The sequence below is a fragment of the Paraburkholderia oxyphila NBRC 105797 genome (assembly GCF_000685075.1).
GTDB classification, from domain to species: Bacteria; Pseudomonadota; Gammaproteobacteria; order Burkholderiales; family Burkholderiaceae; genus Paraburkholderia; species Paraburkholderia oxyphila.
This window is the reverse complement of the sequence record NZ_BAYD01000002.1, coordinates 113,161-170,831: the sequence shown is the minus strand read 5'-3', so window position 1 is coordinate 170,831 and position 57,671 is coordinate 113,161. Positions and strand designations below refer to the sequence as shown.

Here is a 57,671-nt window from a genome sequence, read left to right as displayed (position 1 = left end):
CGAGCTGATCCAGGCCACCAACAACAGCGCCTCCCCCTACCGTGACGCCCACGGCCAACCGATCCTCGGCATGCACCACGTAGCCTGGGTGGTCGACGACATCGATGCCGCGATCGAACGCATGACCGCCGACGGTCTACAGATGGTGTTCGAAGCAAGCAACCCGGCAACGCGAGTCGCGTATTTCGAAGACGCGTCCGAACCCGGTGTCCGCTATGAGGTCATCCAGGGCGCCGGGATGCGCGAACTGATCCAGCAAGGCATCGCCGCCGCGCGCGACTGGGACGGCGCCAATCCGATCCACGTAATCGATGCAATGAGCGACACCACGAGCGCCAAGCACCCCTGACACCCCATCGAAAACACAACACATTTCACAACAGGAGACATCGAAATGAAGCGTCTGGAAGGCAAAGTGGCATTGATCACCGGCGGCGCACGCGGCCAGGGTGCGGCGGAAGCCCGATTGTTCGCGGCCGAAGGCGCACGCGTGGTAATTGCCGACGTGCTGGATGCCGACGGCGAGCGTCTGGCCAGCGAGCTGCAAGGCTCCGCGATCTTCCAGCACCTGGACGTCACACGCCCGGAACAATGGGAAGCTGCCGTGCAAGTCGCCGAAAAACATTTCGGCAACATCGACGTGCTGGTCAACAACGCCGGCATCCTCAAGCTCGCGCCGCTGGAATCGTGCTCGCTCGACGATTACCTGAAGGTCATCAACGTGAATCAGGTGGGCTGCTGGCTTGGCATGAAGTCCGTGCTGCCGTCCATGAAGAAGGCGGGCCGCGGCTCGATCGTGAACGTTTCATCCACGGCTGGCATGGAAGGCATCGCGGGCGGCACGGCCTACACGTCCAGCAAGTTCGCCGTTCGAGGCATGACCAAGTCTGCGGCGCTCGAGTTGGGCCACCTTGGCATTCGCGTCAATTCGATCCACCCGGGCGGCATCGATACCGCGATGGCCCGGCCGCCCGAATACGCCGACTTCGAACCGTCCGCGATCTACAACTCGCTGCCGATCGCGCGTATCGGCCGTCCCGAGGAAGTGGCCGATCTCGCGCTGTTCCTCGCCTCCGACGCGTCCTCCTACTGCACGGGCTCGGAGTTCATCGTCGATGGCGGCTTGCTGGCCGGCAAGACCTTCCACTGATCGTCGCCGCTATCGCGCTCAGGCCGGCAATGCTGGGCTGAGCGCGTCGCGGCCAACGCGGTGGACGAACCGCGGTGGACAAACTCAAGGCACCAGCACGATCTTCCCGCCAACACCGCCCTGCTCCATCAACGTGTGTGCACGCCCGGCTTCGGCAAGCGGCAACTTGTGCGCGACAGGCATGGGGAACCGTTGAAGTCTCTCACGCGCAAAACGCGCGAGACGCGGCCCATCGAAGCTCACGACCAGCGAAACGAACCGTTGCGTCGAATTGGCCGGCGGCACAGGCGGCGGAAACGCACTGGAGCCAACAACGCCGTTCGACTTCACATAAGCAAAAAGCGCTTCGGCAACCGTCCCGCCTACCGTATCGGCGAGAAAATCGAATGGTCCCGCCGCGGCCAATGCGGCTTCATCGGCGATATCGATGACACCCGCGACGGGCAAATCAGCCACCGCGTCACGACTCGTTGCACGCACGCCCGCATATACCTGCGCGCCCGCATCGAGCGCCGCGATCACTGCCGCGCGCCCCGTCGAGCCGCCCGCGCCAATCACGAGTCCCTTTGCGCCCCGCGCCGGACGAATCCCGGCTTCGATCAGTTGCGTCCCGGTCAGTCCGCCAGTCGGCATGGCTGACGCCTCGACCAAATCCAGGCCATCGGGCACGTGCACGAACCGGCTGGCGTCGAAGACGATCTTCTCCGCATACGCGCCGTCACTGAGCGGATTCACCATGCCCATGACCCTGTCGCCAGGGCGAAATGCGGTCACGCCCTCACCCACGGCGTCCACGATGCCCGCGACGTCGCCGCCCAGGCGCGCCGGAAACGTGAGCGGCATCCACGCATCGAGCCATCCGTTGCGCGCCTTCACGTCGACCGGATTGACCGCTGCGCCCGCAACACGCACGCGGATTTCTCCTGGTCCAGGGTGCGGCTCGGCAACCGTTTGCATAACGAAACGATCGACCCCGCCATAGCCGGTCAACTGGATCGCGCGCATCGTGCCGCTCCGCTCCACCGTCGTCGTGAGCATGGCCTTGCGCACATCGCCCGTGCCGCCCGCGACCCAAGTTGCGCCATAGCTGCGTGCACGCGCCTCCAGCACGCCGACGAAATCGTCAAAGCCCGGTGTCGCTTCGAGCAGTTCGAGCAGAATGCCGGGCGCCGCCGCGCAGCGGAAATAGCTGTAGCGTTGTCCCGTGGCGTCGCGTCCTTCGGCGCAATGCTCCATCCCTCTCTCGCACGCCACGCGAACGTCGCGGTGCATGTCGCGGCTCATCGCCGCCAGCCGCTGCAGCCCGATGACCGGCCGGTTGAGCGAGTCGTGAAACGGCGATGGCCCATCGCCCGACACCTGAATCAATTCGATCAGCGTCTCACCATGCATGCTCAGCGCGACATGCACCGGCAGCGAGATGGGCCGTCCCTCATACGTCATGTTGAGCGTGAGCCCGCGAAAAATGCTCCACGGCCCGACGCCAACCTGCGTTTCCCAGAAGCTCACGAGTTGGTCGAGATTGCTGGTCGCAAAGCTGATTTGCCGGATCGGTCCGAGCCAGCCAGTATCCATCGCAATTCCTTGTTGGGTTTCGGCTTCCCCCATGAATGCGTCCCCTCCGATTCAAGTGCCGGGCGATGCTCAAAGCCACTCCGCTATCGCAACGCCCGACACAGTCCTGCTCAAGAACTGACGGCTTCAGCCTCAACGCGCGTGGCCGCGATGTGATTGGCCGCAACATAGCCGAACGTCATGGCCGGTCCAATCGTCGAACCGGGGCCCGGATAAGTCTTGCCCATCACTGCGGCAGTCGTGTTGCCGAGCGCATAGAGGCCGTCGATCACCGAGCCGTCGGGCCGCAGCACGCGCGCCTGGGCATCGGTGCGCAGCCCCCCTTTCGTGCCGATCTCGCCCGGGTCCAGACGCAGCGCGTAGAACGGCGCGCGCTCGATCGGCCCAAGGCACGGATTGGGTTTGCACGACGAGTCGCCGTAGTAGCGGTCGAACACATTGCTGCCCTTGCCGAATTCGGTGTCGACGCCGCTCGCCGCGTAGCCGTTCATCTGCACGACGGTCTGCGCGAGGCCCCCGGCATCGACGCCGATCTTCGCGGCCAGTTCGTCCAGCGTGTCGGCGCGATAGATGACGTTGTCGAGCCAGCCGGCCGGGATCTTGCTGTCCGGCTGCACGCTGCCGGGCAGCAGCACGCCGCATGGATAGCGCTTGCGGTACTCGGCATCGAAGATCAGCCACGCGGGCACGTTCGCCTGGGTGCGCGCATGGTCCGCGTACATCGCGTGAATGACGTCTGGGTAAGGCGCCGATTCGTTGATGAAGCGCCGCCCCAGCTGGTTGACCATCACGCAGCGCGGCGCCGAGCGCTCGACGAACAGCGCGCGCTGCTTCTCCTCCCCCGGCACGCGCACGGTCGGCACGCCCCAGACGAAATCCATCAACGCGGTGTCGGCGCCCAGCGCGAGGCCGGCGCGGATGCCATCGCCGGTGTTGATCGGCGGCGCGGCGCTCCACTCGGCGCGCGTGGGTTTGGGCAGATACTGCTCGCGCATCGCCTGATTCGCTTCGAAGCCGCCGCATGCGAGGATCACGCCGCGCGTGGCGCGAATGCCGAATGGGCGGCCCTCGCGCTCCACGATCACGCCGTCCACGCGCGTGCCGTCCACGTGCAGCGAGCGCATCGGCGTGCCGAGCCAGAGCTCGATGCCGCGCTGCGCGAGCGCGGCCCGCAGGCTTGCGACGAGCGCATTGCCGAGCGTGAGGCGGCGGTCGCGCGAGGTGCGGCGGCGCCAGCGGAAGTCGGTCGCGTAGCGCAGCATCAGCCATGCAGTCAGGCGCAGCCAGCCGCGCTCCTTGGCGAGGATCGTGTGCGCTTCGATCTGCGTCATCGCTATGCGGCCGCCAATCAGCGTAGCCGGCGACGGCGCGCGCAGCTCGTCGAAGTGCTCGCCCAGGCGCGCGGCGTCGAAGGCCGCCGGCTCCATCGTCCGGTAGCCGGGCTTGCCGCCCTTGCGGTCCGGGTAGTAGTCGGGATAGCGCGGCACCGCGTGGAAGTGCGTCTGCGCGTGCTTCGCGAGCCAGCCGACCATCTTCGGCCCGTTCTCGAGATACGCGTCGATACGCTTCGGGTCGAAGTCCTCGCCCACGACGTCGCGCAGATAGGTGATTGCTTCGTCGTACGAATCGCTGCCGCCGAGCGCGGCGATCTGGTCGTTGCAGGGAATCCAGATGCCGCCCCCGGAGACCGCCGTCGTGCCGCCGTACACGGCGCTCTTCTCGACGACGAGGACCGACAGGCCCTGATCGTGCGCACGCAGGGCCGCCGTCATCGCGCCCGCGCCGGAGCCGACCACCACCACGTCGCAGGTGGCATCCGTGAGCGGATCAAGTCGATCGTCGTGCATGATGGTCCTCGCCTCAGATCGTGGAAAGACGGCTCACGGCCTCGGCCGGCACGTCGGGTCGCTTGCGCCAGCCCGCGTCCTCGCGGCGGTACTCGTGCACCTCGACTACCGCTTGCTGCGCGGGCAGCGCGGCCACGTCGGTATAGAACTGCCGGTACCACTCGCGCAGGCGATAGATCGGACCGTCGCCTTCGCACAGCAGCGGATTGTCGACGCGTGTCTTGGTGTCCCAGAGCGCCACGTCCTCGCGAAAGGCGGCTTGCGCGGCCTGCACGTAGCCTTCCACCATCGCGCGGTTCTGCTCGTCGGTCAGCGCCGGGTTCTTCTCGACCATCACGCCGAAGCGCAGCTCGAAGCTGTTCGTGTCGATCGGCACGTGGCTGTTGAGCAGAATCGATTTGATCGCTTGCCCCTGCGCCTCCCCGGTCATCAGCGTGACGTGGTAGGCCGGACCGAAGTAGGCGGAATCGGCCGTCAAGCCGCCGTCGCCCGCAAGCCGCGGGCTGCCTCCGCGCAACTTCTGATACGCCACGTGACCCGTGAACGTATTGCAGAAATAGTCGATTGGCGCGCCATGGACCGGCCCGAAGTGCGCCATGTCCGACTGGTTGTCGATCAGCTCGCGGCAGTTCGTGTTGATCACCCATTTGACGATCGCCCAGTCGCTCCAGGCATCGGAGAAGCACGCGTTGATCTTCGGGATCTCCACCGCGGGATCGGGCGCGTTCCCTTCCGGGTCGTTCCAGACGAACAGCAGCCGGTTCTGCTCCATCACCGGCCAGGACTTGATGCGCGCCTTCGGCGGGATGCGCTGCGAATACGGGATGGCCGCGCACTTGCCGTCCGAGGCCCACTGCCAGCCATGGAACGGGCACACCACCGTGTCGCCCTCGATACGCCCCTGGCCGAGGTCGGCGCCCATGTGTGGGCAATAGCCGTCGAGCACGCGCAACTGCCCGTCCTCGCCCTGGAACACGACCACGCGCGTGCCGAAGATCGACAGCCCGTGAGCTTTGCCGTCCCGGTAATCGTCGGCGAGGCCCAGACAGTGCCAGCCGCGCGCATAGCGCTCCTCGATGGGCGCGGCGTGAATCTTGTGAATGGCGTGCTTGCCATCGAGCACGGTGGAATCGGCCATGAGTGTCTCCTCGAGTGGGTGCGGGCAAGATTCGGCATCCTGATTGCCGGGCGCTGCCCGCGAAAGCGCCAGCCGCCACCGACCGGATGCGACCGGTGGCCTGGCTTCGATGCTATGTCACAAAAATCGTTATTTGTGACGCATGATGGCACAAATTCCATTTCTGTGCCATCCCGTGAGAAAATTGCCCCGCAAGGGGTTCAATCGATGGATCAGGACAGGAAGGGATATGGATCGGCAATTGCGCTGGGGTGACGCCAGCAGAATGGATAGCGCGAACGACGCGCGCAGCGTGATCCTGCGCGTGGCCCTCGATGCGATGATCGAACAGGGCGTCGACGGCTTCTCGATCGACGACGTCGCGCGGCGCGCGAACATCTCGCGCCGCACGCTCTACCGCTATTTCGGCACCAGGAAGGAACTGATCCAGGGGGTGATCAGCGTCGAGAACGGCGCGTTCTTCGAAGAGATGCAGCGCAGCCTGGCTGACCTCGAAGACGACTTCGAGGCCTACTGCGAAGCCTGCGTGTGCTTTGCGGTGCGATACCGGGACCGCCATCACGGCGGCTTTCACCACAACTACCTGGCCAAGAGCGTGTCGACGGAGGTGTTCGGCTACATCGTCGAGGACATCGCGCCCATGTGGCAGCGCGTGCTGGAGAAGCCCTACCGCCAGTACGTCGCCGTGCGCGGTCCGCAGGTCCCGCCGCTCGCCGACATCATCGCGCTGATCAGCCGTATCGGGCTCGCGTATTGTCTGGTCCCCGTGGAAGAGCCCGCGCTGCGCGCGCAGATGCGCATGCTCTGGACCTTCGGCCGCGAGCCGGCTGCCCCGCCGGCCGCGCCCAAACGGAAGGCAAAAGCGGCGTGATGCGCGAGGGCCTGTTCACACCGGCAACAGGCCCTAAAGCAAGCTGCGAAACACGAGCAGCAGCAACTCCGACTGGCGCGTAATGCCGAGCTTCGAGAAGATCGAGCGCAGATGCGAGCGCACCGTGTTGCGGCGTATGCCCATCGCCTCGCCGGCCTCGTCGATCGACATCCCGTGCATCAGTTGCAAGGTGAGCTCGGCCTCCGACACGGTCAGGTTAAAGAGGCGCTGAATCATGTCGGAGCGCGTATTCGTCTCGGTCGACGGATCGCGCAGGAACACGACGGCGGCGGGCCCGCGCACGCCATCGGACCATTCGCCCGGCGGCACCTCGCGCACGACCACGCCCAGGTTGCGCTTGCCGGACGGCCGCGAGATCGACACCGCCCGCACCAGCGAAGGACTGCCGGCCGCGCGCCGCTCGAGCACGTCGCGGATCGTCTGCTGCAACTCGCGGTTGTCGCGCGTCGCGCTCGCGCTGAGCATCTGGCGGCGCACCTGCAGGCCGTCCTCGCGTTCGAGCAGTTCCCGCGCCGCGCCGTTCATCTCGACGATGTTGCCGCGCACGTCGAGCAGCACCGAGCCAATCTTCATGTGGTCGATCGTGCCCGCATAGAGCTTGCGCTCCGATTCGAGCGTGTCGATGCGTTCATGGATCTGCATCGCGCGCCGGATGTGCGGGATCAGCGCGTTGCACAGCGCCTTGTCCTCCCGCGAGAACGGCTCGGCATTCGGCGGCCGGCAGACGCGCAGCCAGCACTCGCCGCCATGCGCCGTCTTGATGTCGGCGCCCAGCATGTAGTAGATGCCCACGGCCTCCATGAAATCGCGGTAGTACGGCGTCTGGACCCAGTGCGAGGTCGGCACGATCTCATCGAGCGACACCACGCGATCAGACGGCAGACCGACGAACGGATCGAGCGCGTGATAGTGCGTGTCGTACGCGGTGAGCCTATACCGCTTGATCTTGCCGCCAATGAAGACGGCCAGCATATGGCGCTCGCGCGTGGGCGGCCTCAGGATCAGCGTCACGTAGTTCGCGCCCAGCAACGCGTGCATGCGCTCGAGCGCGCTCTTCCAGCGCGGGTTCTCGAGCGCCCCCTCGTAGATGAGGCCAATCAGGTCGATCAGCGCGTCCTGCGCGCGGGGTGTACCTGGCGCCCCCGGCGCGTCCAGCGAAATGTTCGGTCTGTCCAACGGCGTCTCCCTTATCTCTCGCTGATCGCGCTGATCACGCCGATGGCGGCAAGTTCAGCCGCGCCAGCAGCTCGGCCGAATACGGCGCGTAGGTGCGCGCTTCATCGTGCCGGATGAACAACGGATCGTCAAAGCGCGCCGGGTCGTAGCCTTCGCGTTGCAGATCGACCTTGCGCAACTTGAAGCTGGCCGTCAGGTCCGCGCCGCCCGAGAGCCGCACGAAGAGCGGCATCGCATAGGCAGGCAGCCGCGACTGCGCGAGCCCGTAGAACGCCTGCGCATCGAACTCAACGCCCGGCTTCATCGACAGTGCGGCCATGCCCGCGCGCCCTTCCTGGCCCGGCACGCTCACGCCGTAGATATTGACGATCTCGAGCCCGGCGAAATCGCTGAGCGCATGCGTGACCTCCAGCGTCGACACGTTCTCGCTCTTCCAGCGGAACGTGTCGCCGATCCGGTCGACGAAATAGAAATAGCCATCGGCGTCGTAGCGCAGCAGGTCACCCGAGCGCCACCATGCATCGCCCGTGCGGAACACGTCACGCATCACCTTATGGCGCGTCGCATCGGCGTCGGTATAGCCCTCGAAGCGGCCCCCGCCGATCTCGGGGTGATCGATGACCATGCCGATCACCTCGCCTGCTTCGCCCGGCTCGCAGGGAATCAGCCAACCGGCGGCGTCGCGCGGATGCTTGTCGGTCTCGGGATCGTATCGGACGATGCGCAGATTGGTCTTCTCCCAGAACGGCACCCGTCCGCACGAGCCCGGACGATTGTCGAGATTGCTGAGCGCCGTGTTGGCCTCGGTCGAGCCCCAGCCCTCGATGATGCGCTCGATGCCGAAGCGCGCGCGGAAGGTCTCCCAGATGTCGGCGCCCAGACCCGCGCCGATCATCTTGCGCAGCGTGTGATCGCGGTCGTCCGGCCGCGCGGGCACATTGAGCAGATAGCGGCAGATTTCGCCGATGTACTGGCACACGGTGACCCGGTAGCGGCGCACGTCGTTCCAGAATTCGCTCGAGCTGAAGCGGCGCCGCAGCACGATGCTCGCGCCTGCGGCAAGCGCGGTCGAGGCGAGCGACATGCCGGCCGCGCCGTGAAAGAGTGGCAGGAAGCAGTAGAAGACGTCGTCGCCCGAGATGTCCGCGGCCACGCGCATCACGTCGCCCGACATCAGCCAGCGCATGTGGCTCGTCACGCTCGCCTTCGGCAGCCCGGTCGTGCCCGAGGTGTAGACGAGCAACGCGCGGTCGCTGGCGACGATGCCCGCGCGCCAGTCGGGCGGCAGGTTGTCGTCGGCACTGCGCGCCGCGAGCATCGACAGGTCGAGCGCGCAAGCGTCGCGCGCGACGTCGGCCGCCGCAATCGCCTCGTCGCGCCACGACCAGATGGGCAGCGCTTCGCGCGCGTCGGTGGTGTCGAAGTTGGCGAGACACTCCTCGCCCGCGATGCAGACCTTCGCGCCGGCCGCCTGCAGCGCGTGGCGCAGGCTCGCGCCGCGGATCTGCGTATTGATCTGCGCGACCGTCACGCCGAGCTTCACGAGACCGAACCAGACGCTGAAGTAGTCGGGCCGGTTCTCCATCATCAGGGCGCACACCTCGCCGCGGCGCAGCCCGAGCGAGCGCACCGCGTGCGCGACCCGGTTCGCGCGGGCATTGACCTCGCCGTAAGTCAGCGTCGCGCCCTGGTAGTGGAGATACGGCGCGTGCGGACGCTCCGCTGCGCGCGCCTCCAGCCGGTCGGCGATCGTGTACGGCTGACCTGGCTTGTGCGCCTGGCCGGCGGCCGCGCAACGATCAAGCTTGCGCTGCGTTTCTTCGCGGGTTGGGATCATGGTCGAAGCTGTCTCCTCGTTATCCTTGTCATCCTCGTCTGATTGAATGCCGGCTCGCGCGTCGCGCGACGGCCGCGCCGTGCACGGCTCAGCGAACCGTGCGCGGCAGCCCGAGCCCGAACTGCGCGACCAGCTCGCGCAGCACCTCGGTCACGCCCCCGCCGAACGTGTTGATCTGGCATTTGCGGTATTCCTCCTCGAGATCGCCCGCGAGCGCCGCCACGGGGCTGCCCCGCCGCACGAGTCCGGCCGTGCCGACCACCTCGCCCAGGCGCCGGCATATCTCGATCATCGACTCCGCGCCGTAAACCTTCGCCGCCGACGCGAGCGCCGGGTTCATGCGGCCCTGCCCGACCTCCCACGCCATCCGGTAGTTCATCAGCCGCATCGCGCCGACGCGCGCATAGACCTCGGCGAGCGTTGCGCCAATCCACGGCTCGTCGATCGGGCGCCGCCCGTCCTCGCCGGGCACGGGCTCGCGCGCCCACGCGAGGACGCGGCGCAACAGGCCGAGCCCGCGCACGCCGAGTGCCGCGAGGCCGACCCGTTCGTGATTGAGCTGCGCGGTGATCGCCCGCCAGCCGCCGTTGAGCTCACCGATCATCATGTCGGCTGGAACGCGCACGCCGTCGTAGTACGTCGCGTTGGTCCGCACGTTGCCGACCGTGTGGATCGGCGTGTACGAGAAGCCCGGCTCGCGCGTGTCGACCATGAAGATCGAGATGCCCTTGTGCTTCGGCGCGTCAGGGTCGGTGCGCGCCGCGAGCCAGATATAGTCGGCGCCCTCCGCGCCGCTCGTGAAGAGCTTGCTGCCGTTGATGACGAAATGATCGCCGTCGCGCACGGCCGCGCACTGCAGCGCCGCGAGATCGGTGCCCGCGCCGGGCTCCGTGTAGCCCATCGCGACGTGCAGCTCGCCCGCCGCGATCTTCGGCAGGAACCGCGCCTTGTGCGCGTCCGAGCCAATTTCCATCAGCGCGGGGCCCACCGTGTTCAGCGTGACGAACGGCAGCGGCGCCTCGGCCAGCTGCGCCTCCTCGAAGAAGATCAGCTGCTCGACGGCCGACCAGCCGTGCCCGCCATATTGCTTCGGCCAGCCCACGGCGAGCCAGCCGTCCTGCCCCATCTGGCGGATGAGGCGCCGGTACTCGGCGCCGCTTTCCGCGCCGCGCGTCGCTTCGCGCGATTCGGGGGTCATCAGTGCTGCGAAATAACGGCGTATCTCGCGCCGCAATGCCTGCTGCTCGGGTGTCAGATCGACAAACATGATGTCTCCATCTCCATTCGGGTTGGGCGCAGGACGGCTCAGTCCGCCCCCAGGATGAGGCCGCTCGTCGGCACGCCGGTCCCGGCGGTCACGAGCACGTGTTCGACGTCCGGCACCTGATTGGCCGCCGTGCCGCGCACCTGCCGCACGGCTTCAGCAATGCCGTTCATCCCGTGGATATAGGCCTCGCCAATCTGGCCGCCGTGCGTGTTGACCGGCAGCCGGCCGCCGCGCGCGTGGTGCCCGGCGCGCAGGAAATCCTTCGCCTCGCCGCGCGCGCAGAAGCCGAACGCCTCGAGCTGCGGCAGCACGAACGGCGTGAAATGGTCGTAGATCACGGCGGTCTGGATCTCGGCAGGCGTGAGACCGCTCATTGCATAGAGCTGCCGCGCGACGAGATCCATCTCGGGCAGGCTCGCGATGTTGTCGCGGTAGTAGCCGGTCATCATCTGCAGATCCGCGCAGGCGCCCTGCGCGGCCGCCCGCACGATCGCGGGCTTCTGTTTCAGCTCGCGCGCGCGCCGCGCCGACGTGACGACCAGCGCGACCGCGCCGTCGCTCTCCTGGCAGCAGTCGAGCAGACGCAGCGGCTCGGCGATATAGCGCGAGCGCTGATGCTCCTCGAGCGTGATCGGCTTGCCATAAAAGAACGCATGCGGATTGGTCGAGGCAAAGTCGCGCGCGGCAACCGACACGCGCCCGAAGTCCTCGCTCGTCGCGCCGTATTCGTGCATGTAGCGGCTCGCGTTCATCGCGACCCACGACGCAGGCGTCATCAGGCCGTGCGGCACGTACCAGCCGTAGTGGGTCGATTCGAACGTCGGCGCCTGCGGGAGCCCCTGCACGCCCGTGCCGAACCGGTACCACGAGCGCTCGTTCATCGCCCGGTAGCACACCACGGTCTCGCAGATGCCGGCCTCGATCGCCAGCAGCGCATGCAGCACCGGCGCGCACGCTGCGCCGCCGCCGTAATGCACGCGCGAGAAGAACTTCAGCTCGCGGCCGCCGATCTGCCGGAATAGTTCGATCTCCGGATTATTGTCCATCGTGTACGTGCACATGCCGTCCACGTCGGCGGGATCGATCCCGGCGTCGGCGAGCGCGGCGAGCGTCGCCTCCACCGCGAGCCGCATCTCGGTGCGCCCGGAGTCCTTCGAAAACTCGGTCGCGCCGATTCCCGCAATCGCGGCCACGCCGTTCAGCTTATGGGCCGGCTTGGCTGCGTGCTTATCTGCCTGCATGCGCGGCGCCTCCTGCCAGTTCGATACGCACCGTGCCGGTGAGATGATCGCCACGCTCGTTGCGGCCCACGACATCGATGTCGACCCAGCGCTCGCCGTCCACGGCGCGCGCGCTGACCTGGCCGTTCATCGCCATCGTCATGCCCGGGTAATTGGGCACGCCGAGCCGGATGCTGACCGAGCGCAGCAGCGCCTCCGGCCCCGCCCATTCGCCGACGTAGCGCTCGACCAGCGCATTCGAGGTCAGGATGTTCATGAAGATGTCGGGCGAGCCGAGCCGGCGCGCGGCCTCGGGGTCGTGGTGGACGTTCTGGTAGTCGCGCGTCGCGATCGCGGCCGCGACGATGCCGGTGGTCGTCACGGGAATCTCGAGCGGCGGCAGCACGTCGCCGACGCTCACGTCGTCGAAGCGTCTCGTATCGGGTCCGCTCATGATTCGACTCCGGCGTCGGGGTTAGCTGCGAGCCAGGCGCCGAGCGCGGCGGCCGAGGCCCGCGCGCCGCCGAGTGTCATTTCGAGCGCGCGGCTGCGCAGATAGAAGCGGTGCAGCGGATACGTGAGGTCGGCGCCGAGGCCGCCATGCAGATGCTGCGCGGTATGCGCGACGCGGTGGCCGCTGTCGCAGGCGAGCTGCTTGAGCATTAGCGCGGCGCCTGACGTTTCACCACCCGCATCGAGCCCGGCATCGAGCCGCCACGCGAGCTGCCAGAGCACGGTGCGCAACACCTCGACGTCGATGAAGCCGTCCGCCGCGCGCAGCGCCACGGCCTGGAACGATCCGATCGGCCGCCCGAACTGGGTACGCTCGCTCGCGTACTGCGCGGTGCGCAGCAGTGCCTCTTGCGCAACGCCAAGCTGAAGCGCCGCGACGCAGGCGATCGCGCGGCACCTGAGCCAGTCGAGCGCCGCGGCGTCGCCGACGATCTGCCCTGCCGGCACACGGACATTGGCAAATGCGAACGTCGCGAGCGCTTCACCATCCGTCGACACACCCTCGACGCGCGCAATGTCCCCCGCATCGAGATCGACGATGGCGAGCCGTGCGCCGCCGGCCGTCTGCACCGGCGTCACCAACCATTTCGTCGAGACGGAGCCCGCGCCGATCGCACCGAGCGGCCCGATACTGCCGTCCAGCACCCAGGCGTCGCCGTCTAGAACCGCGCGCAAAGACGGCTTGCCTTCGACGCTCGCGTCCACCGTCGCGAGACAATCGCCGCCGCGCAATCCGGGCAGCACGCGAGCGCTCACGCCCGGTTCACCGAACGCATGAATCGCGAGCATCGCCAACTGGTGCTGCCACAGCGGTGCCGATGCGAGATGGCGGCCTTGCTGCTCGAGCACGAGCGTCAGTTCGAGCATTCCCATGCCGCTGCCGCCGGCGCGCTCGGGCAGCGTCAGCGTCGCGAGCCCCGTGTGAATCAGCTTGCCCCACAGCGCGCGATCGTAGCCATCGGCCGACTGGGCCGCATCGAACGCGCCCGCGCGCTCGTCGCCGCCGAAATCGCCGAACAGCGTGTCCGCGAGATCGCGAACCGCCGACTGCTCGTCGCTCAATCCGAATTCCATACCGCCTCCCCTTATGATTCGATCACGCGAAATGCCGGCAGCGAGAAGTCCGCGTCCACCTCCACGCACTCGACGCGCACGCGCGCGCCGATCCGCGCCGCATGCCCGTCCGCCCCCATCTGCCGCGCCACGATGCGCACGCCCTCGTCGAGCTCGATCAGCGCGATCGGCCGGGCATCGTCGAATGGCACGACCTTCGGGTGATGCACGACCACGAGTGCATGCACCGCGCCAAGGCCGCTCGCGCGCACCGTGCGCCATGCGAGCGAGTGGCAATGAGGACAGGCCGGGCCGGGCGGATGGCGCAGCGCATCGCACGCCTCGCATTGCTGGATCAGGATCTCGCCGCGCGAGAGCCCTTCCCAGAAGAACGCGGTGTCCTGGCTGATCGACGGCTTCGGCACTGACGCGCGTGGCGTCGCAGCAGCCGACGCTTGCGCCGACGCAGCGGCACCCGAAGCAGCCGCGCCCGACGTGTCGACGCCCGACGCAGCGACGCTCGACGCAGCGGCGCCCGAAGCAGCCGCGCCCGGCGCCTCGCCGCCCGTCGCATGCGGCCGGTAGACGAACAGCCGAAAGCGCATCGTCCCGACCAGTTGTGCGTCGCCGTCGTAGAACTCAATCAGCTCGGTCACGAAGAATCCGCAGCCAAGCGCCGTGCGCTTCTCCCCATGGATCGATTCGATCGCCGACGTGCGATGGATACGCTCGCCCGGCCTCAGATACCGCACGTAGTGCTGCTCCGAATTGACCGCGACGATCGCCGGGTAGCCGGCCCCGGCCAGCGCGTCGATCAGCTCGCGGATGCTTTCGGTGGCCGAGCCCGGCGGCAGCGCCCCGTTCAGGCCGGCGAGCAGCCAGACCTGCAGCATCGTCGGCGGCGCAACGAGCCCCGCATGGACGGAGCCGCGTGCAAACGACTCGTCCGTGTAGACCGGATTGCGCACGCCCATCGCCTCGCACCAATGGCGAATCATCGGCGTGTTGACGGGGTCCCAGCCGTCGATGCGGCCGTAGCGGCGGCCGACGAAACGGCCGGGCTCAAACGGCGGGCGGGCCTGCGGGCCCGCCGTGGCTTCCAGATGTCGATCTCCCACTCGCTCCTCCCAAGCGCTGCATGCCGCACATCTTGCGAGCAGCAGGACGTCACAACATCGTCCTCGAGGACTAACACGAGCGAAAAGCGATCTCCTACGATGGGCCTGCACGACCGGACGCCCGGCGCCCGCAATCCCGGCGCCCGGAAGCCCGTATCGATAGCCAAACAACATAGGAGACACAAGCGATGACGAGACGTGTAGCCCTGTTAGTCAGTCTGGCCGCGGCGGTGACGCTCGCGACGCCGCCCGCCATCACGCAAGCCGGAGAAAGCGGCACGGCCGCGCAGGACGGCCCCCTCACGCCGATGGGCGCGGAGCGCGCGGGCAACAAGGACGGCACCATTCCCGCGTGGAGCGGCAAATGGCTCGGCGCGCCGCCGGGCATCGAGGTCAAGGCGAACGGGCGCTACCCGGACCCGTACGCGGACGAAAAGCCGCTCTTCGTGATCACGGCGGAGAACATGGCGACCTACAGCAATCGCCTGACCGACGGGGAAATCGCGCTCTTCAAGCGTTATCCGGCGACGTTCCAGATGGCGGTCTACCCGAGCCACCGCGACTTCCGCTACGACGAGTCGGTCTACAAGGACATCGCCACCTATGCGCCCGACACGCAGATGACGAGCGACGGCAACGGCCTCTCGAACGCGCCACCGCAGGTGCCCTACCCCAAGCCACAAACGGGCCTCCAGTTGCTGTGGAACCTGCGCATGTCGTCGTCGATTGGTACGGAGTCCGCAACATATGATCAGGCCGTCGTCTATCCGAACGGCGACACCGCCTGGGGACGCGTCAAGTACGACATCTATTCGCCGCGCGAAGTCGGCAAGTACGACGTGAAGAACGCACTCAACAACAAGGGCTTCTTTCGCGAATTTGTCGAACTGCCGCTCAACGAGCGCGGCACCGGTAACGTCGGCTACGAGATCCTCGACCATTCCGGCTCGGACACCCGCCGCACCTGGACCTACAACCCCGGCACGCGGCGCGTGAGGCAGGCGCCCGAATTCGGCTTCGACCAGCCGCAGGGGCCCGGCGGCTTTCGCACCGTCGACGACGACCGCCTGTTCAACGGCTCGGGCTCGCGATATGACTGGAAGATCGTGGGCAAGGCCGAGCGCTACGTCCCCTATGACAACTACCGGCTGATGGATCCGTCGATCAAGTACGACGACCTGCTGGGCAAGGGCCATCCGAACCCGAAGTACATGCGCTACGAACTGCACCGCGTCTGGGTGCTCGAGGCCACGCTCAAGCCCGGCAGCCGCCATCAATACGCGAAGCGCGTGCTGTACCTCGACGAGGACACGTGGATCCCGGTCGCGGCCGACAACTACGACGCGCGCGGGCAACTGTGGCGCACGAACCAGCAGGCGACGGTCTATGCGTTCGACGCGAAACGCTTCTATACGACGGACGCGTTCTACCACGACCTCACATCGGGCGCGTACATGGCCGACCGGCTGACGAACCGCAACTCGGCTCCGCTGCTGAACAACAGTCCGCAATTCGACGAAGCCTACTTCTCGCCCGATTCGATCCGCAGCGCGGGGAATTGATCCATCTGGAATTCGAGCCGCTCCTGACATCGGGCGGCGCCCATCCTTGAACGCACACCGAGGAAACCTGCCATGTCCTACAAGATCGACCCACGCAAGCAGATTCGCGCAGTAGAGGCCCGCCTCGCCCGGCACGCCGACGACCCGCAGACTACACGCAACCTCAAAACGATGCGCGAGCACATGCGCGCGGAGGCGCTCGGCGATTTCGACGCGCTGATGGCGACGGTGTCGCCGCACGCCGCCTATACGAGCTTCAACTCTGGACCCGATGCGCCCAATAGCCCGCGATCGCGGGAAGCGGTCGCGCAATACTACGGCGGGATGGTGGCCGCGAATTGCCACCAGATCGAGCACGATCTCGATCGCATCGTCGCCGACCGCGACAACATCACGACCGAAGGCACGCTGCGGATCGCCTATCCCAATGCGGTGCTGCGCTCGATGGGCCACGAGGTTGCGGACGATGCGCCTTATCATCTGTTCGAGGCGCGACTCATGATCGTCTGGGGTTTCGACGCAGATGGGCTCGTGCGCTGCGAAGACTCCTACGTCGCCGGAGATGGCTTCGCAGGCATTGCTGCGCGAGCCGTGCAGCAGGAAGATATTTTCACGCCCAAAGCAGACCGGATCTGACTGAGCTGAAACTGCACCGATCGCGGCGCACAAAATTCGAGGGGTTACGAGCCGATGGCTTGTAACCTCTTTTTCATTGAAGCGCGCGCCAATCACGGCCAATCTCATCCTCCAGCCCCCACGCGGAACCTACAATGAGTAAATTCCGCCCTACCCCCTGGAGAGACGCCAAATGAACCTGATCCTCTGGCGCCACGCCGAAGCTGAAGACATCGCCGCGAGCGATCTCGCCCGCCAGCTCACCACGCGCGGGCGCAAGCAGGCGCAGAACGTCGCGCGCTGGCTGCGCGCGCGCCTGCCCGACGACGCCGTGATCCTCGCGAGCCCCGCGGCGCGCACGATCCAGACCGCCGAAGCGCTCACCGACCAGTACCGCGTCGTGCGCGAGCTCGCGCCCAACGCGAGCGTCGAAGACGTGCTCGCCGCGGTCGGCTGGCCCGAAGGGATCGCTTCCACGGTGCTCGTGGTCGGCCATCAGCCGACGCTTGGCGAAGTGGCCGCGCGCCTGCTATCGAATGAAGAGGACCGCCGCAGCTGGGCCGTGAAGAAAGCCGGCGTCTTCTGGATCAAGAGCCGCGAGCGCAACGGCGATGGCGAAGCCGTCCTGCTCGCCGCCATCACGCCCGATCTCGTCTAGTGCCGTATCGGCGCGTATCGGCGCGTATCGGCGAACTGGTGCCGGTACGTTGCGCCGATACTTGCCGATAAACGCCCCCAATCCCGCAGTCGTTCACGCTCCCGCCGCGTCGCCGCCAACGCACGGCCCGGCGCGGCGCAAACCGCCGTCGCACGCCTCCCGAGCCGCCCTCGCCTCCGTCCGCCTTACAGCGCGTCATTGAATCGTCATTGCGTTTTCATGGAAACGTAACCGCGTATTACTAAATTGCCGGAAAAGTTCTCTTACTTCCGACCAGGACGCCCCATGCGAGATCTGCCGACGCCCTCCCTGCCATTCGCCTCGAGTCTCTTCGAGTCGAACCGGCATCTGCCGCGCGCCGAAGAAACGGTCACCGCGCAGCATCGGCTGCAAGTGGCCTGGGCTCGCAGCGACGAAGAGCTGCGCGAGGCGCAGCGCCTGCGCTACCGCGTGTTCGCCGAGGAAATGGGCGCGCGTCTCGCGGGCCCGGCGGGCCTCGACGTCGACGCCTTCGACACCTGGTGCGATCACCTGCTCGTGCGCGACCTCGACACGCTCAAGGTCGTCGGCACCTACCGTGTGCTGCCGCCGCATCAGGCCGCGCGCATCGGCCGCCTCTACGCCGAAAGCGAATTCGACCTGTCGCGCCTCGCGCACCTGCGCCCCAAGATGGTCGAGGTGGGCCGCTCCTGCGTGCACCCCGACTACCGCAGCGGCTCGGTCATCATGTCGCTGTGGGGCGGACTGGGCGCCTACATGACGCACAATGGCTACGAGACGATGCTCGGCTGCGCGAGCGTCGCGATGGTCGACGGCGGCCACTACGCCGCGAACCTCTACGCCTCGCTCGGCGCGAACGCGCTCACGGCGCCCGAATACCGCGCGTTCCCGCATACGCCGCTGCCCGTCGAGGAGCTGCGCACGGGCGCATCCGCCGTGCCGCCGCCGCTCATCAAGGGCTATCTGCGGCTGGGCGCGAAGATCTGCGGCGCGCCGGCCTGGGACCCCGACTTCAACTGTGCCGACTTCCTCACGCTGTTCCGTCTTTCGGACATCAACGAGCGGTACGCGCGCCACTTCCTCGGCGAGGTCACGGCACGCTAAGCCTGGCGGACACGCCCGAAGCGAGGCAGACATCGGCATAGGGTCGGTCAGTCATCCTGACCGACCCTATGCAAGGCGTTGCGAGCGTAGCGTTACTTCGCCAGCAGATCGTCTTCGAGTTCACGCAAGCGTTCGGGGTAACGCACGCGCAGCACGAAAAACCAGGCGAGCCCGAGCGCAAGCAGCGCGATAAATACATACGGCAGGCGCGCATAGACACCATCCGGCACCGGATAGACGCTGCCGGCGAGCGGGATCGCGAGCAGCACGACCGCCACGATGCTGACCAGCACGTGCACGGCCTTGAGCTTTCCCTGGCGGCGCAGGTACAGCGGCGCGCCAATGGCGACGAGCACATAGGCGAGCAGCCAGCCGTAGGTCGCGATCGAGCTCAGGTAGCCATATGAGTCGAGCAGCGCCGTGCCGCGTGCAGTGAAGATCAACGCTGTCGCGAGCGAGAGCGCCGCCACCAGCGCGACGGCGACGTGAGGCGTGGCGTTGACCTGATGCGCACGGCCCGTCGACGCGTGCAGGACGCCCTGACGCCCGAACGTGTAGATAATGCGCGCCGCCGCATTGATCGACGAGAAGAACGCGGCGAAGAAGCTCAGCGACACGCCAAGGTCGATCAGCACGCCGATCCAGCCCGCGCCGAGCCGATGCGCGAGCACGGCGAGCGGGCCATCGACGTGATCGAGCGTCGGCGTCTGGCCCTGAAACGCGCTGACGAGCCCATAGGCGCCGATCACGAAGAAGATCGCCGGGCCAACCACACTGATCAGCACGGCGCGCGGAATCGCCTTGAACGGATTTTTCGCTTCGGCGCCGAGCACGGTCGCGCTTTCGAAGCCTGTGAAGCTGAAGAACGCGAGCACCATGCCCAGTTGCAACTGGCTCGGCTTGACGCCCTCGAGCGTGATCTGCGCGCGGTCGACCGGGTGTCCGGCGAACGCGATCGTGCCCACTACGACGACGGCGATCAGCAACAACGTCGCCAGTTCGACGAGCAGCGTGAAGCGCGTGGACAGGCGGATGTCGCGAAACGTGATGTACCACGCAGCGAACGCCGTGACGACGGTCAGCGCGAGCGTCAACGAGAGCGACACCGCGCCACCGAACAGCCCCACTTCGCGCCCCAGCACGACGAACGTGTTGATGGTGCCCTGCAGGATGCCGGCTGCGGCCACCGCATAGGCAATCAGCAGCGACCAGCCGCAGATCGCGCCCCAGATCGGGCCGATGCCTGCCGACACATAGGCATAGAGGGCGCCCGGCGAGGCCGAATCGCGCGCGAAGATCGAGATGCTCCACGACGAGAACAAGAGCGCCACGATGGCGAATAGATAGGCGAGCCAGGTGCCGTTGCCGGCTGTCGCGTAGACGGCGGGAATCAGCACGCCAATGCCGCCCGATACGCCGACGAGACCGATCGACTGTGCGATCAGCTCGGGCAGGTTCAGATAGTTGCGCCGCAACCCGAGCGGCCGCGAAGCGTCGGGCGCCAGCTCGGCGGACAGGTTCGTTGCTTCAAGCGTCATGATTGCTGTTCCTTGTCGGGGTGACGTTGAGTCGGTGTTCAGAGACGCCGTATAGACGCAAAATTCGGACGAAAAATTCAGACGCGAAAGCGCGTGCCGTAATGCGAGTCCTTGAGTCCGGCCTGCTGGCCAAACAGCTTCTCTCGCAGGGTGCCCTCGCGATACGCGCGCTTGTACACGCCGCGGCGCTGAAGTTCGGGGACGAGCAGCTCGGCGATATCGGCAAAGCTGCCGGGATTGACGACCGCGCCGATGTTGAATCCGTCGGCGCCGGTCTCGTCGATCCACGCCTGCAGCGCGTCGGCCACGGTGCCGGGCGAGCCGACGAAAACCGGACCATCGCCGCCGATGCCGCAGTAATCGGCGATCTCGTTGACGGTCCAGGTGCGGCCCGGATCGGCCGTCGTGAACGCCTCCACAGCCGACTGGATCGCGTTGCTGTCCACATGCTCGAGCGTCTGCTCGGGATCGAAGCGGGCCAGGTCGATGCCGGTCCAGCCCGACATCAGCGCAAGCGAGCCGTCGCGGCTGATATGACGGCGGTAGTCGTCGAATTTCGCGCGGGCTTCGGCGTCGCTTTGCGCGAGCACGACGGTGATCTGGTTGAAGATCAGGATGTCGCCGGCCGAGCGGCCCTGCCGCACGACTTCGGCGCGCAGCGCATCGACCTGGCGGCGCAGGATGCCGCGTGTCGGCGCCGCGACGAACACACATTCGCCGTGGCGCGCCGCAAACTGCCTGCCGCGCGACGAGGCGCCGGCCTGGTAGAGCACCGGTGTGCGTTGCGGCGAAGGCTCGCTCAAATGGAAACCGGGCACCGTGAAGAACTTGCCGCGATGCCCGATCTCGTGCACCTGCTGCGGATTCACATATATCCCGCGTTCCGTGTCGCGCTTGACCGCGTCTTGCTCCCAGCTGCCCTCCCAGAGCTTGTAGCAGACCTCCAGATACTCGTCGGCCAGCTCGTAGCGGTTGTCGTGTGTCAGTTGCGCCGCCTGGCCGAGATTGCGCGCGCCGCTCTCCAGATACGAGGTCACGACGTTCCAGCCAATGCGTCCGCCGCTCAGATGATCGGCCGTCGAAAGGCGCCGCGCGAACGGATACGGATGCTCGAACGACACCGAAGCCGTCACGCCGAAACCGAGATGCTGCGTCGTCGCGGCCATCGCCGAAACGAGCTGCAGCGGATCGTTGATCGGCACCTGGGCGGCGCTGCGCAGGGCGGCGTCGGCGCTTTGCCCGTAGACGTCGTAGACGCCCAGCACGTCGGCGATGAACAGGCCATCGAAGAGGCCGCGCTCGAGTGTCCTGGCAAGCTCGATCCAGTAGCGCAGGTCGGTGTAGCGATGCGACTGATCGTCGGGATGCCGCCACAGGCCCGGGGACAAATGGCCCGGACTGTTGATCGTGAAGGCGTTGAGCCGGATCTCCTTGCTCATGGCGTCAATTCCACGAGTGGCGCGCGGGCTTGACGCCATTGAGGTAGTAGTTGCCGATCGCGTGATACTTCCAGCGCACCGGGTCGTGCAGCGTGTGCACGCGCGCATTGCGCCAGTGGCGGTCGAAGTTGTATTTGGCCAGCGTCGACTTGCTGCCACCCAGCTCGAACAGCTTGCTCGCCGCGAGCAGCGCGATCTCGGTCGTCGCGATCTTCGCCTCGCCCACGGCGATCGCCGCCTGCGCCACGGTGTCCTCGGTCGGCTCACGGCGCGCGCGGTCGACGAAACGTCCCGAGCGTTCGAGTAGCGCCTCGGCCGCGCGAATGCGCCAGGCGATGTCGCCGATCTGCACGATCGTGAGCGGGTCCTGGGCCGCGCGCTCGACGCCGCTGTCGATCCATGGACGCGCCTGCTGCTGCACGAACGCGATCGTGTCCTGGAACGCGGCGCGCGCGATGCCGAGGTCGATCGCCGCCGTCGTGATCTGCGCGAACGGGCCGGCAACGGTCGGCCGGTCGTACGAGCGCTGCGTATGGAAAATATTGAACGGACGCACGCGTACGTTCTCGGCGATCACGGTGCCGCTCGCCGTCGTGCGCTGGCCGAAACCGCTCCAGTCGTCGACGACGGTGAGGCCAGGCGCGCCCTTCTCCACGAAGGCGAGCACGGCCTGATCCTGCTCGTCGAGCGCGAGCACCGGAATCCAGTGCGCGAAGGCCGTGCCGGTCGAGTAGAACTTGCGGCCGTTTAAAACGAAGCTGTCGCCGTCGCGGCGGATCCGCGTCTGGATGTCGAGCACGTTCTTGCCGCCAGCCTCGGAAAACGCGTTGCCGTAGCGCGCCCCCTTGAGCACGAGGTCGAAGAAAAAGCGCTTCTGCTCCTCGGTCCCCTCGAGCCGGATATCTTCGATCAGGCAATAGTGGTTCTGCGGAATCTGCCCGATCGACGGATCGGCTTCGGACACGATCGCAATGACCTCGACCAGCGTCACGTTCGAGACTTCGGCACCGCCGTAGGCCTTCGGCACGGTGATGGCCCAGAGCCCGCTCGACGAAAAGATTTCGATTTCGTCGTGCGGCAGGATGCGCTCGCGATCGCGCAGCTCGGCGTTGTTCCTGAGCTTGACGGCAACTTCACGGGCAACGCTCAAGGCTTCGGCGTCGGAGCCAATGACCGGCACGGTCCGCAACTCGTCCGCGGACTCAATACGTTCGAGATTCTCAGTGCTCATAGGCGCTCTTCGATTAATTATTAGCAATGCTTATTAAATGGGGAGCACATATGCAATCCATCGGACTTCATATGCGTGGAGTGGTTACGAGACGATGGCCTTTTTGGAAAAGCAGTGCGTCGATGGTTGCCTGACGCCAGTTTAAAAAACCGCGGCGTCAAGCCCTACCATCGAGTCTTCCTATCCTTATGCAAATTTATTTTTTGCGGATGCGCGCCGGTTTTGTTTTACTTTTGTCGGGCGCAGCCGCCAGGCCGGACGATGCAGGCTTAGCAACGCCGCGTCCGGCCGAGTGAGGCCAGTGCTCACGCTTCGTCGGTATAGACCACGCGATACGGAATCCCAACCTTGCCCCACTCGGCCGCTTCCTGAATGAGGTTGTAATCGGTGAGCGGATTGTTCTGCACCCACGCGTTGGGCAGCAGCACTTCGTAGCCGTTGCCTTCCTGCACCACCTTGATCTGCGGCAGGCCGATGTCGGCGCGGCGGCGGCTCAGGAGGCCCGCGAGGCGCAGGCAGAACAGCAGCGGCCATTCCACGTCGCGCGTCTGCGAGAGCTTGCCGAGCTTGCCCACGTGGCCGAGCACGAGCGCGGCGAGCCGCGCCTGGTCGGTGCGCGAGAAGCCGGGCATGTCGGCGTTGCTGGCGATATAGGCCGAGTGCTTGTGATACGCGCTGTGCGAAATCGAGAGCCCGATCTCGTGCAGCGACGCCGCCCAGCCGAGGAACATGCGGTTTTCCTCGCGACGCTCTTCGTCGGGCTCCTCGAACTGGTCGTAGAAGCTCACCGCCAGCTCGCCGATGCGCCCGGCCTGCGCGCGGTCCACGCCATAGCGGCGCATGAAGCCTTCCACGGTCACGGTGCGCATGTCCTCGTGCTGCGAGCGGCCGAGCAGGTCGTACAGCACGCCCAGGCGCAGCGCGCCGTCGGTGGTGTCGACGTAGTCGATGCCGAGCTCTTCGAACACCGCAATCATGATCGAGAGGCCGCCCGCGAGCACCGGGATGCGGTCGGGCTTGAGCGCGACGAGCTTCAGGCGGTTGACGTTCTCGGCCTTGATGAGCGCGCGCTTCAGGCGCTCGAGGCCGCCGCGCGAAATGCCGTGCGTGATGCCCGGGTCGTTGAAGCCGTTGGCCTCGACGAGCTCGGCCAGCGCACGCGCCGTGCCCGAGGAGCCGATCGCCTGATCCCAGCCGGTCTTGCGATAGTCGGCGGAAATGATCTGGATCTCGCGCGTGGCGGCCAGCTCCGCCTGGCGCATCGTGTACTCGTCGACATTGCCGGCCGGGAAGAACTGGCGGCTATGGCTCACGCAGCCGATATAGAGGCTTTCCATGCGGATCGGCGTGTAGTGCGCGCCGATGATGAACTCGGTCGAGCCGCCGCCGATGTCCACCACGAAGCGCTTGCCCGCGCTCGCCGGCACCGAATGGGCAGCGCCCGCGTAGATCAGGCGCGCCTCTTCGCGGCCCGCGATCACTTCAATCGGGAAGCCGAGCGCTTTTTCCGCCTCGACGAGGAATTCGCGCGCGTTCTTGGCCACGCGCAGCGTGTTGGTGGCCACGGCGCGCACGTGATCGGGGTGAAAATCGCGCAGGCGCTCGCCGAAGCGCTTGAGCGCGTCCCAGCCGCGCACCTGCGAGGCGCGGTCGAGCATCTTCTCCTTCGAGAGGCCGGCGGCGAGGCGCACGGGCTCGCGCAGGGCATCGACAGGATAGATCTGGCTGCCGGCATCGGTTTCTTCGACCCGGCCGACAATCAGACGAAAGCTGTTCGAACCGAGATCGACTGCGGCAAGCAGTTGCGGATTGGTGACCATCGAGGGGGCAGGCTCCATGCGTGCGAACGCGGCCATCCGGTCTCGCTGGGCGGCCGCCGCGCTGTCCAAATATGCCATTTTAAGCGTACCCGACTTCTCCATGTCGCTCCTCGCGTCGGTTGCGGCCAGTGTGAGCGGCAAGCCCCCGCTGGGGACGCCCTGACCCACCCTGCATCTTTCCCACGCGAGGTGTCGAATACGTGAAAATGGGACGTAGAATTTATGACACACCATTTTTCATAATAAAGTCACAAAACTGTGAGACTTTCCGAGCGTCCGTTCGAAACACCCCCTGGAATTACGCTTTCAACACCCATGTCCATCCGCTATCCCCTCCTTAATCGCGAACTGGGCATCCTGGGATTCAACGAGCGTGTGCTTGCACAGGCCGCCGACCCCGCCGTTCCCTTGCTGGAGCGCCTGCGCTTCATCTGCATCACCAGCAGCAATCTCGACGAATTCTTCGAAGTCCGCATGGCCGGGCTGCAGGAGCAAATGCGCGACAACCCGGGCTCGCTCTCGCCCGACGGCATGTCGCTGCAGCACGTCTACGACCTCGTGGTGGAGCGCGCGCAACGCCTCGTGCACCGCCAGTACGCCATGCTGCACGACACCGTGCTGCCGGCGCTCGAACACGAAGGCATCTACTTTCACGGCACCGACGCCTGGAACGAGGCCCAAACCGCATGGGCGCGCAAGTATTTCCTCGACGAGCTGCTGCCCGTGCTCACGCCCATCGGCCTCGACCCCGCGCACCCGTTCCCGCGCGTGCTCAACAAGAGCCTGAACTTCGTGGTCGAGCTCGAAGGCAAGGACGCCTTCGGGCGCCAGGCCGTCATGGGCATCGTGCAGGCGCCGCGCGCGCTGCCGCGGCTCGTGCGCATGCCGCAGGAGCTCTCGGGCTTCCAGCACGGCTTCGTGCTGCTCGGCTCGCTCTTGCAGCGTTTCGTGGGCGAGCTGTTCCCGAGCCTCATCGTGCGCAGCTGCAATCAGTTCCGCATCACGCGCAACAGCGAGCTGTTCGTCGACGAAGACGAAATCACGAACCTGCGCGTGGCGCTGCAGGGCGAGTTGCCCGCGCGCCATCTGGGCAACGCGGTGCGGCTCGAAGTCTCCGCCGAGACGCCGCTGCCGCTCGTCAAGCGTCTGCTCGATGAAAGCGGTTTGAATGAAAAGGACTGCTACTACGTCGATGGCCCCGTGAATCTCGTGCGCCTCATGCAGCTGCCCGAGATGGTGGACCGCCCCGACCTCAAGTTCGTGCCGCACGTGCCCGCCATTCCGCAGCGCATCGCGGCGAACAGCAACATGTTCGACGTGATCGACCAGGGCGACGTGCTGCTGCATCACCCGTACGAAAGCTTCCAGCCCGTGCTCGAGCTGCTGCTGCAGGCCGCCAACGACCCGAACGTGGTCGCGATCAAGCAGACCATCTACCGCACCGGCACCGACTCGCCGCTCATGGACGCGCTCATGCAGGCCGCGCGCAACGGCAAGGAAGTGACCGTCGTGGTGGAGCTGCTCGCGCGCTTCGACGAGGAAACCAACATCAACTGGGCCTCGCAGCTCGAAGCCGTGGGCGCGCATGTGGTCTACGGCGTGGTGGGCCACAAGTGCCACGCCAAGATGATGCTGATCGTGCGCCGCACGCCCGTGAACGGCCGCATGATGCTGCGCCGCTACGTGCACCTGGGCACCGGCAACTACCATCCGCGCACCGCGCGCCTCTACACCGACTTCGGCCTCATGACCTCCGAGCCGAAGATGTGCGAGGACGTCCACCACGTGTTCCAGCAGCTCACCGGCATCGGCGGCGAGCTGCAGCTGCACGAGATGTGGCAGTCGCCGTTCACGCTGCATCCGAAGCTGGTCGAGGCGATCCGCGCCGAGGCCGACGCCGCGCGCGCCGGCAAGAAGGCCCGCATCGTCGCGAAGATGAACGCGCTGCTCGAGCCCACCGTGATCGACGAGCTCTACGAAGCGTCGCAGGCTGGGGTGAAGATCGATCTGATCATCCGCGGCGTGTGCTCGCTGCAGCCGGGCGTGCCGGGGCTCTCGGACAACATCACGGTGCGCTCGATCGTCGGGCGCTTCCTCGAGCATCACCGCATCTACTACTTCTACGCGGGCGGCGCGGAACACGTTTATCTGTCGAGCGCCGACTGGATGGACCGCAACCTGTTCCGCCGCGTCGAAGTGGCGTTCCCGATCCACGACCGACGCCTGAAGCGCCGCGTGATCGCCGAGGGCCTCTCGACGTTCCTCGGTGACAACCAGTGTGCGTGGCTCATGCAGAGCGATGGCCATTACCGCCGCCGGCGCGCCGGCAAGTCCGTGCGCAATGCGCAAATGAGCCTGCTGGCGAAGTTCTGTCCGTGATGGTTCGGTGATAGATGCAAAAATGCCGCTTCGATGAAGCGGCATTTTTTATTCGGCAAGCCTGAGCAAGACGCGCTGCACGCGGCGCATGCGCCTCACACCGGCGCCGGTTGCCGGCGTGTCGTGCGCGCGGCCGGAAAGCGCACCGTAAACGTGCTGCCCCGCCCTTCCTCGCTCTTCACTTCGAGCACCGCGTCATGGCGTTGCAGCACGTGCTTGACGATCGCGAGGCCGAGCCCCGTGCCGCCCGTGTCGCGCGAGCGGCTGCGGTCCACGCGATAAAAGCGCTCGGTGAGGCGCGGAATGTCGCTCGCCGGAATGCCGTAGCCGCTGTCCGTGACCGAGAACACCGCCTGGCCGCCTTCCCGGCGCCACGACAGCTGCACCGTGCCGCCCTCCGGCGTGTAGCGCACCGCGTTGGTCGCGAGATTGCCGAGCGCGCTCAGTACTTCGGTCTCCGATCCCGTCACGCTCAGGCCGTCGTCGAACTCCGCCGTGATGCGATGATGCCCGCCCGAAAGGCTTTCCGCGTCCTCGCGCACGTGGCCGAGCACGGCCCGCATGTCGATCATCTGATCGCCGGGCTCGCGCCCCTCGCCTTCGAGCTTCGCCAGCACGAGCAGGTCGGTCACGATATGGCGCATGCGCGCGGCCTGCTGCTCCATCAGATCGAAGTAGCGCTCGCGCTCGTCCTCGGAGAGCGGCAGCTCGCGCATCGTCTCGAGAAAGCCCGAGAGCACGGTGAGCGGCGTCTTCAGCTCGTGCGAGACGTTGGCGACGAAGTCGCGCCGCATGGCGTCGGTGCGCTCGAGCTCCGTGATGTCCTGCGAGAGCACGAGCTTGCGGCTCTCGCCGTACGGAAACACCTGCACGGACAGGACGTTCTGGCGCTTCGCCCCCATGCCGCGCATGATCAGCATGTCCTTGAAGTCGTGCGAATTGAGGTAGCGCACAAAGTCGGGCTGACGCACGAGATGGGTGATGTGCTGGCGCAGGTCGCGCTTCGCGTCGAGGCCGAAATGCACCTCGGAGATGGCGTTGCACCACTCGATCTGGTCGTGGTCGTCGAGCATGGCCACGCCGTTGGGCGAGGCCTGGATGGCCTGGATGAAGCGCGAGTGTTGCTGCTCCACCTGGCGCACCTGGGCGTGCCAGCGCTTGGCGAGCTTGTGCAGGCGGTAATAGATTTCGCCCCAGATGCCGGGGGCGCTCGGCACTTCGCCGTAGACGGGCGCGTCGAGCAAGCGCCAGAGGCGCTGCTTGTGGAAGGTGCTGAAGAGCATGTGGCCGATCAGCGCGACGACAGCGACGGCCAGTGCGATTTTGACGCCGAAGAGCGCACCAAGACCCGCGCAGACGAGCGCGAGCAGTACGATCGATACGAGGGCGCGCGCCCAGATGATGTTCATGTTCCAGCGATCGAAGAGAATGACGGTCCGGACCGGGGCGCTGCGGATTCGGAGCGCCGGCGCCGCGTGTTACGCCGCGCCAGCGTGTTACTGCCGTGCTTCAAGCAAGCGGGCTTCAGGCGCTCTTCGCGAGACGGTAGCCGCTGCCACGCACCGTTTCGATCATAGCATCGCACCCCGCGGGCTTGAGCGCGGCGCGCAGACGCTTGATATGCACGTCCACGGTGCGCTCTTCCACGAACACGTGATCGCCCCACACCTGATCGAGCAACTGCGTGCGGCTATGCACGCGCTCGGGGTGCGTCATGAAGAAGTGCAGCAGGCGGAACTCGGTCGGGCCGAGATCGAGCTTGATCTCCGAGCCTTCCGCATGAGCGGCGACGCGGTGCGTGGCCGGATCGAGCTTCAGGCCGTTGATGGCGACCACATCTTCCGTGAGCTGCGGCGCGCGGCGGCGCAGGACCGCCTTGATGCGCGCCATCAATTCCTTGGGCGAAAACGGCTTCGTCACGTAGTCGTCGGCACCGATCTCGAGGCCGAGCACCTTGTCCTGCTCGTCGCCGCGCGCGGTCAGCATGATGATCGGGATGTGCTTCGTGCGCTCGTTGTTACGCAAATCGCGCGCGAAATTCACACCCGATTTGCCCGGCAGCATCCAGTCGAGCAGGATGAGATCGGGCAGCACGTCGCTGATCAGGTTCTGGGCCTGCTCGGCGTTGTAGGCACGGATCGGGCAATGACCCGCGTGCTGCAGATTCACGGAAATCAGCTCGGAAATTGCGGGCTCATCTTCGATGACGAGTATGCTGCTAGGCATCGGCACCTCTTGACCTTAAGACCTGTTGATACGGTTAAACGCGCGCTTGAGTATGAACATCCATGCGCGCCTGAATCGCGCTTTAGCTCAGCGCTTCGCGTTCGAGCGCGTCGCGCGACTTGTGCCGCACGTCGGTGCCCTTCACGATGTAGATGATGAATTCGGCGATGTTCTTCGCGTGGTCGCCGATGCGCTCGATTGCCTTGGCGATGAACAGATAGTCGAGGCCCACGGAAATCGTGCGCGGATCTTCCATCATGTAGCTCACGAGCTTGCGCACGAACGCGCGGAATTCCTCGTCGATGGCCTTGTCGTCGCGCACGATCTGCGCGGCGGCCACCGTGTCGAGACGCGCGAACGCATCGAGCGCGCGGCGCAGGATCGAGACAGCCATCTCGCCCGAGACCTTGATCTCGGCGATATTCACGCTGCGCGAGGCGCCGTCTTCCATCAGGCGCTTGGTGCGCTTGGCGATCTTCTCGGCCTCGTCGCCCGCGCGCTCGAGGTTCGTGATGGTCTTCGAGATCGCGAGCACGAGGCGCAGGTCGCGCGCGGCCGGCTGGCGCAGCGCGATGATGTTGCTGCACTCCTCGTCGATTTCGACTTCCATCGAATTGAGGCGGTCTTCGGCGGCGATCACGCGCTCGCAGGCTTCGCTGTCGAACTCGTTCAAGGCCTGCATCGCCGTGATGATCTGCGATTCCACGAGGCCGCCCATCTCGAGCACCTTCGACGAAATCAGGTTCAGGTCGGCATCGAACTGGCTGGACAGATGCTTGTCGGACATGTTTTTCCCCTTCTCGGCGCGACGGATCAGCCGAAGCGGCCGGTGATGTAGTCTTCCGTTTCCTTGCGGACCGGCTTGATGAAGATCTTCTCGGTGTCGCCGAATTCGATCAGCTCACCGAGATACATGTACGCAGTGTAGTCCGAGCAGCGCGCGGCCTGTTGCATGTTATGGGTCACGATCACCACCGTGTAATCGCTCTTCAGTTCCGCGATCAGCTCTTCGATGCGGCCCGTCGAGATCGGGTCGAGCGCCGAGCACGGCTCGTCGAGCAGCAGCACTTCAGGCCGGATCGCAATGCCGCGCGCAATGCACAGGCGCTGCTGCTGGCCGCCCGAGAGACCGTAGCCGCTCTGGCCGAGCTTGTCCTTCACCTCGTTCCAGAGCGCGGCCTTGGTGAGGGCCCACTCCACGCGGTCGTCCATCTCGGGGCGCGAGAGCTTCTCGAACATCTTCACGCCGAACGCGATGTTGTCGTAGATCGACATCGGGAACGGGGTCGGCTTCTGGAACACCATGCCGATGCGCGCGCGCAACAGCGAGATGTCGCGCCGCGTCGTGAGCAGGTTCTCGCCGTCCATCAGGATTTCGCCCTCGGCGCGCTGCTCCGGATAAAGCGCGTACATCTTGTTGAACGTGCGCAAGAGCGTGGACTTGCCGCAACCCGACGGGCCGATGAACGCCGTCACCTTGCCTTCGGGAATCTGCAAGTTGATGTTCTTGAGCGCGTGATACTTGCCGTAGAAGAAGTTCAGGTCCTTCACTTCGATCTTCGGCGGGCCCGACAGGGGGCTGCGGTTGCCCTGGGCGGGGTCGAAGCCCGACGGGGCCGTGGTGTTCAAGTGACTCTCTGCCATATTCATCGGATGACTCCGCCCTTACTTTTTCGAAAAGATGCTGCGCGCGAGGATATTCAGACCCAGCACGCCCAGCGTGATCAGGAAAACGCCGGCCCAGGCAAGCGACTGCCACTGCGCAAACGGGCTCATCGCAAACTTGTAGATCGTGACCGGCAGGTTCGCCATCGGCTGATTCATATCCGCGCTGAAGAACTGGTTGGACAGCGCCGTGAAGAGCAGCGGCGCGGTCTCGCCGGCGATACGCGCGATCGCGAGCAGCACGCCCGTCACGATGCCCGCGACCGACGCCTTGAGCGTGATCGACAGCACCATCTTCCACTTCGGCGTGCCGAGCGCGAAAGCCGCTTCGCGCAGGTTGTTCGGCACGAGCTTGAGCATGTTCTCGGTCGTGCGGATCACGATCGGGATCTGCAGCAGCGCGAGCGAGATCGCACCCGCCCAGCCGCTGAAGTGGCCCATCTTCGCGACCACGAGCGCGTAGACGAACAGGCCCACGACGATCGACGGCGCCGACAGCAGAATGTCATTGATGAAACGCGTCACGCTCGCGAGCCAGCTCTTCTGACCGTATTCGGCGAGATAGACGCCCGCGAGAATGCCGATCGGCGTGCCCACGAAGGTCGCGATGCCCACCAGCATCAGGCTGCCGACGATCGCGTTGGCGAGACCGCCGCCATCGGTGTTCGGCGGCGGCGTCGACTGCGTGAACATCTGCACCGAAATGCCGCCAATGCCGAGCGAGAGCGTCGTGTAGAGAATCCACACGAGCCAGATGATGCCGAAGGCCATCGCGGCGAGCGAGCAGGTCAGCGCAATGGCGTTGACCACTTTGCGGCGGCTCTGCAGCTTCGCGCGCATGCGCTCCAGTTCGGGGCCGTAGGCCGCGCCGGGGATTTTCATCGTCGGTTCGCTCATCGTGCGCCCTCCGACTTTTCAAGGCGCAGCAGGAGCAGCTTCGAGATCGCGAGCACGATGAACGTAATCACAAACAGAATGAGGCCGAGCTCCATCAGCGCGGCGGTGTGCAAACCGGGACCCGCTTCGGCGAACTCGTTGGCGAGCGCCGAGGTGATGCTATTGCCGGGCGAGAACAGCGACACGTTGTCGAGCAGGTTCGTATTGCCGATCACGAACGTGACGGCCATGGTCTCGCCGAGCGCGCGGCCCAGACCCAGCATCACGCCACCGATCACGCCGGTCTTGGTGAACGGCAGCACGATCTTCCACATCACTTCCCAAGTCGTGCAGCCGATCCCGTAGGCCGACTCCTTGAGCAGCACGGGCGTGACTTCGAACACGTCGCGCATCACCGAGGCGATGTACGGAATGATCATGATCGCGAGAATGACGCCCGCGCACAGCATGCCGATGCCGATGGGCGCGCCCTGAAACAGCGCGCCGATGATCGGCATGCCGCCCAGCAACTGGCCGATCGGCTTCTCGAAGTACTGCGCGAAGATCGGCGCGAACACGAGCAGGCCCCACATGCCGTAGACGATCGACGGGATCGCCGCGAGCAGCTCGATGGCGATGCCGAGCGGGCGGCGCAGCCAGGCGGGCGAAAGCTCGGTCAGAAAGAGCGCGATGCCGAAGCTCACGGGCACGGCGATGATGAGCGCGATGAGCGAGGTGGCGATCGTGCCGTAGATGGGCACGAGCGCGCCGAACTGCTCACTGGGTGGATCCCAATCGGCAGTCCAGAGGAATGAGAAGCCGAACTTCTGGATCGTCGGCATCGAAGCGACGATCAGCGACACGATGATGCCGCCGAGCAGCAACAACGTGACGATGGCGGCGCCGCGTGCGAGGCCGCCGAAAATGATGTCCCCTGCCCGGCTGGGCGCTTGCTGCTGCGCGGCGCTGCCTGGCGGGTTCGAGACGAGCGGGACGTCGGACATGATGAGCTGTATCCAGTGGCCGCGAGCCTCAGGCTCGCAACATTGATGCGGTTCCGAAACCGGCGGCCGCCCGGCCTCCGGCCTTGCGGCGGGACTTCGGACGGCACATCGTAGCGGGTGTGTTACGTGCGGTACTGCGTACCGCGTGACTGCGGGGACCGGGTTGCACCACCGGCCGGGAAGCAGAACGGGCCGCGCGCGGTGTGCGCGGCGGCCCTCGCATTGCCCCGGTCATGCAACGCGGCTAGTCCGCCTTACTCGGCAACCGGCTTGCCGCTGGCGTCCTTCACCTTCGCTTTCCACTGCGACTCGATTTCGCTCACGACCGAATCCGGCAGCGAGATGTAGTCGAGATCGTTGGCCGCGCCCGTGCCGTTCTTGAAGGCCCACTGGAAGAACTTGAGCGTTTCCTTGCCCTGCTCCGGCTTGTCCTGCGCCGTGTGCAGCAGCACGAAGGTCGCGCCGACGACCGGCCATGCGTCCTTGCCCGGCTCGTTCGTGAGGATCTGGTAGAACGACTTCTTCCAGTCCGCGCCGGCCGCTGCGGCCTTGAACGTTTCGTTGGCCGGCTGAACGACCGCACCCGATTCGTTCTTCATGGCAGTGTAGACCATGTGATTTTGCTTCGCGTACGCCCACTCGACGTAGCCGATCGCGCCCGGCAGACGCTGCACGAAGGCCGCGACGCCGTCGTTGCCCTTGCCGCCCGTGCCCGTCGGCCAGGCCACGGTCGTGCCTTCGCCGACCTTGGTCTTCCACTCGGGGTTGACCTTCGAGAGGTAGTTCGTCCAGATGAAGCTGGTGCCCGAACCGTCGGCGCGGCGGACAACGGCGATGTCCAGATCAGGCAGCTTGACCTTCGGGTTCAGCGCGGCGATCGCCGGATCGTTCCACTTCTTGATCTTGCCGAGGTAGATGTCGCCGAGCACCGGGCCCGACAGCGTGAGTTCGCCGGCCTTGACGCCGGGCACGTTGATCGCCGGCACGACGCCGCCGACCACCGTCGGGAACTGGAACAGGCCGTCCTTGGCCAGTTGGTCGTCCTTCAGCGGGGCGTCCGAGCCCGCGAAGTCGACCGTTTTCGCCTGAATCTGCTTGATGCCGCCCGACGAGCCGATGCCTTGGTAGTTGACCTTGCCGCCGCCCGACTTCTGATAGGCATCTGCCCATTTCGTGTAGATCGGTGCTGCGAAGGTACTGCCCGCGCCGGTGATATCAGCAGCTTGCGCTGCGATCGCGAAAAGCGCGCCAGCAACGCCAGCGAGCGCGGTTTGCATCAATTTCATGTGGCCTCCAGGTGTGAGCGGATAAACGACACCGCGAAGAATAGGGGCTCTCTGTGACAGTACCGTGACGATTCGTGAAGCAATCGTGACAATTCGATTACCGCCTGAAAGGCGAAAGGATCGTGAAGGGTACGCGTGTTCGGAAGGCGCGTACGCCCCGCCCGTTGGGGCTCCCGGGCGCGGCGAAGAACAGGCCGGGCATCGCGTGGCGTTAGAGGGTCGAAAGCGCAAGATGCCCGCTGAATGCGCGAGCGGCATCTGAAGCAAAAGTGAAACGTTTGCTTCAGCCGGAAAAGGGGAACGGCCAGCAGCGTTCTGGCTCGATACAGGCGATACGGAACGCGGCGCCCTGGCGCCTGCCATGCGCCGCGTTCGTCTGGGAGGGGGTGGCGGCAGGACTCGCCTGCCGCACCGGTTCTGGCGTGTGCTGGAACGCCCGCGTCAGGCGATCGAGCGCTTGACCGTCTCGGCGATCGATTCGGCGTACTGGAGCGTGTCGCGCTCGTCGCGCGCCTCGACCATCACGCGCAGCACCGGCTCCGTGCCCGAGGCGCGGATCAGCACGCGGCCCCGGCCCTTGAGCTCGGCCTCGGCGTCGGCGATCGCCTTCTGGATCGCGGCATCGCTCTTCCAGTCGGCGCCCTGCGCAATGCGCACGTTGATGAGCTTCTGCGGGAACAGCGTCACGCCATCGAGCAGCTGCGCGAGGGTCTGGCCGCTGCGCTTCATCGCGGCGAGCACCAGCAACGCCGAGACGATGCCGTCGCCGGTCGTGTGGCGGTCGAGCGACAGAATATGCCCCGAACCCTCCGCGCCGATCAGCCAGCCGCGTTCGCGCAGCTGCTCGAGCACGTAGCGGTCGCCCACATTGGCGCGCACGAACGGCACGCCGATGCGCTCCAGCGCCTGCTCGACCGAGAGGTTCGTCATCAGCGTGCCGACCGCGCCATCGACCTTGCCGTCGGTCGCCATGCGGTCTTTCACGAGCACGTAGAGCAGCTCGTCGCCGTTGTAGAGGCGGCCCTGCGCATCCACGATCTGCAGGCGGTCCGCGTCGCCGTCGAGCGCGATGCCGAGGTCCGCGTGATTCGCACGCACCGCGCGCACGAGCGCGTCGGGCGCGGTGGCGCCCACGCCGTCGTTGATATTGAAACCGTTCGGCGAGACGCCGATCGGCACGACATCCGCGCCCAGCTCATGGAACACATGCGGCGCGATATCGTAGGCCGCGCCGTTCGCGCAGTCGACGACGAGCTTGAGCCCGCGCAGCGTGAACGCCTGCGGAAAGGTGCTCTTGCAGAACTCGATGTAGCGTCCGCGCGCGTCATCCAGACGGCGTGCGCGACCAAGGCGCTCGGACGGCGCGCAGTCGAGCGGCTGGTCGAGCTGTTCCTCGATCTGGGTTTCGACCTCGTCGGGGAGCTTGTTGCCGTCGGCGGAGAAGAACTTGATGCCGTTGTCGTAGTACGGATTGTGCGAGGCGCTAATCACGACGCCCGCGGAGAGGCGCAGCGCGCGCGTGAGATAGGCAATGCCGGGCGTGGGCATCGGGCCCGCGAGCATCACGTCGATGCCGGCGGCGGAGAGCCCCGCTTCGAGCGCCGCCTCGAGCATGTAGCCGGAAATGCGCGTGTCCTTGCCGATCAGCACGGACGGGCGCGGCCCTGAGGACGCCGCAGCGCCTGCCAGCACCTTGCCCGCCGCGTAGCCGAGACGCAGCACGAAATCCGGCGTGATCGGCGCTTCGCCAACCTTGCCGCGAACCCCATCGGTTCCAAAATAGCGACGACCCATCATTCAACCTCTCGTTGGTTCTGTTTTGCGGCGCGTGCTCGCGCCCTGTTCTCTTCGCGCCCTGTTCTCTTACCGGCGCGCGGCGTCGCGCATGGCGCCCCATACCTTGAGCGCATCGACCGTCGGCGCGACGTCGTGCACGCGAATGATGGCCGCGCCCTGCTGCGCCGCGCAGACCGCCGCTGCCACGCTGGCCGCCACGCGTTCGGGCGCGGGCCGGTTCACGAGCGCGCCGAGCATCGACTTGCGCGACATTCCCGCCAGGATCGGATAAGGCGCGACACCCGCCGCTACCTGCGGCGCCGTCTCGCGCAGATGCGCGAGCAACGCGTAGTTCTGCTCGACCACCGTCTTGCCGAAGCCAAAGCCCGGATCGACGCTAATACGCGCCTTCGCCACCCCTGCAGCTTCGAGTTCGGCACAGCGCGCTTGCAGAAACTCGCGCACCTCGCGCACGACATCCGCGTAATCGGGCTCGCCCACCTGCATGGTCTGCGGCTCGCCGAGCATGTGCATCACACACAATCCGCACTGACTCTCACGCACCGCATCTATCGCGCCCGGCATGCGAAAGCCCCAGACATCGTTGATCAGATCGGCGCCTGCTGCGAGCGCGTGGCGCATCACGTCCGGCTTGTACGTATCGACCGAAAGCGGCACATTCGCGCCCTTCAGCCGCTCGACGAGCGGAATCACCCGTTCGAGCTCTTCGTCGAGCGCAACGGGCGGCGCCCCCGGACGCGTCGACTCGCCCCCAATATCGATGATGTCCACGCCGTCGAGCAGCATGTGCTCGGCGCGGCGCAGCGCATCGTCGAAGGCGAGATAGCGGCCACCGTCGGAGAAGGAATCCGGCGTGGCGTTGAGTATCCCCATGACGAGAGGACGCTCGAAAGTCAGTGTGAAACGGCCGCACACGAGCGGTTCGGGCGCAACCGCGTGGGCAGGCGCATTGGGCAGATTACCCTGCGAAGTCAGATTGGGCACGTCAAGAAACGTCAGATATGTAACTCAATATGGCAAGCCGAAGCAGCCCGATACGCCAATTGCGCCCAGAAATGCAAACGGGCCGATGTGAACATCACACCGGCCCGCAACTTTACTCGATCTGGCGCACTGTGGCCGGTCAGGCCGGTGCGGTGGCGCTGCCGGGTTTGACCTCAGTACCCGTGCTGCCACCCGACGAAGGCGCATCGCCCGCCGACGGGGAGCTCTTTGGCGAGCGCGGCGGACGGCCGGCCATGATGTCGTTGATCTGATCGGCGTCGATCGTTTCCCACTCCATCAGTGCGGCGGTCATGGCTTCGACCTTGTCGCGGTTCTCGTCGAGCAGACGCTTCGCGAGGCTGTACTGCTCGTCGAGCACGCGGCGGATTTCCGCGTCCACCTTCTGCTGCGTGGCTTCCGAGATCGCGCGCGTGAAGCCCTTGCCGAATGCGCCGCCGTCGTTGTCGTCGTCGGCGTAGACCATCGGTCCCAGTGCGTCGGTCATGCCGAAGCGCGTGACCATCGCGCGGGCCGTCTGCGTGGCCTTGTTGAAGTCGTCCGAGGCGCCCGTGCTGATCAGGTTCATGAACAGCTCTTCCGCCACGCGGCCGCCGAACAGAATGGCCAGACGATCGAGCAGATAGTCCTTCGAGTACGTTTCGTTGTCGTGCTCCGGCAACTGCCACGTCACGCCCAGCGCACGGCCGCGCGGAATGATCGTGACCTTGTGGACCGGATCGGCCTTCGGCAGCAGCTTCGCGACGACCGCGTGGCCCGACTCGTGGTAAGCCGTGGCGCGCTTCGCTTCTTCGCGAATGACGGCCGACTTGCGCTCCGGACCCATGAAGATCTTGTCCTTCGCATCCTCGAAGTCCTGCATCTCGACGATACGCTTGCCACGACGCGCCGCGAACAGCGCCGCCTCGTTCACGAGGTTCGCGAGATCGGCACCCGAGAAGCCCGGCGTGCCGCGCGCGATGACCGCTGCGTCGACGTCGTTGGCGATCGGCACCTTGCGCAGGTGCACCTTCATGATCTGCTCGCGGCCACGGATGTCCGGCAGACCCACGTAGACCTGGCGGTCGAAGCGGCCCGGACGCAGCAGCGCCTTGTCGAGCACGTCCGAACGGTTGGTTGCCGCGATCACGATGACGCCCGAGTTCGCTTCGAAGCCGTCCATCTCGACGAGCATCTGGTTCAGCGTCTGCTCGCGCTCGTCGTTGCCGCCGCCCATGCCGGCGCCGCGATGACGACCGACCGCGTCGATTTCGTCGATGAACACGATACACGGCGCATGCTTCTTGGCTTGCTCGAACATGTCGCGCACGCGGGCCGCGCCCACGCCGACGAACATTTCCACGAAGTCCGAACCCGAGATGCTGAAGAACGGCACCTTGGCTTCGCCGGCGATGGCACGCGCGAGCAGCGTCTTACCGGTACCTGGAGGGCCGACCAGCAGCACGCCGCGCGGGATGCGCCCGCCCAGCTTCTGGAATTTTTGCGGATCGCGCAGGAAGTCGACGAGTTCGGACACTTCTTCCTTGGCTTCGTCGCAGCCCGCGACGTCGGAGAAGTTGACCGCGTTGTTGTTCTCATCGATCAGACGGGCCCGCGATTTGCCGAACGAGAACGCCCCGCCTTTGCCGCCCCCCTGCATCTGTCTCATCATGTAGAACCAGAACACGATGATCAGGATGGTCGGTCCAAGGTAATACAACGCCGAAACGAGCGCATTGGGCTCTTCGTCAGCCTTGCCGCTCACCTGCACGCCGTATTTCATCAGGTCGCCGACCATCCAGATGTCTCCCGGAGAGACGATCTGATACTTCTGGCCGTCGGCCGGAGTGACCGTGAGGTTCCGCCCTTGCACCACGACGCTCTTGACCTTGCCGGCCTTCGCGTCGTCCATGAACTGCGAGTACGAAACGCCTTCCTGGACACGGGGCTTGTCGAACTGCTTGAACACCGTAAACAGCACCAGTGCGATAACCAGCCACACCGCTGCCTTGGAAAACATGTTGTTGTTCAAAGCACCACTCCTTCACTCATAGACGTGCGCCTACATTTGCCTTGCGACACCATCAAAGCATTCTAATCCAGTACGCAGGGCCTCGCCATAACGTTTCGCTAAGGCGGAAATAGCCTGAGCGCCTTGTCCGGACTGCCTCCCGAAGCCGATTCGGGACGATCTTTACAGTCCTTGCAACGCGCTCGCCACGCTGGAGCCGATTCTTTGCGATACCCGAGCCTGTCTGGCCCAGGGGATCAGCGGGGTCGCTTCAGATGTTTACCCAATATAAACGTTTCGGACGATTTATCACGCGAAGCCTTCGGCTTGCGCGCGGCCACGACCTTGAACTGATGCTTGAACTTCTCGACGATCTGGCTGTAACCACTGCCGTGAAAGCATTTTACTAAAAGGGCACCATCGGGTTTCAGATGATTCTGCGAAAACTCGAGCGCGAGATCGCAGACGTGTTCGATACGCGCGGCATCGGCCGACGCCACGCCTGACAGATTGGGCGCCATGTCCGAAATTACAAGGTCTACTGGCCGGCCACCCACGGCTTCTTCCAGTTGCGCGAGCACATCGTCCTCGCGGAAGTCGCCCTGCAGGAACTGCACGTCGGCGATGGGCTCCATCGGCAGGATGTCCAGCGCAATGATCGTGCCGTCGATCCCGCCCTGGCGCTGGTCGTCGCGCTTCGTGCCCTGCGCGAGCTTGTTGCGCGCGTACTGGCTCCAGCTGCCGGGCGCGGCGCCGAGATCGACGATCACCATGCCCGGGCGGATCAGCTTGTCCTGCTCGTCAATTTCCTTCAGCTTGTACGCGGCGCGGGCACGATAACCCTCCCGTTGCGCCATCTTCACGTACGGATCGTTAATATGGTCGTGCAGCCACGACTGATTGAAGCGGTTTTTTGCCATTAAAGGTGAACTCTTGCTGCGTGATGTCGCGCTTTTAGCGGATAATACGCGTTTAATTCGTGCGGCCGTCGCGGCCCGTCCGGCTCAAGGCGCGCGGTTCTCACCGCCTCGCTCGCCGGCATCAGCCCGCGCCACGCCGTTCTCCACGGTTGTTCCATTGTTTCGACGCGCTTCCCGCCTGGCGGCCCCTCGTTGTGAGGCCTGTCATGCCGGCATTCCACGCTGACTGGCGGGCGCCGTCATTTTAGTCGAGTCTGCCACATCCCATGCCCGCCCTCACACTTACTGCCGAACAGCGCTCCGAATTGCGCTCCGCGGCTCACGCGCTCAAACCGGTCGTGCTCATCGGCGCCGAGGGACTGACCGACGCCGTCCTCAAGGAAATCCAGGTTCACCTCGACGCGCACCAGCTCATCAAGGTGCGCGTGTTCGGCGACGAGCGCGAAGAGCGCCTCGCGATCTACGCAGAGATCTGCGACCGCCTGAACGCGGCGCCCATCCAGCACATCGGCAAGCTGCTCGTGATCTACAAGCCCGAGGAAGCCAGGCCGACGACCACCCGCGCCCGCGCCGGCGCGCGCGGCACCGTGACGCGCCCCGCCGGCGATGTGCCGAGCGCGCGTGAAGCGGGCAAGCGCGGTGCGGCGCCGCGCGTCGTCAAGGTCGTCAAGGCGTCCGACAACCCGATGCGCAAGCCCAAGTCGCAGAAGGTCACGGTCAAGGGCAACGAGCGCGTCACGCAAGGCGGCAACATCAAGCGCGCCAAGAAACGCCAGACCGGCTCGAAGCGAGTCCATCAAGGCTCGAAGTAAGGAAAGCGCGGCCAGTTTGCCGCGCTTTTTTTTCGCTTCCTGCCTGACTGGAAAGTGAACGGCGACGGGTTGAACAGGTACGCCACCCGGGCAGCGCTTCAGCGCTGCGTGCGCGTGCCCCGCGCGGACGGCAACAGCCAGACGAGCCAGGCGCCCAACAGGCTCTCGACCAGATAGAACACGCTCGACACGCCGTGCAGCATGCCGAAACGGCTCGCCCAGACCGAATGGGCAATGTCGACGCCGGCCTGCATGGCATTCATGCGCATCGCGTTCATGAACGGCTGCAGCGCGTAATAGCCGATCAGCACACACAACAGCATGCCGATCAGCAGCCAGCGCAGGCGCCGATACCCTGCCTCGCCGCGGCGGATCAGCACGTTCGCGAGCCCGAGCAGCAGCACGCCGCTCACGAGCCCGAGCATGCCTTCGATGCGGAACAACTGCGCGGCGAGCGAACCAGCCACCATGCGGTCCAGCGAGGCGAACAGGACTGGCGCGACCGCATAGCCGATCGTCAACTGGCTGCCCACCCACAGCATGGCGAGCAGCGCGAACACGCGGTGCGCCACGAGCGGCGGGGCCGGGCTGAGCAAATTCTGGGATGTATTCACGTCACTGAGCAGGTCACGAAGTACGTCAATGGGCACGCCACGCGTCAGACGTAGCGAACCTCGATGATTTCGTACTCGCGCACGCCGCTCGGCGCCTGCACTTCGGCCACATCGCCCTCGGTCTTGCCGATCAGCGCGCGCGCGATGGGCGAGCTCACGGAAATCAGGCCGTGCTCGAGGTCGGCTTCGTCGTCACCGACGATCTGGTAGGTGACCGACTTGCCCGAGTCGAGGTCTTCGAGGTCGATGGTCGAGCCGAACACCACGCGGCCATCGGCTTCGAGCGAGGCCGGGTCGATGATCTGCGCCGCCGCCAGCTTCGACTCGATTTCGGCGATGCGGCCTTCGATGAAGCCCTGCTTTTCCTTCGCGGCGTCGTATTCCGCGTTTTCCGACAGATCGCCTTGCGCGCGCGCTTCGGCGATCGAATTGATGACCGCCGGACGCTCGACGGACTTCAGGCGCTGCAGTTCCTCGCGGAGTTGGTCTGCACCGCGCTTTGTCAAGGGAATCGTGCTCATAAACAACTCATTCAGCCGCATGGGGCCGTATTGATGCCGCACGAATCAAATCGTTGCGGCCATAAAAAAAATCACCGCGGTCAAGTGCATCCCGAGAGGGCGGCGGCGCGCACTGGCGCAGCCTGAAAACCCTGTTGGGACGCCGCTTAACCGCGGCACATTCAGCTTTGTATTCAGCCTGTTTGCCTGCCTTGTTCAGTATTGGACAGACAATCGAAGTCTTAGTTTAGGCGAGCGTGGAGGCCTTGTAAATCATAGACTTCCAGGTTCTTCAGGTAGCGCAAGCCCTCGACGGCGGCGCGTGCGCCCGACATCGTGGTGTAGTACGTGACCTTGTTCGCCTGCGCGCTCATGCGGATCGAGCGCGAATCGGCAATCGCCGCGCGGGTTTCGTCGACCGTCGTGAAGACGAGCGAAATTTCGCCGTTCTTGATCATGTCGACCACGTGCGGACGGCCGTCCTTCACCTTGTTCACGACCTTGACCGGCACGCCGGCCGCCTCGATCGCCGCGGCCGTGCCGCGCGTCGCGACGAGCGGATAGCCGAGCTCGTGCAGCATGCGTGCGACTTCGACGGCCTTGGGCTTGTCCGCGTCCATCACGGTGATGAAAACGGTGCCCGACTCCGGCAGGCGCGAACCGGCCGCGAGCTGCGACTTGAAGAGCGCTTCGCCGAAGGTCTTGCCCACGCCCATCACTTCGCCGGTCGAGCGCATTTCGGGTCCGAGCACCGGATCGACGGTCGGGAACTTGACGAACGGGAACACCGCTTCCTTCACGCTGAAGTACGGCGGCACGACTTCCTTCGTCACGCCCTGCTCGGCGAGCTTCTGGCCGACCATCGCGCGCGCCGCGATCTTCGCGAGCGGCAGGCTCGTGGCCTTCGACACGTACGGCACGGTACGCGAAGCGCGCGGGTTCACTTCCAGCACGTAAATGATGTCCTTCTTCGAACCGTCATCCTGCGGCACTTGCTGGATCGCGAACTGCACGTTCATGAGGCCGACCACGTTGAGCGCCTTGGCCATCGCGGCCGTCTGGCGCTTCAGCTCAGCCACCGTTTCCTGCGAGAGCGAGTACGGCGGCAGCGAGCACGCCGAGTCGCCCGAGTGCACGCCCGCCTGCTCGATGTGCTCCATCACGCCGCCGATGAACACGTCGGTGCCATCGGAGATGCAGTCGACGTCGCATTCGATCGCGTCGTTCAGGAAGCGGTCGAGCAGCACCGGCGAGTCGTTCGACACCTTCACGGCCTCGCGCATGTAGCGCTCGAGGTCGCGCGGCTCGTGGACGATTTCCATGGCGCGGCCGCCCAGCACGTACGACGGACGCACGACGAGCGGATAGCCGATTTCGTCGGCGAGCTTGAGCGCTTCGTCTTCGGCGCGCGCGGTGCGGTTCGGCGGCTGGCGCAGACCGAGGTCCTGCAGCAGCTTCTGGAAACGCTCGCGGTCTTCGGCGGCGTCGATCATGTCCGGCGAGGTGCCGATGATGGGCACGCCGTTCGCCTCGAGATCGAGCGCGAGCTTCAGCGGCGTCTGGCCGCCGTACTGCACGATCACGCCAGCGGGCTTTTCCAGATCCACGACTTCGAGCACGTCTTCGAGCGTGAGCGGCTCGAAGTACAGACGGTCGGACGTGTCGTAGTCGGTCGAAACGGTCTCGGGGTTGCAGTTGACCATGATCGTTTCGTAGCCGTCTTCGCGCATCGCAAGCGCGGCGTGCACGCAGCAGTAGTCGAACTCGATGCCCTGGCCGATCCGGTTCGGGCCGCCGCCCAGCACCATGATCTTCTTGTTGCTGGTCGGGTTGGCCTCGCACTCGTCCTCATAGGTCGAGTACATGTAGGCGGTCTTGGTGGCGAACTCGGCCGCGCAGGTGTCCACGCGCTTGTAGACCGGGCGCACGTTCAGCTCGATACGGCGCTTGCGCACATCCGCGGCGTTGCTCCCGAGCAGCTTCGCCAGACGGCGGTCCGAGAAACCGCTCTGCTTGAGGAAGCGCAGCTCGTCCTTCGAGAGGCTTTCGAGCGTGCGGCCCTTGACGGCCTCTTCCTTGCGGACGATCTCTTCGATCTGCGCGAGGAACCACGGATCGATCGCGGTTTCCTCGAAGACTTCTTCGCGCGTCATGCCCACGCGGAACGCGTCGCCCACGTACCAGATGCGGTCCGGACCGGCTTCGCCGATCTCGCGGATGACTTCGTCGCGGCTCGTGGTCTTTTCGTCGAGGCCGTCGACGCCCACTTCGAGGCCGCGCAGCGCCTTCTGGAACGATTCCTGGAAGGTGCGGCCGATGGCCATCACTTCGCCCACCGACTTCATCTGCGTGGTGAGGCGCGGGTCGGCTTCGCGGAACTTCTCGAACGCGAAACGCGGGATCTTCGTGACGACGTAGTCGATGGTCGGCTCGAACGAGGCCGGCGTCTGACCGCCCGTGATCTCGTTGCGGAGCTCGTCGAGCGTATAGCCGACGGCGAGCTTCGCCGCAACCTTGGCGATCGGGAAGCCGGTGGCCTTCGAGGCCAGCGCCGACGAGCGCGACACGCGCGGGTTCATCTCGATCACGATCATGCGGCCATCGCGCGGGTTGATCGAGAACTGGACGTTCGAACCGCCCGTATCGACGCCGATCTCGCGCAGCACGGCCAGCGAGGCATCGCGCAGGATCTGGTATTCCTTGTCGGTGAGCGTTTGCGCCGGCGCGACGGTGATCGAGTCGCCCGTGTGGATGCCCATCGGGTCGAGGTTCTCGATCGAGCAGACGATGATGCAGTTATCCGCCTTGTCGCGGACCACTTCCATCTCGTATTCCTTCCAGCCGAGCAGCGACTCTTCGATCAAGAGCTCGCGCGTGGGGGAGAGGTCGAGACCGCGCTTGCAGATCTCTTCGAACTCTTCGCGGTTGTAGGCGATGCCGCCGCCCGAGCCGCCGAGCGTGAAGGACGGACGGATCACGATCGGATAGCCGCTCGTGCCGGTGGACGCGGCGATCTCGGCGTGAACCCTGGTCGCCTCTTCCATCGAGTGCGCGACACCCGACTTCGCCGAGCCCAGGCCGATCTTCGTCATCGCGTCCTTGAACTTCTGCCGGTCTTCGGCCTTGTCGATCGCTTCCGGCGACGCGCCGATCAGCTCGACGTTGTACTTCTTCAGCACGCCGTGGTGGTGCAGGTCGAGCGCGCAGTTCAGCGCGGTCTGGCCGCCCATCGTCGGCAGGATCGCGTCGGGGCGCTCCTTCTCGATGATGCGCTCCACCACTTCCCACGTGATCGGCTCGATGTAGGTGACGTCGGCCGTGTTCGGGTCGGTCATGATCGTCGCCGGATTGCTGTTGACGAGAATGACCTTGTAGCCTTCCTCACGCAGCGCCTTGCACGCCTGCGCGCCCGAGTAGTCGAACTCGCAGGCCTGTCCGATGATGATCGGACCCGCGCCGATGATGAGAATGCTCTTGATGTCTGTCCGCTTGGGCATAACGCTCTCGCTAAATATTCCTGTGTCTTGACTCCCGGCGCGCGGCGCGTGCTTCGTCTACCGAATCACGCCTTGCCGCTCGCCGTCGGGCGCGCGCGTGGGCCGTTGTTCAACGCGGCTCGCTGCGCACCCTGCTCTGCTCTTGCGGCGGCTATGCCTTACTTGCCGGCCTTGGCGCTGTCCATCAACGCGGTGAAGCGGTCGAACAGATAGCCGATGTCCTGCGGGCCCGGCGATGCTTCCGGGTGGCCCTGGAAGCAGAACGCGGGCTTGTCGGTGAGCTCGAAGCCTTGCAGCGTGCCGTCGAACAGCGAGACGTGCGTGACGCGCGCGTTCGCGGGCAGCGTGTCGGCGTCCACTGCGAAGCCGTGGTTTTGCGACGTGATGACCACGCGGCCGTCGCCGAGATCCTTCACCGGATGGTTCGCACCGTGGTGGCCCGTCTTCATCTTCAGCGTCTTCGCGCCGACGGCCAGGCCCATGATCTGGTGGCCAAGGCAGATGCCGAAGGTCGGGATGCCGCGCGCGATGAATTCCTGCGTAGCCTTGATTGCGTAGTCGCACGGCTCCGGATCGCCGGGGCCGTTCGAGAGGAACACGCCGTCCGGGTTCAGCGCAAGCGCATCTTCAGCCTTGGCCTGAGCCGGCAGCACCGTGACATGGCAGCCGCGCTCGGCCAGCATGCGCAGGATGTTCTGCTTCACGCCGAAGTCGAACGCCACGACCTTGTACTTCGGCGCCGATTGCGTACGGTAGCCTTCGCCCAGACGCCACTCGGTGGTCGTCCACTCGTAGGGCTTGTCGGTCGAGACGACCTTCGCGAGGTCCATGCCCGCGAGGCCCGGGAACGAGCGCGCGAGTTCGATGGCCTTGGCCTCGTCGTCCGAGCCCGCGAGAATCGCGCCGTTCTGCGCGCCCTTCTCGCGCAGAATACGCGTGAGCTTGCGCGTGTCGATGCCGGCGATCGCCACCACGCCTTCGTCCTTCAGATAATCGCCGAGCGTGCGCTCCATGCGGAAGTTCGAGGCGAGCGTCGGCAGGTCGCGGATGATCAGACCGGCGGCATGGACTTTCGTGGCTTCGACGTCTTCGGCGTTGACGCCGACATTGCCGATATGCGGATACGTCAAGGTGACGATCTGGCGAGCGTAGCTCGGGTCGGTCAGGATTTCCTGATAACCGGTGATGGCCGTGTTGAACACGACTTCACCGGTCGTATGACCCGGCGCGCCAATCGAGTAACCACGAAAGACCGTGCCGTCGGCGAGCGCGAGCAGAGCGGGAGAGAATGACGGCAACACGGGAGACTCCTTGGGGGAGCACCCTGTGCCGACCTGTTATCCGACGTTGCGATCTTGGACCTGGGAGCGGCTGCGGCGTCGGCGTCCTGATCGGGGCGACAAGGACGCGCGCGCGGCTCGCTCTGCAGTCTGCTCGTTACGCGACCTTCCGTGTTTGACCGGGTGTCGGGCGCCGGGCCGCGAAGGTGCGTTTGTGACGCTCGATCGGGCGGCAGCCAGCCAGTAGAAACAGAAAGCGCGGGCGGCGGATGAACGGGGGGAAGGAGGTAGGCGCTAGGGTGCGGGTTGATAAGCTCAAACCTTGAAATTATAGCGCGAAAACGCCCTTTCTTTCAAATTTCGGGATGACGCCCAGCGGGCGGCGCGCCGATGCAGGCCGCGGCGGCGCCCTTTCCACTATAGGCGCGGAACAGCGCCCGGCAAGCGCGGCCACCGCCATCCGGGCCATGCCGGCGCGGGGCGCCACCCCTAAGCTGGTCGCCCTCGTGCCTGGGCACCCCAAGCCGGGCGCCCCTAAGCCGGGCGCCCCAATTTTCCGCCCACCAATGAAAACGCCGCCACCTGGCGGGGTGACGGCGAGAGAAACCAAATGGCAAAAGTGATCGGAGCGAAACATCGTGCACTGCCCCCGCAGCGCACGACTGAGCACCCTACGCCAGCCGCTATTTGGGTTTGTGCTTCTGCGTGTGGGTTTCGGCCTTCGGGCGGCTTGCCGCACCCTTCGACGCCTTGCTGGGCGCTGCGCTGGAAGCCTTTTCCTTGACCGGCTCGGAAACCTTGACGACCTCGGTGCGCGCGCGACCGTGTTTCTTATCGTAGCGCGACTTGGAACCCGTGTCTGCAACCCGGGTGCCGATGCGCTCCACGCCGCCACCGGACACATTGGTTGCCAGACGCTCCGGCCCCGGTTCGCTCGGCATCGCCTTGCCGACCGGCACGTGCAGCACGAGCACCTGACCAGGCGTGACGAGGTCGCGGCGCGTCTTGTTCCAGCCCTTCAGCTGGCCGACCGAGACGCCGTAGCGTGCCGCCACCGTATCCATCGACTGCTTGCGGCGCACGCGGATCAGCATCTTGCGCGTGTCGGGCACGTCCGGCTCCATGGCCAGCACGGCGCTTTCGGCGACGTCGGCGCTGATGTCCTCGTCGTCGCCATCGTCGGTGCGCGGCACCACCAGCGTCGAGCCCGCCTTCAGACGCATGCCCGCCGGAATCTTGTTGACCGACATGAGCGTGTCCGCATCCACCCCGATCTTCTGCGCGATGGCCGACGGCGTGGCGCGCGAGTCGGTCGTGTAGACGGTCCACGAGGAAAGCTGGCCCGTATACGACTTGAGGTTGCGCTCGAAGGCGCTGGCGTTGTCGAACGGCAGCAGGATCTGCGGATCGGTCGCGCCGAGAATGACCGGCTTCTTGAACGACGGGTTGAGCGAGCGGAACTCGTCGGGCGTCATGTTCGCGAGCTTGGCCGCAACGTCCACGTCGATATCGTGCGACGTCGTGACCGTGACGAAATACGGGTGGTTGGGAATCGACGGCAACGTGAGCCCGTATTGCTGCGGGTTCATCACGATGTTCTTGACCGCCTGCAGCTTGGGCACGTAGTTACGTGTCTCATTAGGCAAGCGCAGGCTCTGATAGTCGGTCGGCAGACCCGCCGCCTGGTTGCGCGCGATGGCGCGCTGCACATTGCCCTCGCCCCAGTTGTAGGCGGCGAGCGCGAGATACCAGTCGCCGAACATGTCATGCAGGCGCGACAGATAGTCGAGCGCCGCGCTGGTGGAGGCGAGCACGTCACGGCGCTCGTCCTGCCACATGTTCTGCTTCAGGTTATAGGTGCGGCCCGTGCCGGGCACGAACTGCCACATGCCTGCCGCCTTCGCAACCGACAAGGCCTGCGGGTTATACGCGGACTCGATGAACGGCAGCAGCGCGAGCTCGGTCGGCATATGGCGCGCCTCGAGCTCCTCGACGATGTGGTACAGATATTTCTGCGAACGCTCGGTCATGCGCGCGACGTAGTCGGGACGCTCCGCATACCACTGGGCGTTCATGTCGACCAGGTCGCTCTGCAGGTCGGGCATCTGGAAGCCGCGGCGGATTCGCCCCCACAAGTCGGCGTCGGGGCTCGTGAGCTGGTCGACCGAGCCCTGGTCGACGTTGATCGTTTCTTTCGCTGCGGAGGTCTTGCGGATGGCGTCGGCGCGCGCCTGGGGATCGGCTGGGGCAAGCGAGTTGGCTGAATTCGCAGCAGGTCCCCCGCTCGCACAGGCGGCGAGCATGAGAACCAGCAGCGCGCTTAGGATAAATCGCATGAACGTCTACTTGCAAATGGCGGGAATTTGGAGCCGATAGTACGGGCCGCACACGTTTCCGTCAATCGGAATAATTGGAAAAAAACCATGAAAATCCGCAGCTTGGACGACGTTCCATACTTTTGGGATGAGGATACCCGCGCAAGCCGTTGGGTCAGCGGAACCGATTCTTCCACTCGCGCATCAGCGTAAAGGCGGTCAGTCGATCCGGCACCGTTTCATGGAGCGCCTCGGCGAGCGTCGCCTGCACGGCCGGATCGCCGGCCCTCATGAATGGATTAACGGCGCGCTCATGCAGAATTGTAGTCGGCAAGGTGGGGATGCCGCGTTCGCGCAACGCCTGTGCCTGCCGGCTCCAGTCGTGCAGGTCGGCATTGCCCGGATCGCAGGCCAGCGCGAAACGGATATTCGAGAGCGTGTACTCGTGCGCGCAATGGACCTCGGTGGCGCCCGGCAGTGCCGCGAACGAATCGAGCGAGGCGAGCATCTGCGCGGGCGTGCCCTCGAAGAGGCGCCCGCAGCCGCAGGCGAACAGCGTGTCCCCACAGAACAGATGCGGCGTGCCCGAAGCATCGGCGGCCTGGAAGTACGCGATATGGCCGCGCGTATGACCCGGCACGTCCATGACCTTGAAGTCGAGCTCGGGCGCATCCAGATGAAGCGCATCGCCGCCCTTCACGCGCGTGACGAACGCATCGAGCGGGCCGAGCGCCTCGCCGGCCGGGCCGTACACGGGCACGCGCTCATCCGTTAGCAGGTCGGCCACCCCGCCGACGTGGTCGTTGTGGTGATGGGTGAGTAAAATAGCGACGAGCCGCCAGCCTCGCTTCGCCAGATACGCGCGAACCGGCGCGGCGTCGCCCGGATCGACGGCAACGGCATTGCGGCCGTCCGACACGACCCAGATGTAGTTATCTTCAAAAGCCGGAACCGGTACGTATTCGAGTGCGGCAAGCGTGGCGGCTGGCACGGATGCGTGCTCAAGCGGACTCTTCATGGGGCGGCCTACTTTTTCGACATGTCTAACCGAACGATTATAGACTGGCCCGCCTGGACCGGATCGCCCGCAGGCAGGTACGTGCTGGGCTGGGAGCAGGAGCAGCTCGACCGCGTGGTGTCGAACATGTTCGGCTACCACGCGCTGCAGCTCGGCCTGCCACAGCTCGACGCGCTGCGCGAGAACCGCATGCCGTGCCGCGGCCTCGTGCTCGACGCGGCCAGCGCGTCGAGCGCGCCGTATACGGTGCCGGGCGCCCATGCGCCGTCCGATTTGCAGCACCCTCCCACGCCTCACGCGCCGGCCGGGCGCAGCACGGTCTGGTGCGACCATCTCGATCTGCCGTTCGAGGCGCAGAGCGTCGACCTCATCGTGATGCCGCACACGCTGGAATTCACGAGCGATCCGCACCGGCTGCTGCGCGAAGCCGAACGCGTGCTGATGCCCGAGGGGCAGTTGCTGATCGTCGGCTTCAATTCGCTTTCGCTGTGGGGGGCGCGCCAGTCGGTGGCCAAGCTCACCGGGCATCCGTTTTTGCCCGCGCGCGAAGACCTGATCGCCTTCACGCGCCTGAAAGACTGGATCAAGCTGCTTGGCTTCGAGCTTGAACGCGGACGCTTCGGCTGCTATCGTCCGCCGCTCGCCACCGAGCAATGGCTCGGGCGCTACGCATTCATGGAGGCCGCCGGCGACCGCTGGTGGCCGATCTTCGGCGCCATCTATATGGTGTCGGCCATCAAGCGCGTGCGCGGCATGCGCCTCGTTGGCCCGCTGAAGGTCAAGAAGCCGGTGCTGGCGCCCAGCCTGAAGGCCGCCGCCACCACCCCCTCCCCTACTCGCAACAAGGACTCATGAGCTCACCCGACTTCGTCGAAATCTACACGGACGGCGCCTGCAAGGGCAATCCCGGCCCCGGCGGCTGGGGCGCGCTTTTGCGCTTCGGCGCACAGGAAAAGGAACTGTTCGGCGGCGAGCCCGGCACGACCAACAACCGTATGGAGCTGATGGCGGTGATCGCCGCGCTCGACGCGCTCAAGCGCCCATGCAAGGTGATCGTGCACACCGACTCGCAATACGTGCAGAAAGGCATCAGCGAGTGGATCCACGGCTGGAAGAAGAAGAACTGGATGACGGCCGCGAAGACGCCCGTCAAGAACGATGACCTGTGGAAGCGCCTCGACGCGCTCGTCGCCCAACACGAGGTGGAGTGGCGCTGGGTCAAGGGCCACGCCGGCCATCCCGAGAACGAGCGCGCCGACGCGCTCGCGAACCGCGGCGTCGCCACCCTCGCCTGAATTTGAGCTGCGCGTGCAGCGTGTTCCGTCGAACGCGCTGCCCCCGCCTCCACACCATCACGCTGCAAACGACATGCGCCAGATCATTCTCGATACCGAAACCACCGGCCTGAACCCCCGCACGGGTGACCGCATCATCGAAATCGGCTGCGTCGAGCTGGTCAATCGCCGGCTGACGGGCAAGAACCTGCACTTCTACGTCAACCCCGAACGCGACAGCGATCCGGGCGCACTGGCCGTGCACGGCCTGACCACCGAGTTCCTCTCGGACAAACCGAAGTTCGCCGAGGTCGCGGACGAGATCCTCGACTTCGTGCGCGAGGCCGACATCATCATCCACAACGCACCGTTCGATATCGGCTTTCTCGACGCCGAGCTCGCGCTGCTCGGCAAGCCGTCGTTCAAGGAGCACTGCGGCGAGGTGATCGACACGCTGGTGCAGGCCAAGCAGATCTTCCCCGGCAAGCGCAATTCTCTTGATGCGCTGTGTGACCGCTTCGGTATCAGCAACGCCCACCGCACGCTGCACGGCGCACTGCTCGACTCGGAATTGCTCGCCGAAGTTTATCTGGCAATGACGCGCGGCCAGGAAAGCCTCGTCATCGACATGACGAGCGCGACCGAGGCTAGCGGCAGCGTGGCGGCGCCGCGCGTGAAGTTCGACACGCTCGCGCTGCCGGTGATCGCCGCGAGCGAGGAAGAGCTCGCTGCACATGAAGCACTGCTCGATGGCCTCGACAAGGCAATGAAAGGCACCTCGGTGTGGCGCACGCAACCGGCTCCCGTCGAGGAGAATACGGCTACTGCGCAAAATACTTAAAAAAGGTCTTTACAAGATCGGGAACGCCCGGCATAATTTGAATCTCTTCGGGTGGTTAGCTCAGCGGTAGAGCACTGCCTTCACACGGCAGGGGTCACTGGTTCGATCCCAGTACTACCCACCAGAATTTCTGGTGTTGGTAAAGACAAGCACCGAAGATAAAAAGCCCCGTTGCGTACGCAACGGGGCTTTTTTCATTTCCGGCGCAGCGCGATGCGCCCCGACAAGGGGCGTCCGCCTATCGCTGCGCATCTCCCGCAAGAAAATACGCAGCCCAATAATAAGGATGCCGATACAATTCACCCTCCTTCCCGGCTGCCATTGCGCGTTCGGTCTGGGCAAGCGCATCGGCCTTCGAAAGCGCCGGATTCGCCGCATAAGCGTCGAACAGCCCACTCGTGACGAGCGCGGCCGACTTCGACTCGACCGCCCACTGCGTCACGAGCAAGCTCCGCGCCCCGGCCGCAAAAAACGCTCGAGCGAGCGCTGACACCGAATCGCCCGCATCGCCAGTGGCAAGCCCCGTATTGCATGCCGAAAGCACGACCCAATCCGCGTTCAGGCGCAGCGTCACGATATCGTCGGCGGTGAGGATCGAGTCGGGCAGACCCCGCCCTTCGTAGGCCAGCGCGAGCCCCGCCTTGCGCAGCCCCGGCACCTCGCCCGGAATCACGCCGTGCGTCGCGAACAGCACCACCCGATCGTTCGAGAGGTTCTCCCCGAGCACGTGGCTGCGCGATGCCGCCAGCCCCGAAATCACGCTCTGCTGCGGCGAAGCGCCCAGCGCCACCGCGATGGCGTTCGCCTCATCGAGCGTCTCGGGCAGCGGCGTCACGCGCCGGTAGTCGAACGAGAGCGTGCGCGCATCCATGGGAAATGCCCGTGCACCCACTTCCACGGTGGCCGGCGCTGCACCCTCTTGCGGCGCCTGCGCGCTGCCGTCGAAGCTCGGGTCCGCAAACGCAACCAGTGGCTCGCTCGCGTGCGCCACACGTTCGCCGCGCGCACTCACGAGCGCCGACGCACTCGGCATGCGCACCGGCGTCGTGCTGTCGAGCCACCAGTCGGCGTCGGCCAGGCTCGACGCCGGACGTCGCAGCAGCACTTCATAAGGAATGCTTGACAAGATCCCGCTCGTCGAGAGATAGACGGTCTTCGCGCCCTGCAGGTCCGCCTCGATCGGTGCGATGAGCGCACGATAGAGCCCGGCCGCGGCGTTCAGATCGAAGCCTGCAAGGTCTCCCGGCTGCGTGGGCGGCATGCCTGCGTCGAAGCCGGCGCGCAGCGCCGTCACCTGTTTGGCGAGCACTGCGCGTGTCACCGGCAACACGACGGCATGCAGGGTGCGGTCCGGGCGCACCACGAACGCATAGCTCGCTTCGCGGCCCGCGTAGAGATCCACGTAGACTTCCCCCGGGTGCAGGACGGCGCCGACCGCTTCAGGCGTTGGAATCGCGGGCGCAACCAGTTCCCGGTAGCGCGGAAACTGCGATGCAATCTCGCGCCGCAGCGCGCGCAGCTTGTCCTCCGCCCCCGAGGACGACGATGCACTCGTCTCGAGCTGGTAGCGCAGCGCCGCCTCCTGCTCGATCAGTGCGCGCAAGGCCGGCGTTTGCGCGGCCAGCCGCGTCGCGCCGTCGTTCATGGCGCCCTGCGTGGCGTTCATATGGAACAGCTCGGCGATGCGAAACGCCAGCGCCTGCCCAGTCGCGCCATCCTTCATGAGGCGGGCCATCGAGAGCGCGAGCACGCCGTCGTCGATGATGCCGCCGCGCGTGCCTTCGTCGTCCCACTCGTCGTCGCTGCCGAGCGAGGGCTCGACGTAGCTCGCGATATCCGCCTCGCTCAGATCGCCCTGCGGGTCTTCGAGGCGATAGAGCATCGTCAGCGCCGCATCGAACTTGGCGCCTGGATGATCGGCGTCCCTGCGGAAGTACATTTTGTGCTTGTGCCGATGCTTGTGTTCAGGGTGATCGTTCTCGTCAATGCGCCGTTGCGCATCGCGCCAATCGCCGTTAGCCGCAAACGCGAGCGAGGCGCCCTCGTTCGCGTCGGATCCCAGCGTCGGGTTCGACGCGAGCGCCGCCTGCCAGCCCACCAGGTCGGTCCGATAGTCGCCGATGCGGCCCATCGCGAGCGCGATCAGCAAGCGCAGGTGCAGCGACTCGGCGTACGGCGTGGCGGCGGGCGACATGCCGGCCTTGCGAAAACCGTCGATGGCCTCGTCGATCGATGCAAGCGCCCCGTCGTAGTCATCGAACGAGGTCAGCGCCAGCGCCCGCGCGCGCGCCACCTGGGCACGCTGGGCCGTCGTGGGATGGAGTTGCGGGCCATTGTCGAGATCCCAGCGGAGTTCCTCGACGTAGCTGAGCGCCTCCGTCGCACGATTGCAGCGGATCAGCAGACTGGTTTGCGTTGGCAGGTCGCCGATCAGCTCGTTGGCGGCCGCATGACGCCGCGCGGGGCTGAGCGACGCATTGCCGAGGTCGCGCCAGGCGAGATCGGTCGCTTCGCGGTTCAGGCGCAGCGCTGCATCGAATTGCCCCCGGTAACGCCATGCGAGCACCGCTTCGGCGCGCAGCACCGCGTAAGCCGGATTGGCGGGCAAGGCATCGAGATCGGCGTCTTTCGTCTCGGCCGCGAAAGACTTCGCGTCGTCGAGCGCTCGCTGACTGCGCGCGAAGTCTTTCTCGTATGCAAACGCCGTGGCGAGCTCCGAAGCCGCGAGCGAGCGGCGGCCCGGCGCAATGCCGCTGTCGCTCGCGATCAGATCGAGAACGCGAAAGTAGTCGTTGATGTGCCCGTCGCGCGCGTCCTCGCGGGCGAGACGGTCGAGCAGCGCGAGGCGCGCGCGGCCGTCCGGCATCTCGGCGAGCTGGGCCTTGAGCGTACGTTCGTCGAGTGGGAGCGGCGCCTGGGGCGGCGACGATGCAGTGACCTGCCCTTGTGCCGCAGTCTGAGCCTGCCCTTCGGCCGAAGTCTGAGCCTGCACTTGCGCCTGCGAGAGCGCCTCCTCCTCCTCGTGACGGCCACCGTGCATGCCCTTGTGATGGCCCTTTCCCGCATGGACGTCCGTGTCCCCGTCCGGCGCCTGACACCCCGCGCACAACAACACGAGTGCCACCGCCGCGAGACAGCGCGCGGCCATCCGCGCACGCGATCCCTGCCAGCCCATGATGCGTCTCCCCTCGCAGCGCAACATGTTCGAGACGAGCGGCGAGCCGTCTTGCGACGCCCGCACGCAAGGTGTTCGCCTGCCTCACCGGCTTTCTGTTCCCTGCCGTTGCCCGGCGCGAGTCGATCTTAATGCCACCCGCGCCGCGGGCCGAGCGCCGATGCGACTGCTATGTGCGCCAGCACTCCCGCGCGGCGCAACGATTCGTCAGAACAATGGGATAGCGCGCCTTGAGCGCCTGACTCGAAGCGTGCTTGCCGCGCGCCCCGCTAGTCGCCCCCTGTAGCGAGGCCGATTCCGCGCGCCATGCCCGTCGCGGCGAACACCATCACGACGAGCAGCCCCGTCTGCCACGCGCCGATCCGCGCATACTTCGGCGCGCCGGTGAGATCGGGCACATCGCCCCGGCGCACGGCTAGCCGCCAGCGCAACAGCGCCCTCATTGGCGCGATCTCGAGCAGCAGGATCAGCACGAGCACGCCCATCTTCACGTGAAAGAGCGGCTCATGCAGGTAATAGTCGGCGCCCTTCTCGAACCCGTCGAACGCGCGCATCGCCCCCGTCACGATCAGCACGAGCGCCGAGCCGCCCCAGCCGTTGTCCGCGCCGAAGATCGCGGGCAACGCCTCGGTGGACGTGCAGCGGCGCAGTCCGCGCGTGCGCCGCAGAATCGAGGCGAGCGCGAAGCCGAAGGCGAGCAGGTGAATGGCGGCAAGCAACCAGCGTATGAGCATCGCGACTCCTTCGAAACGACGACGGGATCGACAAGCTTGCGCGAAGCACACTCCGCGCAGGAACGGCCTTATGCGGTGCTGCCAGACGGCTCGGCCAGCGCGGCGCGCTAGACCTGTTTCAGTGCGGCGTCGAGTGCGCGCGCAGCGACACGGTCGCCTTCGGTGACGAGCCGCACGCGCATGACGATCTGACGATTGTGTCCCGCCGCTGCCGGCGAGTCCCACAGCAATTCGATCCTCGGATAGCGCCCGGCAGTGCCCGCCGCCGCATGGCGCGGCAGCGCCGGGGCGGCAGGCGCGTCGCTCGCAGCCGGCTCGATCGCTGTGGCCGATATCGTCGATGCCGCCGGTGCCGGGCTCGCGGTCTGCCCAACCGCGCCGGGTTCGGCGGCCGTCGCGCCAGCCGCTGGCGCATCGGCCCGTGCATCCGCCGGCGCGGACCGCGGCATCGCGGCGGCTGGCTCAATACCCGCCGGCCAGCGCACCGACAGTTCGCGCGCATCGTACTGCCCGACCTTGCGGCTTTCGAGCCAGACGATGGTCGTGCGCGTCGCGGCGTCGATCGACACCGCATAGCGTCCGATCGCGAAACGCCGCGCCGCCACGTTGGTGCGCCACAACGCACGCGGACGGCAGATCCAGACCACGGACGCATAGAGCGCGGGCGCCACGACGAGCCAGCCGTTGGTGGATTCGATCGCCTGCACCGCGCTGCGCCAGCCAGCGTCCCAGACGAACAGGCCGATCGACCAGAGCGCGAAGAGACAGCCGAGCACGCCGAAAATGCGCAACGCCTGGCGCAGCCATTGAGGCAGCGGATGGAACGGCCGCTCGACGCGCGCCTTCGCACCGGGCAGCACGATCAGCAGAAACAGGAACACCAGATTCAGGCACGCAACCGGCGACGAAGCCATGCCCCGCAGCGCCGGGAGGAAATTCATCTCCCCCATCGAGTGGAGCCAGCGCGCAAGGATCACGAGACCGATTGCGCGCAGCGCGAACATCTTCCCGGCACCGGGAACGGTGGCGGCGCGCGTCGGTCGAGCTCTCGCCAAGGCACTTCTCCTCAGGTGGCGTTGGTCTTGCGCTGTGGTCATGCGCGGTCGTCTTGCGCACTTTTTTGCGCGCTGCGGTCGTGAATAGATTGCGGATTTCGCGGAACGGCCATTATAGGGACATTGCCGCCGCCCCTCACGCTCGCCGGTAGTGTTTACCTTGTCCCGAGACCAAATGCGGCGCAAATGCGACAACGCCCCGGTGCAAGGCACTGGGGCGTTGGGGGAGTGGAGCGGCGGGGAACGCGCGGCGGCGCGTCCCGGGCGGCAGCGGCCAGGCCGGGCGCCTGACCTGCCGATGCGCTGGCCGCTTAGCCGGCGTTAACTTCGCGCAGCACGGTGCGGCGCTTCTGGCGCAGCATTTCTTCGTACACGGCGACGTAATTGCGCGCCATCACCTTCGACGAAAAGCGTGCCTCGAACGCGCCGCGCACCTTCTCGCGCGACAGCGTCGACAGGCGCTTGACCGCCGCGACCGCGCTGATTTCGTCTTCGACGACGAAGCCCGACACGCCATTGTCGATGACTTCCGGCACCGAGCCGCGCTTGAACGCGATGACCGGCGTGCCGCAGGCCATGGCTTCGATCATCACCAGACCGAAGGGCTCCGGCCAGTCGATCGGGAACACCAGCGCATGCGCATTGCCGAGGAACTCGC

47 protein-coding genes and 1 tRNA gene (2 of these 48 only partly in view) are annotated in these 57,671 nt (G+C 65.8%); 13 read left to right on the top strand and 35 right to left on the bottom strand.

Going from position 1 to position 57,671, the window contains the following annotated elements; genetic code table 11:
• Together BO1_RS01645 and BO1_RS01640 are read left to right on the top strand one after the other, a co-directional pair.
• On the top strand, window positions 1-349 hold the 3' portion of the coding sequence (locus BO1_RS01645) for a VOC family protein (protein ID WP_028216053.1). It extends 203 nt beyond the left edge of the window; the window shows 349 of its 552 coding nt (coding positions 204-552); its start codon lies off the left edge, out of view; its stop codon occupies window positions 347-349.
• Between the two features lie 45 nt (window positions 350-394).
• Window positions 395-1,150, top strand: a complete 756-nt coding sequence (locus BO1_RS01640; protein WP_028216052.1) for an SDR family NAD(P)-dependent oxidoreductase — start codon at window positions 395-397, stop codon at window positions 1,148-1,150.
• Window positions 1,151-1,234: 84 nt separating this feature from the next.
• On the opposite strand, the gene BO1_RS57025 is transcribed toward BO1_RS01640, so the two are convergent.
• From BO1_RS57025 to BO1_RS49290, 3 genes are all read right to left on the bottom strand, one after another.
• Entirely contained in the window at window positions 1,235-2,725 is a 1,491-nt protein-coding gene (locus tag BO1_RS57025) for an alcohol dehydrogenase catalytic domain-containing protein (RefSeq protein WP_052409336.1), read from the bottom strand.
• A 110-nt stretch (window positions 2,726-2,835) separates the two neighbouring features.
• Complete coding sequence (locus BO1_RS49295) at window positions 2,836-4,572, bottom strand: FAD-binding protein (RefSeq protein WP_043283510.1); 1,737 nt, start codon at window positions 4,570-4,572, stop codon at window positions 2,836-2,838.
• A gap of 13 nt (window positions 4,573-4,585) precedes the next feature.
• Entirely contained in the window at window positions 4,586-5,710 is a 1,125-nt protein-coding gene (locus tag BO1_RS49290; RefSeq protein WP_043283508.1) for a Rieske 2Fe-2S domain-containing protein, read from the bottom strand.
• 229 nt (window positions 5,711-5,939) lie between these two features.
• On the opposite strand from BO1_RS49290, the gene BO1_RS56160 reads away from it, so the two are divergent.
• Window positions 5,940-6,581, top strand: coding sequence for a TetR/AcrR family transcriptional regulator (locus BO1_RS56160; protein WP_167338303.1), 642 nt, complete (start codon window positions 5,940-5,942; stop codon window positions 6,579-6,581).
• A 33-nt stretch (window positions 6,582-6,614) separates the two neighbouring features.
• Here the strand turns inward: BO1_RS56160 and BO1_RS01615 are convergent, their stop codons facing one another.
• The 7 genes from BO1_RS01615 to BO1_RS49280 are packed head-to-tail and all read right to left on the bottom strand — an operon-like array spanning window position 6,615 to window position 14,786.
• On the bottom strand, window positions 6,615-7,778 hold the full coding sequence (locus tag BO1_RS01615) for a helix-turn-helix transcriptional regulator (RefSeq protein ID WP_052409334.1): 1,164 nt from the start codon (window positions 7,776-7,778) through the stop codon (window positions 6,615-6,617).
• Between the two features lie 34 nt (window positions 7,779-7,812).
• On the bottom strand, window positions 7,813-9,663 hold the full coding sequence (locus BO1_RS01610; RefSeq protein ID WP_028216049.1) for a long-chain-acyl-CoA synthetase: 1,851 nt from the start codon (window positions 9,661-9,663) through the stop codon (window positions 7,813-7,815).
• Between the two features lie 40 nt (window positions 9,664-9,703).
• The gene (locus BO1_RS01605) at window positions 9,704-10,882 is read right to left on the bottom strand and encodes an acyl-CoA dehydrogenase family protein (protein ID WP_028216048.1); all 1,179 of its coding nucleotides are present in this window, start codon (window positions 10,880-10,882) and stop codon (window positions 9,704-9,706) included.
• A gap of 38 nt (window positions 10,883-10,920) precedes the next feature.
• Window positions 10,921-12,123: a lipid-transfer protein gene (locus BO1_RS01600; protein ID WP_043283505.1), complete on the bottom strand. Its 1,203-nt coding sequence runs from the start codon at window positions 12,121-12,123 to the stop codon at window positions 10,921-10,923.
• Complete coding sequence (locus BO1_RS01595) at window positions 12,110-12,556, bottom strand: MaoC family dehydratase (protein WP_028216046.1); 447 nt, start codon at window positions 12,554-12,556, stop codon at window positions 12,110-12,112. Before BO1_RS01595 ends, BO1_RS01600 begins: the two co-directional genes overlap by 14 nt.
• On the bottom strand, window positions 12,553-13,689 hold the full coding sequence (locus BO1_RS01590) for an acyl-CoA dehydrogenase family protein (protein WP_028216045.1): 1,137 nt from the start codon (window positions 13,687-13,689) through the stop codon (window positions 12,553-12,555). The genes BO1_RS01595 and BO1_RS01590 overlap by 4 nt, the downstream gene beginning before the upstream one ends.
• 11 nt (window positions 13,690-13,700) lie before the next feature.
• The gene (locus BO1_RS49280) at window positions 13,701-14,786 is read right to left on the bottom strand and encodes a bifunctional MaoC family dehydratase N-terminal/OB-fold nucleic acid binding domain-containing protein (protein ID WP_052409333.1); all 1,086 of its coding nucleotides are present in this window, start codon (window positions 14,784-14,786) and stop codon (window positions 13,701-13,703) included.
• Between the two features lie 188 nt (window positions 14,787-14,974).
• On the opposite strand from BO1_RS49280, the gene BO1_RS01580 reads away from it, so the two are divergent.
• The 4 genes from BO1_RS01580 to BO1_RS01565 all read left to right on the top strand — a co-directional run bounded on the left by BO1_RS01580 (window position 14,975) and on the right by BO1_RS01565 (window position 18,725).
• Window positions 14,975-16,348 (top strand): DUF1329 domain-containing protein, encoded by a 1,374-nt coding sequence (locus BO1_RS01580; RefSeq protein ID WP_028216044.1) that lies wholly within the window; start codon window positions 14,975-14,977, stop codon window positions 16,346-16,348.
• 72 nt (window positions 16,349-16,420) lie between these two features.
• A complete protein-coding gene (locus BO1_RS01575) occupies window positions 16,421-16,984 on the top strand; it encodes a nuclear transport factor 2 family protein (protein ID WP_028216043.1) in 564 nt (187 codons plus the stop codon).
• 172 nt (window positions 16,985-17,156) lie between these two features.
• On the top strand, window positions 17,157-17,621 hold the full coding sequence (sixA, locus tag BO1_RS01570) for a phosphohistidine phosphatase SixA (RefSeq protein ID WP_028216042.1): 465 nt from the start codon (window positions 17,157-17,159) through the stop codon (window positions 17,619-17,621).
• Between the two features lie 285 nt (window positions 17,622-17,906).
• Window positions 17,907-18,725: a GNAT family N-acetyltransferase gene (locus BO1_RS01565; protein WP_028216041.1), complete on the top strand. Its 819-nt coding sequence runs from the start codon at window positions 17,907-17,909 to the stop codon at window positions 18,723-18,725.
• Window positions 18,726-18,817: 92 nt separating this feature from the next.
• On the opposite strand, the gene BO1_RS49275 is transcribed toward BO1_RS01565, so the two are convergent.
• The 4 genes from BO1_RS49275 to ppx form a co-directional block, all read right to left on the bottom strand.
• Window positions 18,818-20,263, bottom strand: coding sequence for an APC family permease (locus tag BO1_RS49275; protein WP_052409332.1), 1,446 nt, complete (start codon window positions 20,261-20,263; stop codon window positions 18,818-18,820).
• 77 nt (window positions 20,264-20,340) lie between these two features.
• A complete protein-coding gene (locus BO1_RS01555) occupies window positions 20,341-21,702 on the bottom strand; it encodes an LLM class flavin-dependent oxidoreductase (RefSeq protein ID WP_028216040.1) in 1,362 nt (453 codons plus the stop codon).
• Window positions 21,703-21,706: 4 nt separating this feature from the next.
• On the bottom strand, window positions 21,707-22,933 hold the full coding sequence (locus tag BO1_RS01550) for an SfnB family sulfur acquisition oxidoreductase (protein WP_043283501.1): 1,227 nt from the start codon (window positions 22,931-22,933) through the stop codon (window positions 21,707-21,709).
• Window positions 22,934-23,238: 305 nt separating this feature from the next.
• The gene (gene ppx / locus BO1_RS01545; protein WP_043283500.1) at window positions 23,239-24,831 is read right to left on the bottom strand and encodes an exopolyphosphatase; all 1,593 of its coding nucleotides are present in this window, start codon (window positions 24,829-24,831) and stop codon (window positions 23,239-23,241) included.
• 237 nt (window positions 24,832-25,068) lie between these two features.
• Here ppx and ppk1 point away from each other — a divergent pair, with 237 nt between their 5' ends.
• Window positions 25,069-27,132 (top strand): polyphosphate kinase 1, encoded by a 2,064-nt coding sequence (ppk1, locus tag BO1_RS01540; RefSeq protein ID WP_028216037.1) that lies wholly within the window; start codon window positions 25,069-25,071, stop codon window positions 27,130-27,132.
• A gap of 95 nt (window positions 27,133-27,227) precedes the next feature.
• Here the strand turns inward: ppk1 and phoR are convergent, their stop codons facing one another.
• From phoR to BO1_RS01485, 11 genes are all read right to left on the bottom strand, one after another.
• Window positions 27,228-28,541 carry a phosphate regulon sensor histidine kinase PhoR gene (gene phoR / locus BO1_RS01535; RefSeq protein WP_028216036.1) on the bottom strand — a complete coding sequence of 438 codons (1,314 nt, stop codon included), beginning with the start codon at window positions 28,539-28,541 and terminating at the stop codon, window positions 27,228-27,230.
• A gap of 115 nt (window positions 28,542-28,656) precedes the next feature.
• A complete protein-coding gene (gene phoB / locus BO1_RS01530; RefSeq protein WP_027817258.1) occupies window positions 28,657-29,358 on the bottom strand; it encodes a phosphate regulon transcriptional regulator PhoB in 702 nt (233 codons plus the stop codon).
• Window positions 29,359-29,440: 82 nt separating this feature from the next.
• The gene (gene phoU / locus BO1_RS01525; RefSeq protein ID WP_028216035.1) at window positions 29,441-30,145 is read right to left on the bottom strand and encodes a phosphate signaling complex protein PhoU; all 705 of its coding nucleotides are present in this window, start codon (window positions 30,143-30,145) and stop codon (window positions 29,441-29,443) included.
• A gap of 26 nt (window positions 30,146-30,171) precedes the next feature.
• Window positions 30,172-31,008: a phosphate ABC transporter ATP-binding protein PstB gene (pstB, locus tag BO1_RS01520; RefSeq protein ID WP_028216034.1), complete on the bottom strand. Its 837-nt coding sequence runs from the start codon at window positions 31,006-31,008 to the stop codon at window positions 30,172-30,174.
• 15 nt (window positions 31,009-31,023) lie between these two features.
• The gene (pstA, locus tag BO1_RS01515) at window positions 31,024-31,920 is read right to left on the bottom strand and encodes a phosphate ABC transporter permease PstA (protein ID WP_028216033.1); all 897 of its coding nucleotides are present in this window, start codon (window positions 31,918-31,920) and stop codon (window positions 31,024-31,026) included.
• A complete protein-coding gene (gene pstC, locus BO1_RS01510; protein ID WP_028216032.1) occupies window positions 31,917-32,903 on the bottom strand; it encodes a phosphate ABC transporter permease PstC in 987 nt (328 codons plus the stop codon). Before pstC ends, pstA begins: the two co-directional genes overlap by 4 nt.
• A gap of 254 nt (window positions 32,904-33,157) precedes the next feature.
• Window positions 33,158-34,189: a phosphate ABC transporter substrate-binding protein PstS gene (gene pstS, locus BO1_RS01505; RefSeq protein WP_028216031.1), complete on the bottom strand. Its 1,032-nt coding sequence runs from the start codon at window positions 34,187-34,189 to the stop codon at window positions 33,158-33,160.
• A 441-nt stretch (window positions 34,190-34,630) separates the two neighbouring features.
• Window positions 34,631-35,983: a phosphoglucosamine mutase gene (gene glmM / locus BO1_RS01500; protein WP_028216030.1), complete on the bottom strand. Its 1,353-nt coding sequence runs from the start codon at window positions 35,981-35,983 to the stop codon at window positions 34,631-34,633.
• Between the two features lie 69 nt (window positions 35,984-36,052).
• Window positions 36,053-36,859, bottom strand: a complete 807-nt coding sequence (gene folP, locus BO1_RS01495) for a dihydropteroate synthase (protein ID WP_084687720.1) — start codon at window positions 36,857-36,859, stop codon at window positions 36,053-36,055.
• A 250-nt stretch (window positions 36,860-37,109) separates the two neighbouring features.
• Window positions 37,110-38,999, bottom strand: a complete 1,890-nt coding sequence (gene ftsH / locus BO1_RS01490; protein ID WP_028216028.1) for an ATP-dependent zinc metalloprotease FtsH — start codon at window positions 38,997-38,999, stop codon at window positions 37,110-37,112.
• Between the two features lie 236 nt (window positions 39,000-39,235).
• Window positions 39,236-39,898, bottom strand: coding sequence for an RlmE family RNA methyltransferase (locus tag BO1_RS01485; RefSeq protein WP_028216027.1), 663 nt, complete (start codon window positions 39,896-39,898; stop codon window positions 39,236-39,238).
• A gap of 266 nt (window positions 39,899-40,164) precedes the next feature.
• On the opposite strand from BO1_RS01485, the gene BO1_RS01480 reads away from it, so the two are divergent.
• The gene (locus BO1_RS01480; RefSeq protein WP_028216026.1) at window positions 40,165-40,710 is read left to right on the top strand and encodes a YhbY family RNA-binding protein; all 546 of its coding nucleotides are present in this window, start codon (window positions 40,165-40,167) and stop codon (window positions 40,708-40,710) included.
• A 98-nt stretch (window positions 40,711-40,808) separates the two neighbouring features.
• On the opposite strand, the gene BO1_RS49270 is transcribed toward BO1_RS01480, so the two are convergent.
• The 6 genes from BO1_RS49270 to gloB form a co-directional block, all read right to left on the bottom strand.
• The gene (locus BO1_RS49270; protein WP_043283523.1) at window positions 40,809-41,282 is read right to left on the bottom strand and encodes a DUF4149 domain-containing protein; all 474 of its coding nucleotides are present in this window, start codon (window positions 41,280-41,282) and stop codon (window positions 40,809-40,811) included.
• 86 nt (window positions 41,283-41,368) lie between these two features.
• A complete protein-coding gene (gene greA, locus BO1_RS01470; RefSeq protein WP_028216025.1) occupies window positions 41,369-41,845 on the bottom strand; it encodes a transcription elongation factor GreA in 477 nt (158 codons plus the stop codon).
• A 221-nt stretch (window positions 41,846-42,066) separates the two neighbouring features.
• Window positions 42,067-45,321 (bottom strand): carbamoyl-phosphate synthase large subunit, encoded by a 3,255-nt coding sequence (gene carB, locus BO1_RS01465; RefSeq protein WP_028216024.1) that lies wholly within the window; start codon window positions 45,319-45,321, stop codon window positions 42,067-42,069.
• A 158-nt stretch (window positions 45,322-45,479) separates the two neighbouring features.
• Window positions 45,480-46,622: a glutamine-hydrolyzing carbamoyl-phosphate synthase small subunit gene (gene carA, locus BO1_RS01460; protein WP_028216023.1), complete on the bottom strand. Its 1,143-nt coding sequence runs from the start codon at window positions 46,620-46,622 to the stop codon at window positions 45,480-45,482.
• Between the two features lie 662 nt (window positions 46,623-47,284).
• Window positions 47,285-48,937, bottom strand: coding sequence for a transglycosylase SLT domain-containing protein (locus BO1_RS01455; protein ID WP_028216022.1), 1,653 nt, complete (start codon window positions 48,935-48,937; stop codon window positions 47,285-47,287).
• Between the two features lie 154 nt (window positions 48,938-49,091).
• Entirely contained in the window at window positions 49,092-49,934 is an 843-nt protein-coding gene (gene gloB, locus BO1_RS01450; RefSeq protein WP_043283497.1) for a hydroxyacylglutathione hydrolase, read from the bottom strand.
• Window positions 49,935-49,955: 21 nt separating this feature from the next.
• Here gloB and BO1_RS01445 point away from each other — a divergent pair, with 21 nt between their 5' ends.
• From BO1_RS01445 to BO1_RS01430, 4 genes are all read left to right on the top strand, one after another.
• Window positions 49,956-50,789: a class I SAM-dependent methyltransferase gene (locus tag BO1_RS01445; RefSeq protein ID WP_028216020.1), complete on the top strand. Its 834-nt coding sequence runs from the start codon at window positions 49,956-49,958 to the stop codon at window positions 50,787-50,789.
• Complete coding sequence (gene rnhA / locus BO1_RS01440) at window positions 50,786-51,229, top strand: ribonuclease HI (RefSeq protein ID WP_028216019.1); 444 nt, start codon at window positions 50,786-50,788, stop codon at window positions 51,227-51,229. Before BO1_RS01445 ends, rnhA begins: the two co-directional genes overlap by 4 nt.
• Window positions 51,230-51,302: 73 nt before the next feature.
• On the top strand, window positions 51,303-52,049 hold the full coding sequence (dnaQ, locus tag BO1_RS01435; protein WP_028216018.1) for a DNA polymerase III subunit epsilon: 747 nt from the start codon (window positions 51,303-51,305) through the stop codon (window positions 52,047-52,049).
• 49 nt (window positions 52,050-52,098) lie between these two features.
• Window positions 52,099-52,173 (top strand) — tRNA-Val (locus tag BO1_RS01430).
• Between the two features lie 114 nt (window positions 52,174-52,287).
• Here BO1_RS01430 and BO1_RS01425 read toward each other — a convergent pair.
• From BO1_RS01425 to BO1_RS01410, 4 genes are all read right to left on the bottom strand, one after another.
• Window positions 52,288-55,224 carry a CHAT domain-containing protein gene (locus BO1_RS01425; RefSeq protein WP_167338302.1) on the bottom strand — a complete coding sequence of 979 codons (2,937 nt, stop codon included), beginning with the start codon at window positions 55,222-55,224 and terminating at the stop codon, window positions 52,288-52,290.
• A gap of 269 nt (window positions 55,225-55,493) precedes the next feature.
• Window positions 55,494-55,958 (bottom strand): DUF2214 family protein, encoded by a 465-nt coding sequence (locus BO1_RS01420; RefSeq protein WP_028216016.1) that lies wholly within the window; start codon window positions 55,956-55,958, stop codon window positions 55,494-55,496.
• Between the two features lie 107 nt (window positions 55,959-56,065).
• On the bottom strand, window positions 56,066-57,013 hold the full coding sequence (locus tag BO1_RS01415; protein ID WP_028216015.1) for a hypothetical protein: 948 nt from the start codon (window positions 57,011-57,013) through the stop codon (window positions 56,066-56,068).
• Between the two features lie 311 nt (window positions 57,014-57,324).
• Window positions 57,325-57,671: the end of a glycosyltransferase family 4 protein gene (locus BO1_RS01410; RefSeq protein WP_028216014.1), read on the bottom strand. It continues 718 nt past the right edge of the window; 347 of the gene's 1,065 nt are visible here — the last part of the coding sequence; the start codon falls outside the window, past its right edge — the gene reads right to left on this strand; the stop codon is at window positions 57,325-57,327.

Coding starts and splice junctions, on each gene's coding strand:
- pstS (WP_028216031.1), bottom strand. CDS start 34,189: ATGAAATTGATGCAAACCGCGCTCGCTGGCGTTGCTGGCGCGCTTTTC.
- dnaQ (WP_028216018.1), top strand. CDS start 51,303: ATGCGCCAGATCATTCTCGATACCGAAACCACCGGCCTGAACCCCCGC.
- BO1_RS01555 (WP_028216040.1), bottom strand. CDS start 21,702: ATGAGCAAGGAGATCCGGCTCAACGCCTTCACGATCAACAGTCCGGGC.
- BO1_RS01590 (WP_028216045.1), bottom strand. CDS start 13,689: ATGGAATTCGGATTGAGCGACGAGCAGTCGGCGGTTCGCGATCTCGCG.
- BO1_RS01595 (WP_028216046.1), bottom strand. CDS start 12,556: ATGAGCGGACCCGATACGAGACGCTTCGACGACGTGAGCGTCGGCGAC.
- BO1_RS01445 (WP_028216020.1), top strand. CDS start 49,956: ATGTCTAACCGAACGATTATAGACTGGCCCGCCTGGACCGGATCGCCC.
- phoU (WP_028216035.1), bottom strand. CDS start 30,145: ATGTCCGACAAGCATCTGTCCAGCCAGTTCGATGCCGACCTGAACCTG.
- phoB (WP_027817258.1), bottom strand. CDS start 29,358: ATGCCTAGCAGCATACTCGTCATCGAAGATGAGCCCGCAATTTCCGAG.
- BO1_RS01580 (WP_028216044.1), top strand. CDS start 14,975: ATGACGAGACGTGTAGCCCTGTTAGTCAGTCTGGCCGCGGCGGTGACG.
- phoR (WP_028216036.1), bottom strand. CDS start 28,541: ATGAACATCATCTGGGCGCGCGCCCTCGTATCGATCGTACTGCTCGCG.
- rnhA (WP_028216019.1), top strand. CDS start 50,786: ATGAGCTCACCCGACTTCGTCGAAATCTACACGGACGGCGCCTGCAAG.
- gloB (WP_043283497.1), bottom strand. CDS start 49,934: ATGAAGAGTCCGCTTGAGCACGCATCCGTGCCAGCCGCCACGCTTGCC.
- BO1_RS01600 (WP_043283505.1), bottom strand. CDS start 12,123: ATGCAGGCAGATAAGCACGCAGCCAAGCCGGCCCATAAGCTGAACGGC.
- BO1_RS01565 (WP_028216041.1), top strand. CDS start 17,907: ATGCGAGATCTGCCGACGCCCTCCCTGCCATTCGCCTCGAGTCTCTTC.
- sixA (WP_028216042.1), top strand. CDS start 17,157: ATGAACCTGATCCTCTGGCGCCACGCCGAAGCTGAAGACATCGCCGCG.
- BO1_RS01575 (WP_028216043.1), top strand. CDS start 16,421: ATGTCCTACAAGATCGACCCACGCAAGCAGATTCGCGCAGTAGAGGCC.
- ppk1 (WP_028216037.1), top strand. CDS start 25,069: ATGTCCATCCGCTATCCCCTCCTTAATCGCGAACTGGGCATCCTGGGA.
- BO1_RS49295 (WP_043283510.1), bottom strand. CDS start 4,572: ATGCACGACGATCGACTTGATCCGCTCACGGATGCCACCTGCGACGTG.
- BO1_RS01550 (WP_043283501.1), bottom strand. CDS start 22,933: ATGAGCACTGAGAATCTCGAACGTATTGAGTCCGCGGACGAGTTGCGG.
- pstC (WP_028216032.1), bottom strand. CDS start 32,903: ATGTCCGACGTCCCGCTCGTCTCGAACCCGCCAGGCAGCGCCGCGCAG.
- carB (WP_028216024.1), bottom strand. CDS start 45,321: ATGCCCAAGCGGACAGACATCAAGAGCATTCTCATCATCGGCGCGGGT.
- BO1_RS56160 (WP_167338303.1), top strand. CDS start 5,940: ATGGATCGGCAATTGCGCTGGGGTGACGCCAGCAGAATGGATAGCGCG.
- pstB (WP_028216034.1), bottom strand. CDS start 31,008: ATGAATATGGCAGAGAGTCACTTGAACACCACGGCCCCGTCGGGCTTC.
- BO1_RS01455 (WP_028216022.1), bottom strand. CDS start 48,937: ATGCGATTTATCCTAAGCGCGCTGCTGGTTCTCATGCTCGCCGCCTGT.
- pstA (WP_028216033.1), bottom strand. CDS start 31,920: ATGAGCGAACCGACGATGAAAATCCCCGGCGCGGCCTACGGCCCCGAA.
- BO1_RS01425 (WP_167338302.1), bottom strand. CDS start 55,224: ATGGGCTGGCAGGGATCGCGTGCGCGGATGGCCGCGCGCTGTCTCGCG.
- folP (WP_084687720.1), bottom strand. CDS start 36,859: ATGGGGATACTCAACGCCACGCCGGATTCCTTCTCCGACGGTGGCCGC.
- BO1_RS01605 (WP_028216048.1), bottom strand. CDS start 10,882: ATGTTTGTCGATCTGACACCCGAGCAGCAGGCATTGCGGCGCGAGATA.
- BO1_RS49290 (WP_043283508.1), bottom strand. CDS start 5,710: ATGGCCGATTCCACCGTGCTCGATGGCAAGCACGCCATTCACAAGATT.
- BO1_RS49275 (WP_052409332.1), bottom strand. CDS start 20,263: ATGACGCTTGAAGCAACGAACCTGTCCGCCGAGCTGGCGCCCGACGCT.
- BO1_RS01420 (WP_028216016.1), bottom strand. CDS start 55,958: ATGCTCATACGCTGGTTGCTTGCCGCCATTCACCTGCTCGCCTTCGGC.
- BO1_RS01485 (WP_028216027.1), bottom strand. CDS start 39,898: ATGGCAAAAAACCGCTTCAATCAGTCGTGGCTGCACGACCATATTAAC.
- BO1_RS01640 (WP_028216052.1), top strand. CDS start 395: ATGAAGCGTCTGGAAGGCAAAGTGGCATTGATCACCGGCGGCGCACGC.
- ppx (WP_043283500.1), bottom strand. CDS start 24,831: ATGGCATATTTGGACAGCGCGGCGGCCGCCCAGCGAGACCGGATGGCC.
- greA (WP_028216025.1), bottom strand. CDS start 41,845: ATGAGCACGATTCCCTTGACAAAGCGCGGTGCAGACCAACTCCGCGAG.
- BO1_RS57025 (WP_052409336.1), bottom strand. CDS start 2,725: ATGGATACTGGCTGGCTCGGACCGATCCGGCAAATCAGCTTTGCGACC.
- BO1_RS01480 (WP_028216026.1), top strand. CDS start 40,165: ATGCCCGCCCTCACACTTACTGCCGAACAGCGCTCCGAATTGCGCTCC.
- glmM (WP_028216030.1), bottom strand. CDS start 35,983: ATGGGTCGTCGCTATTTTGGAACCGATGGGGTTCGCGGCAAGGTTGGC.